The organism is Exiguobacterium sp. ERU653, assembly GCF_018617775.1.
Taxonomy (GTDB): Bacteria; Bacillota; Bacilli; order Exiguobacteriales; family Exiguobacteriaceae; genus Exiguobacterium; species Exiguobacterium marinum.
Genome location: NZ_JACSKV010000006.1, coordinates 1 through 53580, shown reverse-complemented (window position 1 = coordinate 53580; position 53580 = coordinate 1). Strand labels below are relative to the sequence as shown.

68 protein-coding genes, 1 rRNA gene and 2 other annotated features are annotated in these 53580 nt (G+C 47.2%); all 69 genes read right to left on the bottom strand.

The window, feature by feature from the left end; all coding sequences use genetic code 11:
* Window positions 1-389: 389 nt before the first annotated feature.
* Entirely contained in the window at window positions 390-1010 is a 621-nt protein-coding gene (locus KNO95_RS13935; protein WP_235181820.1) for a KinB-signaling pathway activation protein, read from the bottom strand.
* Between the two features lie 35 nt (window positions 1011-1045).
* Entirely contained in the window at window positions 1046-2077 is a 1032-nt protein-coding gene (locus KNO95_RS13930) for a P-loop NTPase (protein WP_026824853.1), read from the bottom strand.
* Window positions 2078-2211: 134 nt separating this feature from the next.
* A complete protein-coding gene (gene rpsI / locus KNO95_RS13925; protein ID WP_012727644.1) occupies window positions 2212-2604 on the bottom strand; it encodes a 30S ribosomal protein S9 in 393 nt (130 codons plus the stop codon).
* A gap of 25 nt (window positions 2605-2629) precedes the next feature.
* A complete protein-coding gene (gene rplM / locus KNO95_RS13920) occupies window positions 2630-3067 on the bottom strand; it encodes a 50S ribosomal protein L13 (RefSeq protein ID WP_026824852.1) in 438 nt (145 codons plus the stop codon).
* A 143-nt stretch (window positions 3068-3210) separates the two neighbouring features.
* The gene (gene truA, locus KNO95_RS13915; protein WP_214879404.1) at window positions 3211-3951 is read right to left on the bottom strand and encodes a tRNA pseudouridine(38-40) synthase TruA; all 741 of its coding nucleotides are present in this window, start codon (window positions 3949-3951) and stop codon (window positions 3211-3213) included.
* Window positions 3948-4739 carry an energy-coupling factor transporter transmembrane component T family protein gene (locus KNO95_RS13910; protein ID WP_026824850.1) on the bottom strand — a complete coding sequence of 264 codons (792 nt, stop codon included), beginning with the start codon at window positions 4737-4739 and terminating at the stop codon, window positions 3948-3950. Before KNO95_RS13910 ends, truA begins: the two co-directional genes overlap by 4 nt.
* Window positions 4736-5614 (bottom strand): energy-coupling factor transporter ATPase, encoded by an 879-nt coding sequence (locus KNO95_RS13905; protein WP_214879402.1) that lies wholly within the window; start codon window positions 5612-5614, stop codon window positions 4736-4738. Before KNO95_RS13905 ends, KNO95_RS13910 begins: the two co-directional genes overlap by 4 nt.
* A complete protein-coding gene (locus tag KNO95_RS13900; RefSeq protein WP_214704372.1) occupies window positions 5590-6426 on the bottom strand; it encodes an energy-coupling factor transporter ATPase in 837 nt (278 codons plus the stop codon). Before KNO95_RS13900 ends, KNO95_RS13905 begins: the two co-directional genes overlap by 25 nt.
* A 69-nt stretch (window positions 6427-6495) precedes the next feature.
* On the bottom strand, window positions 6496-6849 hold the full coding sequence (rplQ, locus tag KNO95_RS13895; RefSeq protein WP_012727650.1) for a 50S ribosomal protein L17: 354 nt from the start codon (window positions 6847-6849) through the stop codon (window positions 6496-6498).
* A 24-nt stretch (window positions 6850-6873) separates the two neighbouring features.
* Window positions 6874-7818, bottom strand: coding sequence for a DNA-directed RNA polymerase subunit alpha (locus KNO95_RS13890; RefSeq protein WP_026824847.1), 945 nt, complete (start codon window positions 7816-7818; stop codon window positions 6874-6876).
* Between the two features lie 92 nt (window positions 7819-7910).
* Window positions 7911-8306, bottom strand: coding sequence for a 30S ribosomal protein S11 (gene rpsK / locus KNO95_RS13885; RefSeq protein WP_021066624.1), 396 nt, complete (start codon window positions 8304-8306; stop codon window positions 7911-7913).
* Window positions 8307-8322: 16 nt separating this feature from the next.
* Complete coding sequence (gene rpsM / locus KNO95_RS13880) at window positions 8323-8688, bottom strand: 30S ribosomal protein S13 (RefSeq protein ID WP_012727653.1); 366 nt, start codon at window positions 8686-8688, stop codon at window positions 8323-8325.
* 19 nt (window positions 8689-8707) lie between these two features.
* Complete coding sequence (rpmJ, locus tag KNO95_RS13875; protein WP_003156543.1) at window positions 8708-8821, bottom strand: 50S ribosomal protein L36; 114 nt, start codon at window positions 8819-8821, stop codon at window positions 8708-8710.
* Between the two features lie 30 nt (window positions 8822-8851).
* Window positions 8852-9070, bottom strand: coding sequence for a translation initiation factor IF-1 (gene infA, locus KNO95_RS13870; RefSeq protein ID WP_021066622.1), 219 nt, complete (start codon window positions 9068-9070; stop codon window positions 8852-8854).
* Between the two features lie 105 nt (window positions 9071-9175).
* Window positions 9176-9934, bottom strand: coding sequence for a type I methionyl aminopeptidase (gene map, locus KNO95_RS13865; protein WP_214879400.1), 759 nt, complete (start codon window positions 9932-9934; stop codon window positions 9176-9178).
* Entirely contained in the window at window positions 9931-10581 is a 651-nt protein-coding gene (locus KNO95_RS13860; RefSeq protein WP_026824845.1) for an adenylate kinase, read from the bottom strand. The genes map and KNO95_RS13860 overlap by 4 nt, the downstream gene beginning before the upstream one ends.
* 79 nt (window positions 10582-10660) lie before the next feature.
* Window positions 10661-11950, bottom strand: a complete 1290-nt coding sequence (gene secY, locus KNO95_RS13855; protein ID WP_026824844.1) for a preprotein translocase subunit SecY — start codon at window positions 11948-11950, stop codon at window positions 10661-10663.
* Window positions 11950-12390: a 50S ribosomal protein L15 gene (rplO, locus tag KNO95_RS13850; RefSeq protein WP_012727658.1), complete on the bottom strand. Its 441-nt coding sequence runs from the start codon at window positions 12388-12390 to the stop codon at window positions 11950-11952. Before rplO ends, secY begins: the two co-directional genes overlap by 1 nt.
* A 31-nt stretch (window positions 12391-12421) precedes the next feature.
* A complete protein-coding gene (rpmD, locus tag KNO95_RS13845; RefSeq protein ID WP_012727659.1) occupies window positions 12422-12607 on the bottom strand; it encodes a 50S ribosomal protein L30 in 186 nt (61 codons plus the stop codon).
* A gap of 15 nt (window positions 12608-12622) precedes the next feature.
* Window positions 12623-13123: a 30S ribosomal protein S5 gene (gene rpsE, locus KNO95_RS13840; RefSeq protein WP_012727660.1), complete on the bottom strand. Its 501-nt coding sequence runs from the start codon at window positions 13121-13123 to the stop codon at window positions 12623-12625.
* Window positions 13124-13143: 20 nt separating this feature from the next.
* Window positions 13144-13506, bottom strand: coding sequence for a 50S ribosomal protein L18 (rplR, locus tag KNO95_RS13835; RefSeq protein ID WP_012727661.1), 363 nt, complete (start codon window positions 13504-13506; stop codon window positions 13144-13146).
* A 34-nt stretch (window positions 13507-13540) separates the two neighbouring features.
* A complete protein-coding gene (gene rplF, locus KNO95_RS13830) occupies window positions 13541-14080 on the bottom strand; it encodes a 50S ribosomal protein L6 (RefSeq protein ID WP_026824843.1) in 540 nt (179 codons plus the stop codon).
* Between the two features lie 33 nt (window positions 14081-14113).
* The gene (gene rpsH / locus KNO95_RS13825) at window positions 14114-14512 is read right to left on the bottom strand and encodes a 30S ribosomal protein S8 (protein ID WP_026824842.1); all 399 of its coding nucleotides are present in this window, start codon (window positions 14510-14512) and stop codon (window positions 14114-14116) included.
* Between the two features lie 31 nt (window positions 14513-14543).
* Window positions 14544-14813 carry a 30S ribosomal protein S14 gene (rpsN, locus tag KNO95_RS13820; protein WP_012727664.1) on the bottom strand — a complete coding sequence of 90 codons (270 nt, stop codon included), beginning with the start codon at window positions 14811-14813 and terminating at the stop codon, window positions 14544-14546.
* A gap of 20 nt (window positions 14814-14833) precedes the next feature.
* Window positions 14834-15373 (bottom strand): 50S ribosomal protein L5, encoded by a 540-nt coding sequence (rplE, locus tag KNO95_RS13815; protein WP_026824841.1) that lies wholly within the window; start codon window positions 15371-15373, stop codon window positions 14834-14836.
* Window positions 15374-15405: 32 nt separating this feature from the next.
* Complete coding sequence (gene rplX, locus KNO95_RS13810; RefSeq protein ID WP_026824840.1) at window positions 15406-15714, bottom strand: 50S ribosomal protein L24; 309 nt, start codon at window positions 15712-15714, stop codon at window positions 15406-15408.
* A 36-nt stretch (window positions 15715-15750) separates the two neighbouring features.
* Window positions 15751-16119 (bottom strand): 50S ribosomal protein L14, encoded by a 369-nt coding sequence (gene rplN / locus KNO95_RS13805; protein ID WP_026824839.1) that lies wholly within the window; start codon window positions 16117-16119, stop codon window positions 15751-15753.
* Window positions 16120-16163: 44 nt separating this feature from the next.
* Window positions 16164-16424 (bottom strand): 30S ribosomal protein S17, encoded by a 261-nt coding sequence (gene rpsQ, locus KNO95_RS13800; RefSeq protein ID WP_012727668.1) that lies wholly within the window; start codon window positions 16422-16424, stop codon window positions 16164-16166.
* Between the two features lie 32 nt (window positions 16425-16456).
* Window positions 16457-16660, bottom strand: coding sequence for a 50S ribosomal protein L29 (gene rpmC, locus KNO95_RS13795; protein ID WP_026824838.1), 204 nt, complete (start codon window positions 16658-16660; stop codon window positions 16457-16459).
* Window positions 16647-17084, bottom strand: coding sequence for a 50S ribosomal protein L16 (gene rplP / locus KNO95_RS13790; protein WP_012727670.1), 438 nt, complete (start codon window positions 17082-17084; stop codon window positions 16647-16649). The genes rpmC and rplP overlap by 14 nt, the downstream gene beginning before the upstream one ends.
* Window positions 17085-17116: 32 nt before the next feature.
* Complete coding sequence (gene rpsC, locus KNO95_RS13785) at window positions 17117-17776, bottom strand: 30S ribosomal protein S3 (RefSeq protein ID WP_026824837.1); 660 nt, start codon at window positions 17774-17776, stop codon at window positions 17117-17119.
* Window positions 17777-17789: 13 nt separating this feature from the next.
* The gene (rplV, locus tag KNO95_RS13780) at window positions 17790-18122 is read right to left on the bottom strand and encodes a 50S ribosomal protein L22 (RefSeq protein ID WP_024372186.1); all 333 of its coding nucleotides are present in this window, start codon (window positions 18120-18122) and stop codon (window positions 17790-17792) included.
* A 20-nt stretch (window positions 18123-18142) separates the two neighbouring features.
* Complete coding sequence (rpsS, locus tag KNO95_RS13775) at window positions 18143-18418, bottom strand: 30S ribosomal protein S19 (RefSeq protein ID WP_026824836.1); 276 nt, start codon at window positions 18416-18418, stop codon at window positions 18143-18145.
* 66 nt (window positions 18419-18484) lie between these two features.
* Window positions 18485-19315: a 50S ribosomal protein L2 gene (gene rplB / locus KNO95_RS13770; protein ID WP_214879398.1), complete on the bottom strand. Its 831-nt coding sequence runs from the start codon at window positions 19313-19315 to the stop codon at window positions 18485-18487.
* A gap of 34 nt (window positions 19316-19349) precedes the next feature.
* Window positions 19350-19631 carry a 50S ribosomal protein L23 gene (gene rplW, locus KNO95_RS13765; protein WP_026824834.1) on the bottom strand — a complete coding sequence of 94 codons (282 nt, stop codon included), beginning with the start codon at window positions 19629-19631 and terminating at the stop codon, window positions 19350-19352.
* A complete protein-coding gene (gene rplD, locus KNO95_RS13760) occupies window positions 19631-20254 on the bottom strand; it encodes a 50S ribosomal protein L4 (protein WP_214879396.1) in 624 nt (207 codons plus the stop codon). The genes rplW and rplD overlap by 1 nt, the downstream gene beginning before the upstream one ends.
* 28 nt (window positions 20255-20282) lie before the next feature.
* Complete coding sequence (rplC, locus tag KNO95_RS13755) at window positions 20283-20909, bottom strand: 50S ribosomal protein L3 (RefSeq protein ID WP_026824832.1); 627 nt, start codon at window positions 20907-20909, stop codon at window positions 20283-20285.
* A gap of 61 nt (window positions 20910-20970) precedes the next feature.
* Window positions 20971-21279, bottom strand: a complete 309-nt coding sequence (rpsJ, locus tag KNO95_RS13750) for a 30S ribosomal protein S10 (RefSeq protein WP_026824831.1) — start codon at window positions 21277-21279, stop codon at window positions 20971-20973.
* Between the two features lie 377 nt (window positions 21280-21656).
* The gene (locus tag KNO95_RS13745; protein ID WP_214704374.1) at window positions 21657-22166 is read right to left on the bottom strand and encodes a hypothetical protein; all 510 of its coding nucleotides are present in this window, start codon (window positions 22164-22166) and stop codon (window positions 21657-21659) included.
* A 108-nt stretch (window positions 22167-22274) separates the two neighbouring features.
* On the bottom strand, window positions 22275-23462 hold the full coding sequence (gene tuf, locus KNO95_RS13740; protein WP_026824829.1) for an elongation factor Tu: 1188 nt from the start codon (window positions 23460-23462) through the stop codon (window positions 22275-22277).
* A gap of 113 nt (window positions 23463-23575) precedes the next feature.
* Complete coding sequence (fusA, locus tag KNO95_RS13735) at window positions 23576-25654, bottom strand: elongation factor G (RefSeq protein WP_214879394.1); 2079 nt, start codon at window positions 25652-25654, stop codon at window positions 23576-23578.
* Between the two features lie 112 nt (window positions 25655-25766).
* On the bottom strand, window positions 25767-26234 hold the full coding sequence (gene rpsG / locus KNO95_RS13730) for a 30S ribosomal protein S7 (RefSeq protein WP_026824827.1): 468 nt from the start codon (window positions 26232-26234) through the stop codon (window positions 25767-25769).
* 49 nt (window positions 26235-26283) lie between these two features.
* Window positions 26284-26706 (bottom strand): 30S ribosomal protein S12, encoded by a 423-nt coding sequence (rpsL, locus tag KNO95_RS13725; RefSeq protein ID WP_012727683.1) that lies wholly within the window; start codon window positions 26704-26706, stop codon window positions 26284-26286.
* A gap of 290 nt (window positions 26707-26996) precedes the next feature.
* Window positions 26997-30596, bottom strand: a complete 3600-nt coding sequence (gene rpoC / locus KNO95_RS13720; protein ID WP_214704383.1) for a DNA-directed RNA polymerase subunit beta' — start codon at window positions 30594-30596, stop codon at window positions 26997-26999.
* A gap of 22 nt (window positions 30597-30618) precedes the next feature.
* Window positions 30619-34167: a DNA-directed RNA polymerase subunit beta gene (gene rpoB / locus KNO95_RS13715; protein WP_214879406.1), complete on the bottom strand. Its 3549-nt coding sequence runs from the start codon at window positions 34165-34167 to the stop codon at window positions 30619-30621.
* Window positions 34168-34360: 193 nt separating this feature from the next.
* Window positions 34361-34957: a class I SAM-dependent methyltransferase gene (locus tag KNO95_RS13710; RefSeq protein ID WP_026824824.1), complete on the bottom strand. Its 597-nt coding sequence runs from the start codon at window positions 34955-34957 to the stop codon at window positions 34361-34363.
* A 79-nt stretch (window positions 34958-35036) separates the two neighbouring features.
* Window positions 35037-35405: a 50S ribosomal protein L7/L12 gene (gene rplL / locus KNO95_RS13705; RefSeq protein ID WP_026824823.1), complete on the bottom strand. Its 369-nt coding sequence runs from the start codon at window positions 35403-35405 to the stop codon at window positions 35037-35039.
* 58 nt (window positions 35406-35463) lie between these two features.
* A complete protein-coding gene (gene rplJ, locus KNO95_RS13700; RefSeq protein WP_026824822.1) occupies window positions 35464-35970 on the bottom strand; it encodes a 50S ribosomal protein L10 in 507 nt (168 codons plus the stop codon).
* 44 nt (window positions 35971-36014) lie between these two features.
* Window positions 36015-36168, bottom strand: a sequence feature (ribosomal protein L10 leader region).
* 59 nt (window positions 36169-36227) lie between these two features.
* Entirely contained in the window at window positions 36228-36914 is a 687-nt protein-coding gene (gene rplA / locus KNO95_RS13695) for a 50S ribosomal protein L1 (protein ID WP_026824821.1), read from the bottom strand.
* Window positions 36915-37008: 94 nt separating this feature from the next.
* Window positions 37009-37434, bottom strand: coding sequence for a 50S ribosomal protein L11 (gene rplK, locus KNO95_RS13690; RefSeq protein ID WP_012727690.1), 426 nt, complete (start codon window positions 37432-37434; stop codon window positions 37009-37011).
* 147 nt (window positions 37435-37581) lie between these two features.
* Entirely contained in the window at window positions 37582-38133 is a 552-nt protein-coding gene (gene nusG / locus KNO95_RS13685) for a transcription termination/antitermination protein NusG (protein WP_026824820.1), read from the bottom strand.
* Window positions 38134-38149: 16 nt separating this feature from the next.
* Window positions 38150-38320, bottom strand: coding sequence for a preprotein translocase subunit SecE (gene secE / locus KNO95_RS13680; protein ID WP_012727692.1), 171 nt, complete (start codon window positions 38318-38320; stop codon window positions 38150-38152).
* Between the two features lie 34 nt (window positions 38321-38354).
* Entirely contained in the window at window positions 38355-38501 is a 147-nt protein-coding gene (gene rpmG, locus KNO95_RS13675) for a 50S ribosomal protein L33 (RefSeq protein ID WP_026824819.1), read from the bottom strand.
* Window positions 38502-38629: 128 nt separating this feature from the next.
* Window positions 38630-39271 carry an RNA polymerase sporulation sigma factor SigH gene (gene sigH / locus KNO95_RS13670; protein WP_026824818.1) on the bottom strand — a complete coding sequence of 214 codons (642 nt, stop codon included), beginning with the start codon at window positions 39269-39271 and terminating at the stop codon, window positions 38630-38632.
* Window positions 39272-39480: 209 nt separating this feature from the next.
* Window positions 39481-40020 carry an NYN domain-containing protein gene (locus tag KNO95_RS13665; RefSeq protein ID WP_026824817.1) on the bottom strand — a complete coding sequence of 180 codons (540 nt, stop codon included), beginning with the start codon at window positions 40018-40020 and terminating at the stop codon, window positions 39481-39483.
* Window positions 40017-40766, bottom strand: a complete 750-nt coding sequence (rlmB, locus tag KNO95_RS13660; protein WP_214704406.1) for a 23S rRNA (guanosine(2251)-2'-O)-methyltransferase RlmB — start codon at window positions 40764-40766, stop codon at window positions 40017-40019. Before rlmB ends, KNO95_RS13665 begins: the two co-directional genes overlap by 4 nt.
* A gap of 109 nt (window positions 40767-40875) precedes the next feature.
* Window positions 40876-41280, bottom strand: coding sequence for a Mini-ribonuclease 3 (locus tag KNO95_RS13655; protein WP_026824815.1), 405 nt, complete (start codon window positions 41278-41280; stop codon window positions 40876-40878).
* Window positions 41277-42674 (bottom strand): cysteine--tRNA ligase, encoded by a 1398-nt coding sequence (cysS, locus tag KNO95_RS13650; RefSeq protein WP_214701473.1) that lies wholly within the window; start codon window positions 42672-42674, stop codon window positions 41277-41279. The genes KNO95_RS13655 and cysS overlap by 4 nt, the downstream gene beginning before the upstream one ends.
* The gene (gene cysE / locus KNO95_RS13645; protein ID WP_026824813.1) at window positions 42643-43332 is read right to left on the bottom strand and encodes a serine O-acetyltransferase; all 690 of its coding nucleotides are present in this window, start codon (window positions 43330-43332) and stop codon (window positions 42643-42645) included. The genes cysS and cysE overlap by 32 nt, the downstream gene beginning before the upstream one ends.
* A gap of 51 nt (window positions 43333-43383) precedes the next feature.
* Window positions 43384-43590: a binding site (T-box leader), on the bottom strand.
* Window positions 43590-45047, bottom strand: a complete 1458-nt coding sequence (gene gltX / locus KNO95_RS13640) for a glutamate--tRNA ligase (protein ID WP_214704408.1) — start codon at window positions 45045-45047, stop codon at window positions 43590-43592. Its footprint overlaps the feature before it by 1 nt.
* A gap of 45 nt (window positions 45048-45092) precedes the next feature.
* Window positions 45093-45566 carry a 2-C-methyl-D-erythritol 2,4-cyclodiphosphate synthase gene (gene ispF / locus KNO95_RS13635; RefSeq protein ID WP_214704392.1) on the bottom strand — a complete coding sequence of 158 codons (474 nt, stop codon included), beginning with the start codon at window positions 45564-45566 and terminating at the stop codon, window positions 45093-45095.
* Entirely contained in the window at window positions 45563-46243 is a 681-nt protein-coding gene (gene ispD / locus KNO95_RS13630) for a 2-C-methyl-D-erythritol 4-phosphate cytidylyltransferase (protein ID WP_214704395.1), read from the bottom strand. The genes ispF and ispD overlap by 4 nt, the downstream gene beginning before the upstream one ends.
* 55 nt (window positions 46244-46298) lie before the next feature.
* Window positions 46299-47363 (bottom strand): PIN/TRAM domain-containing protein, encoded by a 1065-nt coding sequence (locus KNO95_RS13625; protein ID WP_012727703.1) that lies wholly within the window; start codon window positions 47361-47363, stop codon window positions 46299-46301.
* Window positions 47364-47476: 113 nt separating this feature from the next.
* Complete coding sequence (gene radA / locus KNO95_RS13620) at window positions 47477-48853, bottom strand: DNA repair protein RadA (protein WP_026824809.1); 1377 nt, start codon at window positions 48851-48853, stop codon at window positions 47477-47479.
* 57 nt (window positions 48854-48910) lie between these two features.
* Window positions 48911-51346: an ATP-dependent Clp protease ATP-binding subunit gene (locus KNO95_RS13615; RefSeq protein WP_214704397.1), complete on the bottom strand. Its 2436-nt coding sequence runs from the start codon at window positions 51344-51346 to the stop codon at window positions 48911-48913.
* Window positions 51347-51370: 24 nt separating this feature from the next.
* The gene (locus tag KNO95_RS13610; protein ID WP_214879392.1) at window positions 51371-52414 is read right to left on the bottom strand and encodes a protein arginine kinase; all 1044 of its coding nucleotides are present in this window, start codon (window positions 52412-52414) and stop codon (window positions 51371-51373) included.
* Window positions 52414-52848, bottom strand: coding sequence for a UvrB/UvrC motif-containing protein (locus KNO95_RS13605; protein ID WP_026824806.1), 435 nt, complete (start codon window positions 52846-52848; stop codon window positions 52414-52416). The genes KNO95_RS13610 and KNO95_RS13605 overlap by 1 nt, the downstream gene beginning before the upstream one ends.
* A gap of 5 nt (window positions 52849-52853) precedes the next feature.
* A complete protein-coding gene (locus KNO95_RS13600; protein ID WP_026824805.1) occupies window positions 52854-53330 on the bottom strand; it encodes a CtsR family transcriptional regulator in 477 nt (158 codons plus the stop codon).
* Between the two features lie 149 nt (window positions 53331-53479).
* A 5S ribosomal RNA gene (gene rrf, locus KNO95_RS13595) occupies window positions 53480-53580 on the bottom strand; the annotation flags it as partial.

Sequence of the window (53580 nt, the reverse complement as noted above, 5' to 3'; positions counted from 1 at the left end):
CGCCAGCGTTCGTCCTGAGCCAGGATCAAACTCTCCAAAGAATTTGATATAGCTCTTAAATTGACGAAGCTTGCGCTTCATTCAAAAATTGTAAAACTTTTTTTGCCTCATCGTTCAGTTTTCAAAGACCAAATTGTTGTCGTGTTAGCGACTTTTTAATAATAGCGATTTGACTTATGAAAGTCAACCACTTTTTATTTTTTTTTTACTCCCTGATGTTTTTCTGCGTGAACAACATCAGCGACGTTTATTAATATATCAGTATCCTAAAAAATCGTCAACAATTTTTCTAAAAAAACTTTATTTTTTTTGCATCCACTTAATCAAAACACAAAATCGGTCGCTGAATCGCTCCAAATGACAAAGAACGATCCACGACCGATTAAATTTTATGATGACTTAGACGGCATCTGTTTTTTCGTTTTTTTCTTCGCCACTTCAGACGAAGCCGGTTCAGTGACTTGCCCCGTCTGTTGAAAGCGATGAAGCATCAATACTTGATAGGCATTCGCGAACACTAATGTTGCAAGGGCCGGCCAGAGTAGTGGAATTTCATCCGTTGTTTGAAGGGCCGGAATCCATTCAATCAAAGTAATGACGGTCATTAAGAAAAGTGTCGGGATGAAAGCACTCATATTCGTTTGTTTCGCTTTACTCGCAGCAACTACCCAAGCGACAATTAATAACACAAGCATCTCGCCGATATAACGCCACATGTGATCATTTCCAAATGCGAGCATCCGTAAATAGACGGCATCAAAGATCGCAAAGGCGATTAACAACACCTGGACGCGATTCCATAGACGTGGCCCTCGGAATAAATCAAGACCGACCCGATGGATGATCAAATAGGCGAAGAAGCCCATCATACTGATCCCGGTCCATGTGCTCGAGTAACTAAGCGCAGTGACAATTGCCTCCCAAGACTGACTGACTAAATAACCCGGGTTCGCTAACAAGTTCATAAGGAACCCGAACAACGTCCCAAAAACGAGCGTTGTCCAAAACAAACGTAAAAATCCTTGTACTTTCATCTCTCACCGATTCACCCTTCTATTTGTTTAATGACTGCTTGCGCTAACTCGTCATACGTATGCTCAAATGGATGACCATCCCGATAGACAGAAGGTGCGAAGTCCTCTTCATTGTCATACGGTTGGCCAAGCGGAATTTGAGCAAGCAACTTACTCTTCAGTGCTTCTGATAGTTTTTCTCCACCACCATAACCGAATACGTATTCTTTTTCGCCTGTCAGTTTACTTTCGAAATAAGCCATGTTCTCAATGATACCTAGTAGTTTATGGTTCGTTTTAATCGCCATTGCCCCAGCACGAGCAGCAACGAAAGCAGCTGTCGCGTGAGGTGTCGTCACAATCAACTCCTGGCATGATGGGAGCATCGAATGGATATCAAGTGCGACATCCCCCGTTCCTGGCGGTAAGTCGAGCAATAGATAGTCTAGGTCGCCCCACTCGACGTCATTGAAGAAGTTATTTAACATTTTTCCGAGCATCGGTCCACGCCAGATAACGGGTGCATTGTCTTCAACGAAAAAGCCCATTGAAATGACCTTCACACCGAAACGCTCGACTGGAATGATCTTTTCGCCGCGAACAACTGGTCGTTCTTCGATGCCAAGCATATCCGGAACACTAAATCCGTAAATGTCCGCATCGATCAATCCAACCTTCTTGCCCGCTCGTGCAAGCGCGACCGCTAAGTTGACAGACACTGTAGATTTCCCTACCCCACCCTTACCTGAAGCGATGGCGATAAATGTTGTCCCTGAATTCTCACGAAGAATCGCCGGCTTTGTCGCTTCCTTCAAACTTTCGTCGTTCAATGCTTCAAAGCGAAGTCCAACCGTCTTAAAGCCTTTCCCCTTGAGCAATGTGACAATCTCTTGTTGTAATTGAAGCTGTTCCCCGCTCCCTGTTTGTCCGAGTGCCACTTTCACACTGACATAATCTTCTTTAATGCGGATGTCTTTTACCCCCGCTGTATCTCCAAGCGTTCGGTTGATCGTTGGATCAACGAGCCCCGCCAATTCCTCGCGTACTTGCTCTACTGTAAGCATATCGCTTCCCCCTTCTAACTGTTTCGATATCAGTATATCAAAAAAAGCGTTTTCTTGACGGCTTCGGAATCGACTATTTCAAACAAAAAACTCTCCACCCGAAAGGATGAAGAGTTCGAACCACACCGCGAAGATTAACGCTTCGAGAATTGTGGTGCGCGACGTGCTGCTTTAAGACCGTATTTTTTACGTTCTTTCATACGAGCGTCACGAGTTAAGAAGCCTTTTTCTTTGAGGCTTGGACGGAATTCTGGGTCCGCTTGAAGAAGCGCACGTGATACACCGTGGCGAATCGCTCCAGCTTGTCCAGTATATCCACCACCGTTAACGTTAACGATTACATCGTATTTTCCTTCTGTTTCAGTCAATACGAGTGGTGATTTAGCCATCATGATCAAAGTCTCATGACCGAAGTATTCTGAGATATCGCGGCCATTTACAACAACTTTACCGTCACCTGCAACGAGGTGAACGCGAGCCACCGAGTGTTTGCGGCGGCCTGTTCCGTAGTAACGTACATCTGCCATCGTTTAGTTCCTCCCTGTGTCTCGATTAACCGCGAAGTTCGTAAACTTCTGGTTTTTGTGCTTCATGCTTGTGTTCAGTTCCAGCGTAAACGTGGAGTTTGTTGAATTGTTGACGACCGAGTGATCCTTTTGGAAGCATCCCTTTGATCGCGAGTTCAAGCATACGCTCTGGACGTTTTGCGAGAAGCTCTTTTGCAGTTTGTGATTTCAAGCCGCCTGGATGACCTGAATGACGGTAGTAGATCTTGTCATTCAACTTGTTACCAGTCAATTTGATTTTCTCAGCGTTGATGATGATGACGTGGTCTCCGCAATCAACGTGTGGTGTGAAAGTCGGCTTGTGCTTACCGCGAAGAAGTGAAGCTACTTCACTAGTCAAACGACCAAGTGTTTTGCCTTCTGCGTCGATAAGGAGCCATTTGCGTTCTACTTCAGATGCTTTAGCCATGAATGTTGTGCGCATGTGGAATACCTCCTAGAAATGTCTGTTCACTTAATTTTTTGATGCTTTATCATAATCCTAGTTTACGGGGCTAAGATTGTGGTTCATCTCTAAATTTGAAAATGAAATGCCAATGAATATAATACGATTTTATAGAAGGAATGTCAATCTACTTTTTCATAATTCACATTCCACAAATATAAACCATGCGGGGGCGCGGTTATTCCCGCCATACGGCGGTCTCTCGCCTCCAACATTTGTGCGATGTCGGCAGGCTCATACTTGCCTCGCCCTATCTCGATGACTGTCCCTACCATAATTCGCACTTGATTGTACAAAAAGCCAGAACCCACGAAACGAAATATGATCTCATCATCTACTTCTAACACTTCCGTTTCATAGATAGTACGAACACGATCCTCGACCTCCGCCTTCGTCACTGAGAACGAAGTGAAGTCATGTGTTCCTACTAACAGCTTCATTGCTTGACGCATCGACTCTAGGTTTAGCGTGTAAGTAACAGTCGCAGCATAGTGTCGTCGAAACGGGTCCTCGGTCTTACGAATATAGTAGCGATATTCTTTTCGCTTGGCCCCGTAGCGAGCATGGAACAGAGCATCAGCCTCTTCAGCCTGTTTGACATGGATATCATCCGGCAACATCGCGTTTAGCGCTTTGACGAATCGTTCCGCAGGCATCTGTAGCGACGTATCAAAGTGAACCACTTGTCCTAAGGCATGGACGCCGGCGTCTGTACGACCTGAAGCGACGATTTTTACCGGTTGACGATGCATGCGTGCTAACACCGTCTCAATCTCAGCCTGAACCGTATTGCCGTTCGGTTGTACTTGATATCCCGCATAGTTGGTCCCGTCATAGGCAACTGTCAATTTAATTCGTCTCATCCAATCCCTCTCAATCCAAACAATATGAGTGTCAGTACGACAAAGATAAACAACACCATCGTGTCACGCGTATGCCACTCCATCTCGCGCAATCTCGTCCGTCCTTCACCCCCACGGTAGCCACGCGCTTCCATAGCTGTAGCGAGGTCCTCAGCACGCTTAAACGCTGAGATGAATAATGGAATTAGTAACGGAATAACTCCTTTCAATCGAGACTTCCATGGACCGCTCATCAAATCGACGCCCCGTGCTTGTTGCGCTTTCATAATGCGGTCCGTCTCGTCCGCAAGGGTCGGTAGGAAACGGAGCGAGATGGAGAGCATTAATGCAATCTCATGGGCAGGCACACGAATCCGTTCGAATGGCCGGAGACCTGCTTCAATCGAGTCGGTTAATTCCATCGGTGTCGTCGTCAATGTCACGAGCGTCGTCAACATGACGAGATAGAAGAATCGGAGCGAGACGATCAGGCCCATGCGAACCCCTTCCGAATAAATTGCAACTGGTCCGAATTCGAAGAGGAGGGTGCCGTCACGATTGAATAACAACTGCAAGACCAATGTGAAGACGATTAAAAATAAAATCATGCGTAGCCCGTTCCATAAGTAGCGCCACGATAACTGCGATAGTTTGACCACAAACAACGTGAAAGACAGCAGAAACAAGTTCGTCCATAAATTATCTGCTAAAAAGACGACCGGGATGAACCCTAAAATGAAGAGCGTCTTCGCACGTGCATCGAGTGAGTGGAGCCACGAATGTCCCGGTATATATTGACCGATAATCATGTCGCTCCCCCTTTCAACCGTTCCGCGACCCAATCCGCCAGTTCGCTCTCAGTGCGTACGAGTGGAATTACAGTTTCTCCAAAAGCCGGTGCCATATCGCGGGCGAATCGTAAAACGTGCGGGATGTCGAGCTGGAGACGTCGCACGAGCGTCTCGTCTTGGAACAGGTCAAACGGATCTCCGTCAAACGCCACCTCGCCGCGCTCCATCACCACGACGCGTTCCGCATAGGTGAGCACATCATCCATATCGTGCGAAACGAGAATAAGTGTCAGATTCAATTCTTCTCGTAACCGTTTGAATAAGGCAAGCATATCCCGTCTTCCAATCGGATCGAGACCTGCTGTCGGTTCATCGACGATAAGGACGTCAGGACGACTCGCCAAGACCCCTGCAATCGCAACACGGCGCATTTGTCCGCCCGAGAGATCAAATGGGGAACGTTCCCAAAGTGATTCATCCAAACCAACGAGTCGAAGGGCTTCATGGGCACGTTCTTTCGCTTCGGCATCTGTCGCGCCAAAATTGCGCGGACCGAACATGACGTCGCGTTCGACCGTCTCTTCAAACAATTGATGTTCGGGATATTGAAAGACGAGCCCAACGCGACGCCGAAGCGGCAAGAGATTCTGCTTTTTATCACGACGCGAACGAATCGGTGTGACGGTGATGTCATCGACTACCACACGCCCGTCTGTCGGTCGTAATAATCCGTTCATATGTTGAACAAGCGTCGATTTCCCTGAGCCTGTATGCCCAAGAAACGCAACAAGCGCTCCCGACGGAATGGTTACATTCACATCGCGCAGCGCGGTTCGTTCAAACGGAGTATTGATTTGATATTGATATGTTACTTCTTCAATGCGTATCGGCATAGATGGTTCACCAACTCCGAATGTTGTAGCATCAAACGATCGAGTGGAATGCCACGCTCCTTCAGTTCGAGTTGCATCCGAACGATAAACGGGACATCTAATTGGATGTCACGAAGCGCATCTGGATGTTGAAACACGTCTTCAGGTGTACCGGTCATCGCAATCTTACCTTTCGATAATGCAATGATACGGTCGGCAAACAACACTTCGTCGAGCTCGTGTGTAATAGCGACAACCGTCATCCCTTCCGAGACGAGCTGTCGTACCGTTTGTAATACCTCTTGTCGCCCGATTGGGTCGAGCATCGAGGTCGCTTCATCGAGCACGAGGACACGCGGGCGCATTGCGAGAGCCGCAGCTATCGCAACGCGCTGCTTTTGTCCACCGGATAACTGATGCGGTTCACGGTCCGCTAGTTCCGATAATCCAACGCGCGCTAGACTGTCATCAATTCGACGAACCATTTCTTGACGTGGAAGTCCCATGTTTTCGAGAGAAAATGCCACATCATCGCGCACGGTCGCCCCAACAAATTGATTGTCGGGATTTTGAAAGACGACCCCAATCCGCGTCCGAACGTCCCACACGTCTGCGGCGTTCGACGGATCGAGTGTCTCGACGTGGACTTCCCCCTGTTCAGGAATGAGAAGTCCGTTCCACAATTTCGTCAGTGTCGACTTGCCAGAACCATTATGGCCGACAATCGCAAGCCATTCCCCTTTGTACACATCGAGCGATAGGCCGTTAAGTGCCGGCTCAGATTGTCCAGGGTAATGAAATACGACATCCCGTACCATAATTTGTGCTTCCATAGGTCGACTCCTTTCTTATGTGGAAACAGGGCACTACGTCACCGCATGCCCTGTCGACTGCCTAATGAATTAGACGAGTTCGATGATTACAACTTCTGCACCATCACCGCGGCGTGGGCCGACTTTCATGATGCGCGTGTATCCACCTTGACGTTCAGCGTAGCGTGGTGCCACGTCTTCGAACAATTTTTGGATAGCGTCTTTTTCTCCAGCGTTCTCTTTACGAACGAATGAAGCTACTTGACGACGGGCATGAAGATCGCCACGTTTCCCAAGAGTGATCAATTTTTCAACGACTGGGCGAAGTTCTTTCGCTTTTTGTTCAGTTGTTTGAATGCGCTCGTTGATGATTAGGTCAGTTGCAAGATCACGCAAAAGCGCCTTGCGTTGCGAGCTTGTACGGCCAAGTTTCGAATAAGCCATTACATTTCCCTCCTTCGGTTGAACTTAGTCTTCTTTACGCAAGCCCAAACCGAGTTCGTCCAACTTGTGTTGAACTTCTTCGAGTGATTTACGTCCGAGGTTACGAACTTTCATCATCTCTTCCTCTGATTTGTTTGCGAGTTCTTGAACAGTGTTGATGCCAGCGCGCTTCAAGCAGTTGTACGAACGAACTGAGAGATCGAGTTCTTCAATCGTCATTTCGAGTACTTTTTCTTTTTGGTCTTCTTCTTTCTCGACCATAATTTCTGCATTGAGAGCTTCATCTGTCAAACCAACGAAGATGTTCAAGTGTTCCGTCAAAATTTTAGCCCCTAATGATACAGCTTCTTCCGGACGAATTGAACCATCTGTCCACACGTCTAATAAAAGCTTATCGAAGCTAGCGTCTTGACCGACACGTGTTTTGTCTACTTCGTAGTTCACGCGTTGAATCGGTGTATAGATCGAATCGATTGGAATGACACCAATCGGCATATCATCACGTTTGTTATCTTCTGCCTGGACGTAACCACGACCACGGCGAGCAGTCAAACGCATGCGAAGCGTCGCATTGTCAGCGAGAGTCGCGATGTAGAGCTCAGGATTCAAGATTTCAACGTCGCTATCATGGGTAATGTCTGCCGCAGTGACAGCACCGGCACTTGAAACGTTAATCTCAAGCGTTTTCTCTTCTTCCGAGTACACTTTTAGTGCTAACTTCTTGAGGTTTAGTACGATTTGAGTGACGTCTTCGACGACACCGTCAATCGTAGAGAACTCGTGAAGCACGCCATCGATTTGAACCGCTGTTACCGCTGCACCTGGGAGCGATGACAATAGAATTCGACGTAGTGAGTTACCGAGAGTAGTGCCATATCCACGTTCAAGCGGTTCTACTACGAATTTACCAAACGTAGCGTCCTCGCTGATTTCGACCGTTTCGATCTTTGGTTTTTCAATCTCGATCATCTGAACCCCTCCTTGAGTATATCCTGCCGTGCAGTTTGAACTGCTAAAGTATATGCTGTCGTGCTAGGTAAACCCTTCACACGTTCAAGCGATTATACGCGGCGACGTTTCGGAGGGCGGCAACCGTTGTGCGGAACTGGAGTTACGTCACGGATTGCAGTAACTTCAAGACCAGTAGCTTGGAGTGCACGGATAGCCGCTTCACGTCCAGCACCAGGACCTTTAACGTTAACTTCTACTGTACGCATACCGTTGTCCATTGCAACTTTCGCTGCAGTTTCAGCAGCCAATTGTGCTGCGAATGGAGTCGATTTACGTGATCCTTTAAATCCAAGGTTACCAGAAGTAGCCCATGAGATCGCGTTACCTTGCGTGTCAGTGATTGTGATGATTGTGTTGTTGAATGTAGAACGGATGTGTACCACACCGACTTCAACATGTTTTTTAACTTTACGTTTAGAACGTACGTTTTGCTTACGTTTCGCCATTGTTCAATTCCCTCCTTTACTTCTTCTTGTTCGCTACTGTACGGCGTGGGCCTTTACGAGTACGCGAGTTGTTCTTCGTGTTTTGACCGCGAACAGGGAGACTACGGCGATGACGGATACCGCGGTATGCGCCGATCTCGATCAAACGTTTGATGTTAAGTGAAACTTCACGACGAAGGTCACCTTCAACTTTGATTCCGTCAATTGCTTCACGGATACGGTTGAGTTCATCTTCAGTAAGGTCGCGTGTGCGTGTCTCTTCAGAAACGTTAGCTGCCTTCAAAATTTCTTGTGCTTTTGTTTTACCAATACCATAGATGTATGTGAGCGAAATAACGATACGTTTTTCGCGTGGAATATCTACACCAGCAATACGTGCCATGTGTGCACCTCCTCTGAAATTAACCTTGTTTTTGTTTGTGTTTCGGGTTTTCGCAAATTACCATTACTTTACCCTTACGACGAATGACTTTACATTTTTCGCAAATCGGTTTTACCGACGGTCTTACTTTCATGAGTATACCCTCCTCCTGGAAAAATCGGAGTTACTTATAACGGTACGTAATCCGCCCGCGAGTCAAGTCGTATGGAGACAACTCAACAGTTACGCGGTCACCTGGAAGGATCCGAATGTAGTGCATCCGAATTTTCCCTGAGACGTGCGCGAGCACCGTGTGGCCGTTTTCTAACTCCACTTTAAACATTGCGTTCGGAAGTGGTTCGACAACAGTGCCTTCCACTTCAATGACATCTTGTTTCGCCATCATTTATTCCCCTTTCTATATGAAAATCTTTAGGAGCACAGACGATCTATTGCCATCTACTGTGAGAGAAGGATCCTTGACGGATCAGTATGGAACAATAGAGCCTCATTCACCGGAATCGAGTTTCGTTAAAATCTCGTATCCATCGTCTGTGATGGCGATGGTGTGCTCAAAGTGGGCGCACATGCTACCGTCCACTGTGACAACTGTCCAGTTATCAGTCAGTGTTCGAACATAGCGTTGACCAGCGTTCACCATTGGTTCAATGGCTAACGTCATCCCAGTCTTCAGGCGCGGCCCTTTCCCCGGTGGACCATAGTGTGGAATTTGCGGCTCTTCATGCAAATCTTGTCCAACACCATGACCGACGTATTCGCGGACGACAGAGAAATCATTTGATTCAACATATGCTTGAATCGCATGCGAAATATCTGTCAATCGCCCTCCAGCCTTGGCGTGCTCCAATCCTTTATACAGACTTTCTTCGGTTACGTCAAGTAGCCGCTGTGTCTCTTCTGAGATTGTTCCCACTGGATAAGTCCAAGCGGAATCTCCATGATATCCATTGTAGTAGGCACCGATATCGATTGAGATGATATCTCCATCTTTCAATACCCGTTTTCCTGGAATGCCATGAACAAGCTCTTCGTTCACCGAAGCACAAACACTACCGGTAAAACCGTTGTAGCCTTTGAACGATGGTGTCGCACCTTGGCTGAGAATGTAATCTTCCGCAATCCGGTCGAGCTCAAGCGTCGTGATTCCTGGTTTAATGTGCTGTTTGAGCACCTGGTGCGTTCGAGCAACAATTTGCCCAGCCTCACGCATAATCGCAATTTCACGAGGCGTCTTCGTGATGATCATTCAGTATCACCAAGTAATGCTTTGACATCGGCATACACGACATCGATTGGACGATCTCCATCCAATGTACGAAGATACCCTTTTTCAGCGTAAAAGTCAATGAGTGGTTTCGATTGCTCGATGTTGACTTCAAGGCGACGGCGAACCGTTTCCTCTTTATCGTCTTCACGTTGCATAAGAGCCGACCCATCCACATCACAGATGCCTTCCACTTTTGGTGGGTTGAAGATCACATGATATGTCGCGCCACACGTTGGGCAGATCCAACGACCTGTCAAGCGTGGAACGAGAATTTCCGCATCCACATCGATGTTGACGACGTGGTCAATCTGTTTCCCCAAATCTTTAAGCAAACTTTCGAGTGCCTCTGCTTGAGCAACAGTACGCGGGAATCCATCGAGTAAGAAACCTTTTTCTGTGTCATCTTGACTAAGACGTTCCCGTACGATTCCGATTGTTACCTCATCCGGTACGAGTTCACCTTTATCCATGAATGACTTAGCTTCTTTACCGAGTGGCGTTCCGCCTTTGATTGCCGCACGAAACATGTCGCCTGTCGAAATGTGAGGGATTTGGTACTCTTCTACAATTTTAGCAGCTTGAGTCCCTTTCCCAGCACCCGGTAAGCCCATGAGTACTAGATTCATCTCGGTTAGCCTCCAGTTTTGATTTTCACGAAGATCTCGTAAACACGACAGGAAGGAAGGGTTGACCCTTCCTTCCGCTTTAACGGATAAAGCCTTTATAGTGTCGTTTTACAAGTTGACTCTCGATTTGTTTCATCGTTTCGAGGGCTACCCCGATGACGATCAATAAGCTCGTTCCTCCGATTTGAACGGAAGTTGGAAGACCGGCAAGCTTAATGAAGATTGTCGGCATGATCGCCACGAACGATAAGAAAATCGCTCCGAAGAAAGTCAATCGATACAGCAACTTCGTGATGTACTGTTCTGTTTGCGCCCCAGGACGAATCCCAGGAATATAACCACCTTGCTTCTGCAAGTTTTCTGCCATCTGCTCTGGATTCACCTGAACAAATGTATAGAAGTAAGAGAACGCAATGATTAACGCAACATAAATCGACATTCCGATTGGCGCCGTCGTGTCAAAGTACGTTTGTAATTTTTGCGTTGTCTCTGGAGAAGCAATGAAGCTTGCAACAGTTGGCGGTGTTACCATGAAGGAAATCGCGAAGATTACCGGGATAACACCTGCTGCGTTTAGCTTGATTGGCAAGTGCGTCGACTGTCCGCCCACTGGGGTACGGTTTGCCGTGCGTTTTGCATATTGGATTGGGATTTTGCGTGCCGCTTGTTGAACATAAATGATCCCAACCGTCACGGCCAAAATCACAAGGGCCAATACAACCAAGTAAACGATATTAATGAACAATGCATCTCCAGCGTTTTGGAGTTTTGTTTCATAAACCTGCGTAAAGATTCTTGGGAACCCGGCGACGATACCCGCGAAGATGATGATGGAAATACCATTCCCAACACCTTTCTCCGTTGTCATTTCACCAAGGAACATCAAGAACGCTGTACCCGCAGTGAGTACAATCGCGATCACAAAGTAAGTTGCCGTTCCCCACGTCTCATTGACGAGACCTGGGTACAGGCGGTTAAATCCAAACGACAATGATGTCGCTTGAACAAAGCCTAAGATGATCGTCCCATAGCGCGTGACCGTCGCTAACTTTTTACGGCCCGCCTCTCCTTGTTTGGCCCATTCGGCAAACTTTGGAACGACGTCCATTTGTAAAAGTTGCACAACGATCGATGCCGTGATGTACGGCATGATCCCCATTGCGAACAAGGAGAAGTTCTGTAAAGCATTTCCTCCAAACAAGTTCAAGAAGTCAAGAAGACCTCCTGAGTCAAAACGCAACACATCCGTATTCACCATCGGCACCGGGATATGAGCCCCGATGCGGAAAATGATGATGATTGCGAGTGTGAAGAGAATACGCTGTCGAATATCTTTCACGCGCCACATATTGGAGATCGTCTGAAACATCAGATCACCTCAACTGTACCGCCAGCTGCTTCGATCGCTTCTTTCGCTGCACCCGAGAACTTGTTGGCTTTTACAGTCAATTTAGTTTCAAGCTTGCCGTTGGCAAGAACTTTGATTCCGTCTTTAGCAGAGCTGACAACACCAGTCTCAATTAAGAGTTCTGGAGTAACTTCAGTACCTGCTTCGAAACGGTTAAGCGTGTCTAGGGAAACAACCGCATACTCTTTACGAGTTGGGTTGTTGAAACCGCGTTTTGGAAGACGACGGTAAAGTGGATTTTGTCCACCTTCAAATCCTGGACGAACGCCACCGCCCGAACGAGCTTTTTGACCTTTGTGTCCACGACCAGAAGTTTTACCGTTACCAGTCGCCATTCCGCGACCGACACGGTTACGTTCGTGACGTGAACCTGGAGTTGGCTTCAATTCATGGAGTTTCATAGTGGCACCTCCTTATTTATTAAAATCTTTATTATTCGTTGATTTCTTTTACAGTCACAAGGTGCGACACTTTGTTGATCATACCGCGCATCGCGACGTTGTCAGGGACAACGACCGTTTGATGCATTTTACGAAGACCGAGTGTACGTACAGTAACACGCTGACCTTCCGGACGACCAATAGTGCTGCGTGTGAGGGTGATTGCGAGTTTCGCCATGTCTAGTTCCCTCCCTTAGTTAAGAAGTTCTTCTACGCTTTTACCACGTAGTTTAGCAACTTCCTCTGCTTTTTTGAGCTCTGTCAAGCCTTGAACCGTCGCACGGACGATGTTGATCGGTGTGTTTGAACCTAACGATTTCGAAAGGATGTCACCTACACCTGCAAGTTCGAGCACCGCACGAACTGGACCACCAGCGATAACCCCAGTACCTTCAGAAGCTGGTTTCATGAATACACGACCTGCTCCGAATACTCCTGTGATTTCGTGTGGAATTGTTGTACCAACCATAGGTACTTGTACCATGTTTTTCTTAGCGGCTTCAATAGCCTTGCGAATCGCTTCTGGCACCTCTTGTGCCTTACCTGTACCGAAACCGACGTGACCATTTTTGTCACCTACGACTACGAGAGCAGCAAAACGGAAGCGGCGGCCACCTTTTACGACTTTCGCGACGCGGTTTACGGTAACAACGCGTTCTTCAAGTTGTTCCATGTTAACGTCTAACTGGCGCATCGAGTGTCCCCTCCTTTTTATTAGAATTTAAGACCTGCTTCACGAGCTGCTTCTGCAACAGCTTTGACGCGGCCATGATAGAGGTATCCACCACGGTCGAACACAACTGTGTCGATACCTTTCTCGAGTGCACGTTCTGCAGCAAGTTTACCAACAGCTTTCGCTGCTTCAACGTTACCGCCATTTGTAAGATCGAGAGCTTTATCTTTCGAAGATGCAGACACAAGCGTTGTTTGTGCCGCGTCATCGATAAGTTGAACGTAAATGTGTTTGCTCGAACGGAATACGTTCAAACGTGGACGAGCTGCCGTCCCCGTGATCGTACGACGTACGCGAGCATGACGCTTTTTACGAACTGCATTTTTATCTGCTTTTGTGATCATTTATGCCACTCCTTTCCGTTCATTTCGTGACGAATTACTTACCAGTCTTACCTTCTTTACGGCGAATACGTTCATCAGAGTAACGAACACCTTTACCTTTGTAAGGTTCTGGAGCACGGTACGAGCGGATTTGAGCAGCAACGTGACCGACGCGCTCTTTGTTAATCCCTTTTACGATGATTTGCGTGTTTGAAGGAACTTCGATTTCGATACCTTCCTCAGCAACGTACTCGATTGGGTGCGAGTAACCGAGGTTGAGGACGAGTTTGTTACCTTGCTTCGTAGCACGGTAACCAACCCCCGAGATCTCAAGTGTTTTTTGGAATCCGTTCGACACACCTTGTACCATGTTGGCAATAAGGGCACGTGTCGTACCGTGAATTGTACGGCTTTCTTTCGATTCGTCTGGACGAACAACCGTCAATTCGTTCTCTTCAATTTTGATTTCCAATGCCGGGTTAGCTGAAAGCGAAAGTTCACCTTTAGCACCTTTTACTGTGACCGTGTTGTCATTAGCAACTGTTACAGTAACGCCAGCAGGAATCGTAACTGGTTTTTTACCAATACGTGACATTGATTACACCTCCGTTCTTGTTAGAAAAGTGACTTACCAGATGTAGGCGAGCACTTCGCCGCCGACTTGTTGTTGGCGAGCTTCTTTATCAGTCATAAGACCTTTAGATGTCGAAAGAACTGCGATTCCGAGTCCTCCGAGTACTTTTGGTACTTCATCAGCTTTTGCGTATACACGAAGACCTGGTTTCGAAATACGTTTGAGACCAGTGATTACACGTTCGTTGCTTGCTCCATATTTAAGGAAAAGACGAAGTGTACCTTGTTTAGCGTCCTCGATATATTCAACATCGCGAATGAAACCTTCACGCTTAAGGATTTCAGCGATCTCACGTTTAATGTTCGAAGCTGGGAGCTCCATTTTTTCATGGCGAACCATGTTAGCGTTACGGATACGTGTAAGCATATCTGCAATAGGGTCTGTCATTACCATGCGATGTACCTCCTTTCACACTGTTAGTGGATTACCAGCTTGCTTTTTTAACACCAGGGATTTGACCTTTGTATGCAAGATCACGGAACTTGATACGGCTGATCCCGAATTTACCCATGTAACCATGCGGACGACCTGTGATGCTGCAACGGTTGTGCAAGCGTACAGGTGACGAGTTACGTGGCAATTTGCTGAGTCCGATATAATCGCCTTCAGCTTTCAACTTCGCACGCTTTTCAGCGTACTGGGCAACGAGTTTCTCGCGTTTAAGTTCGCGATTCACCATTGACTTTTTAGCCATGTTGTCGACCTCCCTTTAGATTATTTTTGGAATGGCATACCGAGAAGTGTGAGTAATTCACGTGCTTCTTCGTCTGTGTTTGCTGTTGTAACAACAACGATGTCCATACCGCGTACTTTAGATACTTTATCGTAATCGATCTCAGGGAAAATAAGTTGCTCTTTCACGCCAAGCGTGTAGTTACCGCGTCCGTCGAATGCTTTCTTCGATACACCGCGGAAGTCACGTACACGTGGAAGTGAAACAGTTACCAATTTGTCGAGGAAATCGTACATACGCTCGCCACGAAGTGTAACCTTCGCACCGATTGGCATACCTTCACGAAGCTTGAAACCAGCGATTGATTTCTTCGCTTTCGTTACGAGTGGTTTTTGACCAGAAAGAATTGATAATTCTTCCACTGCCATGTCAAGTGCTTTCGAGTTCGAAACAGCATCACCTACACCCATGTTGATGACGATCTTTTCGATTTTCGGTACTTGCATGACTGAGTCATAGTTGAATTTATCCATCATCGCTTTCACGATGTCGCTTTTATACTTCTCTTGCAAACGGTTCATAGTCGAATGGACCTCCTTTCGTCACGTTCTTCTTATTTATCGAGTACTTCGCCCGATTTCGCGACACGAACTTTTTTACCATCGACTACTTTGAAACCAACACGAGTTGGTTTGCCAGTTTTAGGGTCGAGTGGCATTACGTTCGAGACGTGAATTGGTGCTTCGATCTCAAGGATCCCGCCTTGTGGATTCGCTTGTGATGGTTTCGCGTGTTTTTTCATCACGTTTACACCTTCAACCAATACGCGGTTCTTGCTTGGCATAGCTTTGAGGATAACCCCTTGCTTGCCTTTATCTTTACCAGACATTACCTGGACTGTATCGCCTTTTTTAACATGCATCGTTTGCGCACCTCCTTATAGGATTGAAATTGGAAATTAAAGTACTTCCGGTGCCAACGAAACGATCTTCATGAATTCTTTTTCACGAAGTTCACGTGCAACTGGCCCGAAGATCCGTGTGCCGCGTGGGCTCTTGTCATCTTTGATAATGACTGCTGCGTTCTCATCGAAACGGATGTACGAACCATCTTTACGACGAGCGCCGCGTTTTGTACGAACGACAACTGCTCTGACAACGTCACCTTTTTTAACAACGCCACCTGGTGTTGCTTGTTTTACCGTTGCGACGATAACGTCACCGATGTTTGCAGTCTTACGACCAGAACCACCGAGAACCTTAATTGTCAACAGTTCACGCGCGCCAGAGTTGTCTGCTACTTTCAAGCGAGATTCTTGTTGAATCATGCGAGTGTACCTCCCTCCGGATGTTTAATAAATCCGAACTGTTATTAGATGATTACTGATTCTTCTACTACTGTTACAAGACGGAAACGTTTGTCTTTAGAAAGAGGACGTGTTTCCGCGATGCGAACGATATCGCCCACTTTAGCGACGTTGTTCTCATCGTGTGCTTTATATTTTTTCGTGTAGTTTACACGTTTGCCATAAAGTTTATGACGAACCTTTGTTTCTACTGCGACGACGATCGTTTTGTCCATTTTGTCAGACACGACGCGACCAGTGAACACTTTACGGTTGTTGCGTTCCATGAGTGTTACCTCCTCTCAAGAATCCGATGTAATTAGGCGTTGTTGATGCCGAGTTCGCGTTCACGAAGAATCGTTTTAGCACGCGCAATCGACTTGCGTACTTCACGGATACGAGCAGGATTCTCAAGCTGACCTGTAGCAAGTTGGAAGCGCAGGTTAAAGAGTTCTTCTTTCCACTCGCCCACTTTACCGTTGAGCTCTTCAGTTGTTGATTGACGGAGATCAGTTGCTTTCATTCGTATCACCACCATTTTCTTCACGTTTCACGAACTTACATTTCACTGGAAGTTTGTGCGATGCAAGACGAAGTGCCTCACGTGCCACTTCCTCAGATACACCTGCGATTTCGAACATTACTTTGCCAGGCTTAACTACAGCTACCCAGCCTTCTGGAGCACCTTTACCCGAACCCATTCGGACTTCGAGAGGCTTTTTAGTGTAAGGTTTGTGTGGGAAAATCTTGATCCACACTTTACCACCACGTTTCATATAACGTGTCATTGCAATACGTGCTGATTCGATTTGACGGTTTGTAATCCAGCTCGCTTCGAGAGCTTGGAGACCGAACTCACCGAAGTGTACAGTTGTGCCGCGTTTAGCGTTCCCGCGCATTTTACCACGGTGTACACGACGATATTTCACGCGTTTAGGTAACAACATAGTGTGTTGCCTCCTTCCTGAAAGAGTGTTTATTATTCAGCGTTTTTCGCTGTATTGTTTTTTGTTGGAAGAACTTCACCGTGGTATAACCAAACTTTTACGCCGATTTTACCGTAAGTTGTGTCAGCTTCAGCTGTTCCGTAGTCGATGTCGGCACGGAGTGTGTGAAGTGGAACTGTTCCTTCCGAGTATTTCTCTGAACGAGCGATATCAGCGCCACCAAGACGACCAGAAACTTCTGTTTTGATCCCTTTGATGCCTGTGCGCATCGAACGTTGAATTGATTGTTTCATTGCACGACGGAATGATACACGACCTTCCAATTGACGAGCAATGTTTTCTGCTACAAGCTTCGCTACAGCGTCAGCATTTTTCACTTCAACAACGTTGATGTGAACGCGTTTTCCGTCAGCGAGTTTTGTGATGTGTTTACGGAGTGATTCGATTTCAGAACCACCTTTACCGATTACCATACCTGGCTTCGCAGTGTGAAGCGAAATGTTCACGCGGTTTGCAGCGCGTTCGATTTCAACTTTAGAAACACTAGCATCCTTCATTTTGTTTTCGATGTATTCACGAATAACGAAGTCTTCATGAAGGAGATCAGCGTAGTCTTTCTCAGCGTACCAACGCGAATCCCAGTCTTTGATAACACCAACGCGAAGACCGTGCGGATTTACCTTTTGACCCACTACATATCCCTCCTTATTTCTCAGTTACCACGATGTGGATGTGGCTTGTGCGTTTGTTAATGCGGCTTGCGCGACCCATCGCACGTGGGCGGAAGCGTTTGAGTGTTGGACCTTCGTTGACAAAAGCTTCTGTTACAACAAGGTTCTCAATGTTCATATCGTAGTTGTGCTCTGCGTTAGCAATCGCTGATTTTAATACTTTCTCAACGACTGGCGATGCTGCCTTGTTTGTGTGAGCAAGGACAGAGAGCGCTTCGCCGACTTGTTTCCCGCGAATTAAGTCTACAACGAGACGTGCTTTGCGAGGAGCAAGACGGACCATATTAGCTGATGCTTTAGCTTGCATGGATTTGACCTCCCCTCAAATTACCGTTTCGTTTTCTTGTCTGATCCGTGACCTTTGTACGTGCGTGTTGGAGCGAATTCACCAAGTTTGTGACCAACCATGTCTTCTGTCACGAATACTGGTACGTGTTTACGACCATCGTGTACACCGAACGTGTGACCCATGAATTCTGGGAAGATCGTCGAGCGACGTGACCAAGTTTTGATGACTTGCTTCTCACCAGATTCGTTGATTTTATCAACTTTAGCGAGCAAGTGGTGATCTGCGAATGGACCTTTTTTCAAGCTGCGACCCATGTTAGAACCTCCCTTTGGAATGATTCGGGAACGGCCCTTTCGAACCGCCCGAGAATCATGTAGTAATTATTTCTTACGGCGACGAAGGATGTACATGTCGCTCGATTTGTTTTTCTTACGAGTCTTAAGACCAAGAGCTGGTTTACCCCAAGGAGTAAGTGGGCCCGAACGACCGATTGGCGCACGACCTTCACCACCACCGTGTGGGTGATCAACCGGGTTCATTACAGAACCACGTACTGTTGGGCGTTTGCCTAACCAACGTGAACGTCCTGCTTTACCGATGTTTACGAGTTCGTGTTCTTCGTTACCAACTGAACCGATTGTCGCGCGGCAAGTGCCGAGGAACAAGCGTGATTCACCAGATTGAAGACGAACGATGACGTACTTGCCGTCACGTCCTTGGATTTGTGCCGATGCACCAGCCGCACGAACTAGCTGACCGCCTTTGCCAGGCTTAAGCTCGATGTTGTGGATTGTTGTACCGACAGGGATGTTTACAAGTGGAAGAGCGTTCCCCACTTTGATATCCGCCTCAGGACCAGACATGATTTCCATGCCCACTTTGATGCCCTTAGGAGCGAGGATGTAACGTTTCTCACCATCTACATAGTTGATGAGTGCGATGTTAGCTGAACGGTTTGGATCGTATTCGATCGTTGACACACGTCCTGCAACGCCATCTTTGTTACGTTTGAAATCGATGATACGGTATTTACGCTTGTGACCGCCACCTTGGTGACGAACAGTCAAGCGACCTTGGTTGTTACGTCCGCCTTTTTTCGAAAGCTTTTCAGTTAACGATTTTTCAGGGCGATTCGTTGTAATCTCTGCAAAATCAAGAGATGTCATGTTACGACGACCGTTAGTGGTCGGCTTAAACTTTTTGATTGCCATCGAGGATTCCCTCCTTTTCTTCTAAGGTAGTTAATTAACCGAGGAAGTCGATTGTGTTGCCTTCAGCAAGAGTTACGATCGCTTTTTTACGGCGAGCTGTGTAACCAGCGTGACGACCGACACGTTTCGCTTTCGGTTTGTAGTTCATTGTGTTTACCGAAGCAACTTTCACGTTGAAGATTGTTTCGATAGCGTGTTTTACTTGCGATTTAGTCGCTTTTACGTCGATTTCGAAAACGTATTTGTTAGCTTCCATGAGGCTAACTGAACGTTCAGTAATGATCGGACGTTTGATGATATCGTATGCTTGTGCCATTATGCAAGCACCTCCTCTACCTTCGCAACCGCATCTTTAGTGAAGATGACTTTGTCGTTAGCAACGAGGTCAAGAACGTTTACGCCTGCTGCGTCGATCACAGTCACTCCTGGGATGTTACGAGCTGCGAGAGCGATAGTCTCATTGTAGTCCGCTGTGACTACAAGAGCCTTACGTTCTACTGATAGGCCGTTGAGTACAGCAGCCATATCTTTTGTTTTTGGTGCATCGAAAGCAAGGCCTTCGAGGACGATGAATTCGTTGTTTTGTACTTTCGACGAAAGTGCCGAGAGAAGTGCTAAACGACGAACTTTCTTAGGAAGTTTGTAAGAGTATGAACGTGGTGTTGGACCGAAGACTGTACCACCACCAACCCATTGTGGTGAGCGGATAGAACCTTGGCGCGCACGACCAGTTCCCTTTTGTTTCCATGGTTTACGGCCGCCACCGCGTACTTCCGAGCGACCTTTCGTATCGTGAGTACCTTGACGGCGTGATGCTTGTTGCATGACGATTGCGTCGTAAAGTACTGATTCGTTTGGCTCGATTCCGAAGATGGCTTCTGCCAATTCGATTTCGCCAACTTGTGAACCTGTTTGGTTAAGCAAAGCTACTTTAGGCATTCGTAATTCCTCCTTTCCGTGCAGTTAATTAGTTACCTTTGACCGCTGTTTTGATGATGACGTTCGATTTGCGAGCGCCTGGAATAGCACCTTTCACGAGGAGAAGGCCGCGTTCCACATCAACTTTAACGATTTCAAGGTTTTGAATTGTTTTACGCTCTCCACCCATTTGACCAGGAAGAAGTTTCCCTTTGAATACGCGGTTAGGAGCGACAGGACCCATCGAACCAGGACGACGGTGGTAGCGCGAACCGTGAGCCATTGGTCCACGTGATTGTCCGTGACGCTTGATCGCACCTTGGAATCCTTTACCTTTCGATGTACCTGTAACGTCTACTAATTCACCTGCAGCGAAAATGTCTGCCTTAATCTCTTGACCGATTTCGTATCCTTCTACTGAAGTACGAACTTCTTTGATGAAGCGCTTAGGTGTCGCGTTTGCTTTCGCAGCGTGACCTTTTGATGGTTTGTTTTGACGTGATTCTTTGATGTCTCCGAAACCAAGTTGAACTGCTTCGTAACCGTCTGTATCAACTGTTTTAAGTTGAAGAACGACGTTACCTTCGACAGCAACTACTGTTACCGGTACAACTTCGCCTGCTTCGTTGAAGATTTGAGTCATACCAAGTTTTGTTCCTAAGATTCCTTTAGCCATGAGATACACCTCCTGTTAATAATTAATTGTCTCTTCTGGCTAGTATCTACTATATGAAGAATTAAAGTTTGATTTCGATGTCTACACCTGATGGTAACTCGAGACGCATAAGCGAATCGACTGTTTTCGGTGTTGGGTTTACGATGTCGATCAAGCGTTTGTGTGTACGCATTTCGAACTGCTCACGAGCATCTTTGTACTTGTGGACCGCACGAAGGATCGTGTAAATCGATTTTTCAGTTGGGAGCGGGATTGGACCCGATACCTTTGCACCTGAACGCTTCGCAGTTTCAACGATTTTCTCAGCTGATTGATCGAGAACGCGATGGTCATATGCTTTTAAACGAATACGAATTTTTTCATTTGCCATGTTTATTTCCCTCCTTTGTCGCCTACTTTAAAAATAGACAATTCTCCGCGGAAATTTCCACACCGGCCATGGCAATGCTGCCTGGCGTGTCATAACCTCCCGCTTCAACGCAGCGTGCTTGTGTCAGCAGAGGCATCCGATCATTGCAAATCAACGATTGGACCCATGTTCTGCTGTAAAGTCTCTCACCACTCGCACAAACACTTAATCATTATATCTAATCTGGTCATGGAATGCAAGATTAGATTTTTGAAGTCGCCGGTTGTCTGATGAGTTGCTCAACGTTCCCTAATGTAACAAGATTCGCGAGCTTTTGCAAGTAAAAATTCATTCTTTTATTGAACTATTTTTCAAACGAACTCCCATGTCAACTCTACCTAGCGTTTCATTAACCCGCCAAACCGCTCTGTCACCTCTTCTATGACCGATTGCGGGGCTCGTTTCAAACAGTCTTTGACAATTCCTTCATTAATAGAGTTTGTCTTGAAATAGCTGACCAATGACGCTAGTTTATCCTCACGCCCAATGACCGTGTAAAGGACGACCCACTCCTCTAAGTGCATCCATTGCCCATCTGGTTCAATGAAAGGATGTGTATAGATTCCGTCTGTGCACTTCATCCGGAAACTAGACATGACGTCCACATCCGTTCTCTCGAATACGTACTCTCCAAAGTAGGTGGTTACGTATGCCTCGTGCGGGTCAGAGGTTTTCTTCTCCCCGGCGCGACTTAGTATGCAATCGATCTTTTCAAACTGATCCGGTTCAACAAAGACATCGATGTCATTCGTTACCTCGACGATGCCATGGTGCTTTAACAGTTGTGAGCCACCGATGCGATACTCAATCCCATTCAAGCGACAAATTGTCTCCAATTGCTTCAGCATGACGTCACTCCTTTCTCGTATGCCTCATCTTACCATGTCATCATGAAAACACAAAAAAGCAGCCCGCATATTGCGGACTGCTTGAAGTTGTTCAGATGAGTCAATCGATTACTCGATGATTTCTGTTACTGAACCAGCACCTACAGTACGGCCACCCTCACGGATAGAGAAACGTGTACCGTCTTCGATCGCGATTGTAGAAATCAATTCGACCGTCAACTCGATGTTGTCTCCTGGCATTACCATTTCAGTACCTTCTGGAAGGTGAACGATACCTGTTACGTCAGTTGTACGGAAGTAGAACTGCGGGCGGTAGTTCGCGAAGAATGGCGTGTGACGGCCACCCTCTTCTTTAGAAAGAACATAGATTGATGCTTTGAATTTAGAGTGTGGTGTGATTGAACCTGGCTTAGCAAGTACTTGTCCACGCTCGATGTCCTCACGTGATACACCACGGAGAAGTGCACCGATGTTGTCGCCAGCTTCAGCGTAGTCGAGAAGCTTACGGAACATCTCTACACCAGTACATACAGTTTTCTTAGTTTCTTCTGTAAGACCAACGATTTCAACTTCGTCGTTGACGCGAAGAACACCACGCTCAACACGACCAGTCGCTACAGTACCACGACCAGTGATTGAGAATACGTCCTCAACAGGCATCATGAAGTCTTTATCAGTGTCACGAACTGGTTCTGGAATGTACTCATCAACAGCGTTCATGAGTTCCATAACTTTTTCTTCCCACTGAGCTTCACCGTTAAGTGCGCCAAGTGCAGAACCTTTGATTACAGGGAGGTCGTCGCCTGGGAAGTCATATTCAGAAAGAAGTTCACGGATTTCCATTTCAACGAGTTCGAGGAGCTCTTCATCGTCTACCATGTCAACTTTGTTCATGAAGACTACGATGTAAGGAACACCTACTTGACGTGAAAGAAGGATGTGCTCACGTGTTTGTGGCATTGGGCCATCTGTTGCAGATACAACGAGGATTGCTCCGTCCATTTGAGCAGCACCAGTGATCATGTTTTTAACATAGTCAGCGTGTCCTGGGCAGTCAACGTGTGCGTAGTGACGCTTTTCAGTTTCGTACTCGATGTGAGCTGTTGCGATTGTGATACCGCGTTCGCGCTCTTCTGGAGCACCATCGATTTGGTCAAACTTAGTAGCTGTTTTACCTTGTGCACGTGAAAGTACAGCAGAGATTGCTGCAGTCAAAGTTGTTTTACCGTGGTCAACGTGGCCAATTGTACCAATGTTAACGTGCGGCTTAGAACGGTCGAATTTTTCTTTACCCATTCTAGATTCCTCCTCTATTAAACGATTAGTTTTATTTAACTAGGAAGACGTAGGTTACTTTTAACATACGTCCTCCTTAGCTTACAACAATCAATCTAGCGATACAACCGTTATTAGCCGTTCGCTTTTTTGACGATTTCTTCAGCAATTGATTTCGGTACTTCTTCGTAATGATCGAAGTGCATCGAGTACGTTCCACGTCCTTGCGTACGTGAACGAAGTGATGTTGCGTAACCGAACATTTCAGAAAGTGGAATCATCGCTTTAACGACTTGAGCGTTACCGCGAGCTTCCATACCTTCTACGCGTCCACGGCGTGACGTAACGTCACCCATGATGTCACCCATGTATTCTTCTGGGATAACAACTTCAACACGCATCATTGGCTCAAGGATAACAGCTTTCGCTTGGTCCTTAAGTTGTTTAACCGCCATCGAAGCAGCAACTTTAAACGCCATCTCGTTCGAGTCGACATCGTGGTACGATCCGAATACGAGACGAGCTTTAACGTCTACTACTGGGTACCCAGCGAGGATACCGTTTTCGAGAGCTTCTTCAATCCCGTTTTGAACAGCTGGGACGTATTCACGTGGTACAACACCACCGACGATCTTGTTCACGAACTCGAATCCAGCGCCTTCTTCGTTCGGCTCGAATTCTACGACAACGTGACCGTACTGACCGCGTCCACCAGACTGACGAACGAATTTCGAATCGATCTTCGCAGCGCCACGGATTGTTTCACGGTAAGCAACTTGTGGTGCACCAACGTTAGCTTCTACTTTGAATTCGCGACGCATACGGTCAACGAGGATGTCAAGGTGAAGCTCACCCATACCAGAGATGATCGTTTGACCAGTCTCAGGGTTTGTTTCAGTGCGGAATGTTGGATCTTCTTCTGCGAGTTTCGCAAGAGCTTGACCCATTTTATCTTGGTCTGCTTTCGATTTAGGCTCGATTGCAACCGAGATAACTGGTTCTGGGAACGTCATTGATTCGAGAACGATGTTGTCTTTCTCAGTACAAAGCGTGTCACCAGTAGTCGTGTCTTTGAAACCAACAGCAGCGGCGATATCACCAGCATATACCATTGGGATCTCTTCACGGCTGTTTGCGTGCATTTGAAGGATACGACCGAGACGCTCGCGCTTCCCTTTAGTCGAGTTCTTCACGTATGATCCTGCTTCAGCTGTACCAGAGTACACGCGGAAGAACGTCAATTTACCGACGTAAGGGTCAGTCATAACTTTGAACGCAAGTGCTGAGAATGGAGCTTCGTCAGAAGGCTCACGTGTGATTTCTTCTTCTGTATCGAGGTTGACCCCTTTGATTGACTCGACATCAACTGGTGATGGGAGGTAATCAACAACGGCGTTAAGCATAAGCTGAACACCTTTGTTCTTGAAGGCAGAACCAACGAGTACAGGGTAGAATTCAACGCTAAGTGTCGCTTGACGGATTGCAATTTTCAATTCTTCAATTGAAATTTCTTCACCTTCAAGGTACTTCATCATCAACTCTTCGTTGAAGTCAGCAACACCTTCGATCAATTGACCGCGAAGTTCTTCAGCTTGGTCAGCCATGTCAGCTGGGAAGCCATCAATCACTTCGATGTCAGTACCGAGGTCGTTGTTGTACATGTAAGTCTTCATTTCAACGAGATCGATGATCCCTTTGAAGTTGTCCTCTGCTCCGATTGGGAGTTGAATCGCGTAAGCGTTCGCTTGAAGGCGCTCATGAAGCGTCTTCACAGAGTACAAGAAGTCTGCGCCGATTTTATCCATCTTGTTGACGAATACGACACGTGGTACACCATATGTCGTCGCTTGACGCCATACAGTTTCTGTTTGTGGTTCTACACCTGACTGAGCGTCAAGTACAGCAACAGCACCATCAAGTACGCGAAGTGAACGTTCAACTTCTACTGTGAAGTCTACGTGTCCAGGTGTATCGATGATGTTTACACGGTGACCATTCCACTGTGCAGTTGTCGCAGCCGAAGTGATCGTGATACCACGCTCTTGCTCCTGCTCCATCCAGTCCATTTGTGAAGCACCTTCGTGCGTTTCACCAATTTTATGGATACGACCTGTGTAATAAAGAATACGTTCAGTTGTTGTCGTTTTACCGGCATCGATGTGAGCCATGATCCCGATGTTACGAGTATTCTTTAGGGAGAATTCTCTTGCCATACTGGGTATTCTCCTTCCGCATATTTGATTTTCGTGTGTTGGCACACGATATGATTATACCCGAAAGCCACTCCGTTAAGCCACGCTTGGCGGAGTGGACTTTACGATTAAATTACCAACGATAGTGAGCAAACGCTTTGTTTGCCTCTGCCATCTTATGCATGTCTTCGCGTCTCTTAACAGATGCACCAGTGTTGTTGGCTGCATCCATGATTTCGTTCGCGATACGTTGCTCCATCGTCTTTTCGTTGCGGAGACGAGCGTAGTTCACGAGGTAACGAAGACCAAGTGTTGTACGGCGCTCTGGACGAACTTCAACAGGAACCTGGTAGTTAGCTCCACCTACGCGGCGTGCCTTAACTTCAAGTACAGGCATGATGTTGTTCATTGCTTCTTCGAACACTTCCATAGGCTCTTTGCCTGAGCGTTCAGCGATGAGGCCAAATGCGTTGTAAATGATAGTTTGAGCTGTACCTTTTTTACCGTCTAACATGACACGGTTAATGAGGCGAGTTACCAATTTCGAGTTGTAGATCGGATCTGCGATAACGTCACGACGTTCTGCACGGTTTTTACGCATCCGAGTACCCTCCTTTCAAGATTTCAATTGTATTTTTAGTTGGCGAGAATTACTTCTTCGCAGCTTTCGGACGTTTCGTACCGTATTTAGAACGGCCTTGCATACGTCCGTCCACACCTGCAGTGTCAAGCGCACCACGAACGATGTGGTAACGTACCCCTGGTAAGTCTTTTACACGTCCTCCACGGATAAGAACAACGCTGTGCTCTTGAAGGTTGTGGCCAATACCTGGGATGTACGCAGTCACTTCGATTTGGTTAGTCAAACGAACACGAGCATACTTACGAAGCGCCGAGTTCGGTTTCTTCGGAGTCATTGTACCAACACGTGTACAAACACCACGCTTTTGTGGTGAGCTCACGTTTGTTTGTGACTTGATGAAACTGTTGTAACCTTTGTTAAGTGCTGGAGAGTCAGATTTAACGACTTTCGATTTACGTCCTTTACGGACTAACTGGTTAATAGTAGGCATCTTTGAAGATCCTCCCTTCCTGAATGTTGCTATTTTCTAGTCCCACCGACCCGGGTGGTTCATTTAAGGTCATAACGAAACGTTTTTACGAGGCGTAGGCATTCCATGACCTCGCAAAAACGTGAGTTATACCTTGAAAGTGGCAATTGTAGCAGCCAAACCTTCCCGTAGAAAGTTCGGATGGACGTCCAAGTAGCTTGCCGACTGCTGGACACCGTTGTCATCGACAACAACCGATTGGCGGCACTAAATCATAGTAGCACCGCCAACCTGCGCTGTCAAGACGTATTTTATTCGACCGTTGTATCTTCGAGAGCAACTGGTGCCTCATCTTCTTCAAGTTTCACATCACGGTAGACAGCCATTCCAGTACCAGCCGGAACGAGTTTACCGATAATGACGTTCTCTTTGAGTCCAAGGAGGTAGTCGCGCTTCCCTTTGATTGCCGCATCAGTCAAGACACGAGTCGTTTCTTGGAACGAAGCTGCTGAGAGGAACGAATCTGTCTCAAGCGAGGCTTTCGTGATTCCAAGTAGGACCGGTTTTGCAGTCGCCGGGTGTTTCCCGTCACGAATCGCACCTTTACACGCTTCTTTGAAGACGCTGATGTCGACAAGTGATCCAGGAAGAAGTGGCGTGTCACCAGACTCGATAACTTTAACACGACGAAGCATTTGGCGAACCATAACCTCAACGTGCTTATCACCAATTTCTACCCCTTGCATCCGATAAACTTTTTGAACTTCTTGGAGAAGATAGTTTTGAACACCAGATACACCACGGACGTTCAGCAATTCTTTCGGATCGATCGAACCTTCCGTGAAGACTTCACCGGCTTCAACTGTATCACCAATTTGGACGCGGAGACGAGCTCCGAATGGAATCGTGTATGAACGTGTCTCACTGAATCCTTCGACCGTGAGCTCACGCTTGTCACGTGATTCAGTGAAGTCGATGACCGTACCAGAGATTTCCGAGATGACCGCTTGACCTTTCGGGTTACGGGCTTCGAATACCTCTTGGATACGTGGAAGACCTTGTGTGATATCGTCTCCGGCAACCCCACCAGTGTGGAAGGTACGCATTGTAAGCTGCGTTCCTGGCTCACCGATCGATTGCGCGGCGATGATACCGACGGCTTCTCCGACTTCAACGTTTGATCCAGTCGCCAAGTTGCGTCCGTAACATTTCTTACATACGCCGTGTGACGTGTTACATGTGAAGGCTGTACGAATTTCAACTTGTTCAACACCCGCATCAACGATGATGCGTGCGATATCTTCTGTAATCAATTCGTTCTTATCGATCAACACTTCGCCCGTTTCAGGGTGTGTGACCGTTTCGAACGATGTACGTCCGACGAGTCGGTCGTACAAGCTTTCGATTTCTTCCGTACCCTCGCGGAGTGCAGACACACGGATTCCGCGGTCTGTTCCACAGTCTTCTTCACGGATGATGACATCTTGCGCCACGTCAACAAGACGGCGCGTCAAGTAACCTGAATCGGCTGTCTTCAAGGCTGTATCGGCAAGACCTTTACGAGCCCCGTGAGTCGAGATGAAGTACTCTTGAACCGTCAGACCTTCACGGAACGACGATTTGATTGGAAGTTCGATGATGCGACCAGATGGAGCGGCCATCAAACCACGCATACCCGCAAGCTGCGTAAAGTTAGATGCGTTACCACGGGCACCAGAGTCAGACATCATGAAGATCGGGTTCAAGCGGTTGAGGGATTTCATCAATCGAGATTGAATTTCATCCTTCGCTTCGTTCCAAGCACGTACTACGCGCTCGTAACGCTCATCTTCTGTGATGAGACCGCGACGGAACGACTTCATGATTTGGTCGACTTGAGTTTGTGCCTCATCCAAGATTTCCTGTTTGTCAGGAAGTACGATGATATCAGCAATCCCAACCGTTACACCCGCTTTTGTCGAGTGCTTAAAGCCAAGATCTTTCATCCGGTCAAGCATGCGGCTTGTTTCAGTCGTTTCAAACTTCTGGAACACTTCCGCGATGACTTTCCCGAGGAATCCTTTTTTGAACGGATCGATGATTGGACGTGATGCGATTTCTTCCGCAACGTTCGTCCCTTTGTCGATGAAGTACTTGTCAGGCGTTGCTTCCTGCAAGTTTTCCATCGTTGGCTCGTTCAAGTAAGGGAACGTATTTGGCAAGATTTCGTTAAAGATCATCTTCCCAACTGTCGTAATGAGCAATTTCTCGTTCTGTTCGTCTGTGAACGTCGGATTGTTGAGCGTACGTGCCGGAAGAGCCACACGCGAGTGCAAGTGGACATATCCGTTTTGGTAAGCAATCAACGCTTCGTTGACGTTCGAGAACACTTTTCCTTCACCGACGGCATCTTCACGTTCAAGTGAGATGTAGTAGTTACCGAGGACCATATCCTGCGATGGTGTAACAACCGGTTTACCGTCTTTCGGGTTCAAAATGTTCTGTGCAGCGAGCATGAGAAGGCGTGCTTCCGCTTGTGCTTCTGCAGAAAGTGGAACGTGGACAGCCATTTGGTCACCATCGAAGTCGGCGTTATAAGCCGTACATACGAGTGGGTGAAGGCGAATCGCACGACCTTCAACAAGAATCGGTTCGAATGCTTGAATACCAAGGCGGTGAAGTGTCGGGGCACGGTTCAAGAGAACCGGATGCTCACGGATGACTTCTTCAAGGACGCCCCAGATTTCAGGTTGCATCTTCTCGATTTTACGTTTTGCGTTCTTAATGTTTGAAGCGATGCCGCGACCGACAAGTTCTTTCATTACGAACGGTTTGAAGAGCTCAAGTGCCATCTCTTTTGGAAGACCACACTGATACATCTTCAAGTTTGGTCCTACGACGATAACCGAACGTCCTGAGTAGTCGACCCGTTTACCGAGAAGGTTTTGACGGAAACGACCTTGTTTCCCTTTCAACATATGTGAAAGCGATTTGAGCGGACGGTTACCAGGACCTGTTACCGGACGACCACGACGACCGTTGTCGATGAGAGCGTCAACCGCTTCTTGAAGCATACGCTTCTCGTTTTGCACGATGATATTCGGCGCGCCGAGGTCGAGCAAACGTTTGAGACGGTTGTTCCGGTTGATGACTCGACGATACAAATCGTTCAAGTCAGATGTCGCAAAGCGTCCTCCGTCGAGCTGTACCATTGGGCGAAGCTCTGGCGGGATGACAGGAAGTACTTCAAGGATCATCCAGTCTGGATTGTTTCCTGAAGTGAAGAACGCGTCAAGAACTTCCAAGCGCTTGATCGCACGAGTACGACGCTGACCTTGGACAGTTTTCAACTCTTCACGAAGCTCACCCACTTCTTTTTCAAGATTGACGTCTTGAAGAAGTGTACGGATTGCTTCAGCACCCATGTCTGCTTTGAAGTCGCTACCGTATTTTTCACGATAGAGACGGAATTCTTTTTCCGAGAGAAGTTGTTTCTTCTCAAGCGGTGTGTCACCTGGTTCTGTTACCACGTAAGATGCGAAGTAAATGACTTCTTCAAGTGCACGTGGTGACATATCGAGAACAAGCCCCATGCGGCTTGGAATCCCTTTAAAGTACCAGATGTGCGAAACTGGTGCCGCGAGCTCGATATGGCCCATTCGCTCGCGACGCACTTTCGCTTTCGTCACTTCAACGCCACAGCGGTCACAAATGACTCCTTTATAACGGATTCGTTTGTATTTCCCGCAGTAACATTCCCAGTCTTTCGTAGGACCGAAGATTCGTTCACAGAACAATCCGTCCTTCTCTGGTTTAAGTGTACGATAGTTGATCGTTTCCGGCTTTTTGACTTCACCGTAAGACCACGAACGGATCTTCTCTGATGAAGCCAAGCCGATTTTCATATATTCAAATCGATTAACATCTACCAAGGGGCCGACCTCCCTTTTCGCCTTATTCCTCTTCCGTAACAGTCGGTTGAACGACTTGTTCTAACGCCGATGTTGCGTTCGGGATGTTGTCGTCATCTTCATCTTTCATTTCGACTTCTTCATCATCCGCTGACATCATCTTGACTTCCATACCGAGAGCTTGAAGCTCTTTGATCAAGACGCGGAATGATTCAGGAACGCCCGCTTTTGGAACGCTCTCGCCTTTCACGATGGCCTCATATGCTTTCACACGACCGACCGTGTCATCCGACTTGATTGTCAAGATTTCTTGGAGCGTGTAGGCTGCACCGTACGCTTCAAGAGCCCAAACTTCCATCTCTCCGAAGCGCTGACCACCGAACTGTGCTTTACCACCGAGCGGTTGTTGCGTAACGAGTGAGTATGGTCCTGTCGAACGAGCGTGAAGTTTATCATCAACCATGTGCGCGAGTTTGATCATGTACATGACACCGACAGAGACGCGGTTATCGAACGGTTCACCCGTACGACCATCATAGAGACGCGTTTTCGCATCTTTATCCATACCAGCCTCTTCAATCGTTGCCCATACGTCTTCCTCACGCGCTCCATCGAATACAGGTGTTGCCACTTTGATGCCGAGCTTCTTCGCTGCCATTCCAAGGTGGAGTTCAAGTACCTGACCGATGTTCATACGCGATGGTACCCCAAGCGGGTTGAGCATGATGTCAACCGGTGTACCGTCTGGCATGTATGGCATATCTTCTTCAGGGAGGATCCGCGAGATAACACCTTTGTTACCGTGACGTCCCGCCATCTTATCCCCTTCGTGAATCTTACGTTTTTGGACGATATAGACACGTACCATTTGGTTGACGCCTGGAGACAACTCGTCGCCGTTTTCACGGTCGAACACTTTGACATCCAAGATGATTCCATCTCCACCGTTTGGTACACGAAGTGACGTATCACGTACTTCACGTGCCTTCTCACCGAAGATTGCGTGCAAGAGACGTTCTTCCGCCGTCAATTCCGTTACGCCCTTAGGTGTTACTTTACCGACGAGGATATCGCCATCCTTAACTTCAGCTCCGATACGGATAATTCCGCGATCGTCCAAGTTACGAAGTGCGTCATCTCCGACGTTTGGAATATCACGTGTGATTTCCTCTGGTCCAAGTTTCGTGTCGCGTGACTCTGACTCGTACTCTTCGATATGAATCGACGTGTACACGTCATCTTTCACGAGACGCTCACTCATGATGATCGCATCCTCATAGTTGTAACCATCCCATGTCATGAAGGCAACGACAACGTTACGGCCAAGCGCGAGCTCACCCATATCCATCGACGGACCGTCCGCAAGGATTTCTCCTTTTTCGACACGATCGCCAGCTGCGATGATTGGTTTTTGGTTATAGCATGTTCCTTGGTTAGAACGGACATATTTTTGAAGTTTGTAACGATCCAAATCACCTGAAACCTCAGAACCGTTTACGTCAGACATACGACGGATCAAGACCTCACGCGCTGTGACGCGTTCAACGACACCTGGGTATTTCGCAACAATTGCTGCACCAGAGTCTTTCGCAGACACATACTCCATTCCAGTACCGACAATCGGCGAATCTGGTTGAAGAAGTGGTACTGCTTGACGTTGCATGTTCGCTCCCATGAGGGCACGGTTTGAGTCATCGTTCTCAAGGAACGGGATACATGCTGTCGCAGCAGAAACAACCTGTTTCGGCGATACGTCCATGTAGTCCACTCGGCTTGGCTCGACTGACAAGTTTTGTCCGCGGAAACGGCAAAGAACTTGTTCGTCTGCAAAGTGACCATCCTCTGTGAGCGGCATGTTTGCCTGTGCGACGACGTAGAGATCTTCCTCATCGGCCGTCATATATTGAATTTCACTTGTGACAAGACCTGTTTCCGGGTCGACACGGCGATATGGTGCTTCGATGAAACCGTACTCGTTCACTTTCGCATAAGACGAAAGTGAGTTGATGAGTCCGATGTTCGGGCCCTCTGGCGTTTCGATTGGACACATCCGACCGTAGTGGGAATAGTGAACGTCTCGAACTTCGAAACCAGCACGCTCACGTGTCAAACCACCCGGTCCAAGTGCAGAGAGACGACGTTTGTGCGTAAGCTCTGCGAGCGGGTTCGTTTGGTCCATGAACTGTGACAATTGCGAGCTACCGAAGAACTCTTTAAGCGATGCGATAACCGGGCGGATGTTAATGAGCGCCTGAGGTGTAATCGCATTTTGATCTTGAATCGACATACGTTCTTTTACAACACGTTCCATACGAGAAAGCCCGATCCGGAATTGATTTTGGAGAAGTTCTCCGACTGAACGAAGACGACGGTTTCCTAAATGGTCGATGTCATCTGTTGTTCCGACTTCATGAAGTAAGTTAAAGAAGTAGTTGATTGAAGCGATAATATCAGCCGGCGTAACATGTTTGATACTGCGGTCGATATTGCCATTTCCGATGATGTTCAAGATACGCTCTCCATCTGGGTCATCTGGTGAGATGACTTTGATTGATTGAAGACCGAACGGTTCGCCTTCAGCGACGCCGCCAGTCGGTTCCGCATCGACATAACCGAGGCCGCTCTCCAAATGTGGGAGGATACGATCTAAGTTGCGACGGTCGAGGACTGTTCCAGCTTCAGCGAGTACTTCGCCTGTTTCCGGGTCCACGAGCGTTTCCGCTAATTTTTGACCGAACAAACGGTTCTTAAGATGAAGTTTCTTGTTCATCTTATAGCGACCAACGTTCGCTAAGTCATAACGTTTCGGGTCGAAGAAACGTGATACGAGAAGTGATTTCGCGTTTTCTACAGTTGGTGGTTCACCAGGGCGTAGACGCTCGTAAATCTCGATCAACGCTTTCTCTGTAGACTCTGTATTATCTTTTTCAAGGGTGTTACGAAGATATTCGTCATCACCGAGAAGGTCGATAATTTCTTGGTCCGTACCGAATCCGAGGGCACGCAACAACACCGTTACCGGAATTTTGCGGGTACGGTCGATACGAACATAAACAATATCTTTGGCATCTGTTTCAAGTTCGAGCCAAGCACCACGGTTCGGGATGACGGTTGCGCCAAATCCACGTTTACCATTTTTATCGAGTTTAGCGTTGTAATACACGCTCGGTGAACGGACAAGCTGGGAAACGATGACGCGTTCTGCACCATTAATAATAAATGTTCCCGATTCTGTCATGAGCGGGAAATCTCCCATGAACACTTCTTGTTCTTTGAGCTCACCTGTCTCTTTGTTTTGGAGACGTACTTTTACGCGAAGTGGCGCAGAATAAGTAACGTCGCGCTCCTTCGATTCATCGATCGAATACTTCGGCTCGCTGAGCGAGTAATCGATGAACTCCAACACGAGGTTTCCTGTGAAGTCGGAAATCGGTGAAATGTCTGTGAACATTTCCTTCAATCCTTCACGCAAGAACCACTCGTAAGAAGCAGTTTGAATTTCAATCAAATTCGGAAGCTCTAAAACCTCACTGATACGGGCAAAGCTTCTTCTCTGACGGTGACGACCGTACTGAACAAGTTGACCAGTCAACTGATTCACCTCTCAGACCCCCAATTCTTTAGCGAATTTTTCGGGCGTAATAATCGAACATTGTCATTGAATGTCGCTCGTTTTCCGTCTCTAAAAAGCAGCAGACACGGCAGTTTCAAGCGAATTCCATTCCAATGGCATTTTATAATGTTAGCATATACGTTATAGCGAGTCAACAAGACTTCACCGTTTGTCAAGACCGAATTGCTCGGAAAATAAAGTAACCCTTCTCTTTCGCGACCGTTTCGACTTGACTAAACACCTCTTCTAATAACTTTTTAGCAGAAGGCGCTCCTTGTTTCTTTTGAATGACGACATAAATTGCTCCTCCATCGACCAAATGCGCATGTGCTTCACGCAAGATCGTATGGACGACTTGTTTTCCCGCACGAATCGGCGGATTGGTGACAATGGCGGCAAACCGTTCTCCCCCCACCGCGTCATACGCGTGAGAAAGCCGTGTTTCGACCGTCACTCCATTACGGGCGGCGTTTTGCTCAGAGAGCGCCAGCGCACGCTCATTTACATCAATGAGCAATGCTTCACGCCCAGAGGCATCGGCAAGCGAGATCCCCATCGGACCATAGCCGCAGCCTACGTCTAAAATGCGTCCTGACACCTCAGGTACTTCAAACGATTCAATTAAAAGACGTGACCCAAAATCGACCGATCCTTTCGAGAACACACCGCGGTCCGAAGTGAAATGATACTGTTTCCCTCGTAACTCATACGTCCATGTCTCCGGGGCACTTTCCGAACGTGGATCGTTCGTATAGTAATGATCTCCCATGCGTCGAACCTCCTAACCCATTCTTCAAGGAAATAAAAGAAGCTCGCCATGGCGAGCTTCTATAGGTTGTGAAGTTGAATTACTTAACTTCAACAGATGCGCCAGCTTCTTCAAGCTTAGCTTTGATTGAATCAGCGTCTTCTTTAGAAACGCCTTCTTTGACTGGAGCCGGAGTTCCGTCAACGAGTCCTTTTGCTTCTTTAAGACCGAGGCCTGTGATTTCACGAACAGCTTTGATGACGTTGATTTTACCAGCGCCAGCGTTTGTGAGGATTACGTCGAATTCAGTTTGCTCTTCAGCTGCTGCGCCTGCGCCAGCACCTGCAACTGCTACTGGAGCTGCTGCTGATACGCCGAATTCTTCTTCGATTGTTTTTACGAGTTCGTTAAGTTCGAGAACCGTCATTGATTTGAGGTCTTCGATGAATTGCTCTTTGTTGAAAGCCATTATGGTTTTCCTCCTTTGATGTTGTAAAAAGTTTTTAAGTTACGCTACGCGACAAAAATTAAGCTGATTGCTCTTCTTTTTGTTCTGCGATTGCATTTGTTGCGACTGCGAGCCCACGGATTGGAGCTTGAAGTACGCTGAGAAGCATCGAGAGAAGACCATCGCGTGATGGAAGTTCTGCAAGGGCTTTGATTTCTTCGAGTGAAGTCACTTTGCCTTCGATGATTCCGCCTTTAAGTTCGAGCGCTTTGTGATCTTTCGAGAAGTCATTCAAGATCTTCGCTGGAGCAATAACGTCTTCGTTTGAGAAGGCGATTGCTGTAGGACCAGTGAAGACTTCGTCAAGACCTTCGAAGTTCGACTGAATAGCTGCGCGGCGAAGAAGACCGTTCTTGTAAACTTTGAACTCAATTCCAGCGTCACGGAGTGATTTACGGAGTGTAGTCACTTCTTCAACTGTAAGTCCGCGGTAGTCAACAACAACTGTTCCCACGCTCGCTTGCATTTTTTCAGCGATTTCATCGACGAGTGCCGATTTCTGAGCTACGATTTTTTCGTTTGCCATGTGTTTGCACCTCCTAGTCAATTCTTATACCGGACGAGAGGCTGCTCTCCAAAAGAAATCCCTCGTATGAAGACATACGAGGGCGTAATTGTTTGAAAGTAAACCTGTGACAACAGGCTCAAGTTCGAGCAAAGACACCTCGGAAGGGTTTACGGACCGATGTCCACCTTCTGTCTACGGTAATCCAACATATTCGGTTGAACGTGTATTACTTTATCAGCGGTGTCACACGTTGTCAACAATTTATTTCAACAAAATTACTTAAGGAAATCCGCAGTCGCTACACGGATCCCAGGACCCATTGTAGATGAAAGCGCGATGTTTTTAAGGTAAGTTCCTTTTGCAGTAGCAGGCTTCACTTTCATGAGTGTTTCGAGAATTGTCTCGATGTTCTCAGAGAGTTTAGATGCTTCAAATGATTTCTTACCAACTGGAACGTGGATGTTACCAGCTTTATCAACACGGTATTCAACTTTACCAGCTTTGATGTCCGCGATTGCTTTTTCTACATCAAAAGTAACTGTTCCTGTTTTCGGGTTAGGCATGAGGCCTTTAGGTCCGAGAACACGACCGAGTTTACCAACTTCACCCATCATGTCAGGTGTCGCAACGATGACATCGAAGTCGAACCATCCTTGTTGGATTTTGTTGATGTACTCAGCGTCACCAACGTAGTCTGCTCCAGCAGCTTCCGCTTCTTTCACTTTCTCACCTTTAGCGAAGACGAGAACTTTTTGTGTTTTACCAGTACCGTGTGGAAGTACAACGGCACCACGGATTTGTTGGTCTGCTTTCTTCGGATCTACGCCGAGACGGACAGCAACTTCGATTGTTTCATCGAATTTAGCAGTAGCTGTTTTTTGAACGAGCTCGACAGCTTCGGCGAGGTCGTATGACTTCGTGCGGTCAACAAGCTTAGCTACTTCTTGGTGTTTTTTACCCATGATCTTTTCCTCCTTGTGGTTAGCGGAATTTCCTCCCACATAATGAAGGGATTGAAGGTGAGCAGTATTCACCGACAACCCCAGAGACTATCAATTAGTCTTCGATTACAATACCCATACTACGTGCAGTACCTTCAACCATAAGCATCGCTGTTTCTACAGATGATGCGTTAAGGTCAGGCATTTTAAGTTCAGCGATTTCGCGAACTTTGTCACGCTTAACCGTTGCTACTTTCTTACGGTTTGGTTCACCAGAACCACTCTCGATACCAGCAGCTTTCTTCAAGAGAACTGCAGCTGGTGGAGTTTTCGTAATGAATGTAAACGAACGATCTTCGTATACCGTGATGACTACAGGAATAATCAATCCGGCTTGGTCTTGTGTACGAGCGTTGAACTCTTTACAGAATCCCATGATGTTAACACCTGCTTGTCCAAGTGCTGGACCTACCGGTGGAGCTGGGTTAGCTTTACCAGCTGGGATTTGAAGTTTAACGAGTTTAGAAACTTTTTTCGCCACGAGACACACCTCCTTAAGTCTAAAATGTGGTTTCTTGGACGTTGTGCGCCCTCCCACTCAATCTATTAGGTCGAGTTTGTACCGAAATAAAGCACAACATCAAACATTTCCGATTGTACCATCCGTTTTACGGATTAGCAAGTGGGTTTAGTTAATTTTCTGAACTTGTTCGAAATCAAGCTCAATTTTTGTTTCGCGACCGAACATATCGACCACGACTTTGAGCTTCTCTTTGTCAGCTTCGATTTCGTCAATCGTACCTTCAAAGTTCTCGAACGCGCCTTCTTTCACACGGACAAGGTCACCGAGTTCGTAATTGTAACGATCTTTCTTCTCGATGAGTCCCATTTGCGACAAGACATTTGTCACTTCATCCGGTTGAAGCGGGATCGGCTTGGCCCCACCGCCGGTTGAACCGAGGAAGCCGGTGACGTTAGGCGTGTTGCGGACAACATACCATGAATCGTCAGTCATGACCATCTCTACGAACACATAGCCCGGGAAGTTTTTGACTTCACGCTCTTTGATTTTCTTCTCGCCACTCTTTAATGTGACTTCTTCTTGTGTCGTTTCAGTCGGGACGAGGACGCGGAAAATTTTATCTTCCATGTTCATCGAACCGATTCGACGTTCTAGGTTTTCTTTGACGTTATTCTCAAAACCTGAGTACGTCTGGACAACAAACCATTGTTTCTCCACGGCTTTCACCTCTTCCTTAGTTAATCAATAAATTGACGAGATAGCTGACTCCAGTATCTACGCCGAACACGAACAGGCCAATCACGACAACAGTCGCGATGACGGTAATGGTATATTTCGTGAGTTCTTTACGAGTAGGCCAACTCGTTTTCTTCAACTCTTTCCATACGTCGCGCAAAAAGTTCATGGTAGCTTCCTCCTACATTGAATGCCAATCTACGTTACTTTGATTCCCGATGCATCGTATGCGCATTACAGCGGCGACAAAACTTTTTCATTTCAAGTCGTGTCGACACACCATCTTTCTTTGTCGTCGAATACTCTCGAGACCCGCATTCTGAACAAGCGAGACTTACTTTCTTTGCCATTCATAAGCGCCCCTTTCGACTACTCTCTCTTAAAAAAGAGCGAAAAAAAAACGCCTCCTGTAAATGGCGTCTACGGACAAGGCGCTACTTTTAAAGTATCACATAGGAGGCACGCGGTCAATAATCGGTTAGCTTGTAAGCGTCCGAACATCGACATGGCGTTCAAATTTCTTCTTCACACGCTGTAACGCATTATCAATTGATTTGACATGACGATCCAAGTCGTCTGAAATCTCTTGATAAGAACGTCCGTCTAAATAAAGACGCAATACTTTCCGCTCCAAGTCACTTAAAATTTCTTCCATCTTCTCTTCCATGAACGTTTGCTCTTCCTGTGTCACAATCAATTCCTGAGGGTCGGTAGGATGTGGAGGCAAGATAACATCAAGCAATGTTCGATCGGATTCTTCATCAAAAATCGGTTTATCGAGCGAAACGTATGAATTGAGCGGAATGTGCTTTTGACGTGTCGCCGTCTTGATTGCAGTAATCATCTGACGTGTGATGCACATTTCAGCAAAGCTTTTGAATGACGCGAGCCGTTCGTCTTTGTAGTCACGCACCCCTTTGTAAAGACCGATCATGCCTTCTTGGACGATGTCCTCATGATCTGCCCCAATCAAAAAGTATGAGCGCGCCTTCGCCCGCACAAAATACCGGTATCGTTCAATCAAAAACTCAAGCGCATCGCTATCCCCTTCGTTTCGCGCCAATAAGACCAACTCTTCGTCTGACATTTTTTCAAACTGTTCGTACGGCCATCCGTTCATGCTCGTTCCCCCCCGGCGATTGATCCTGAACTATGTAAGGTTTTGTCCCATTATAGGACTCCCTACTCCTATGCGTCAAACAAATTTCTAAAAATTCCGTCAATTGAATAATGTGTAACTCATATATGTAATAGTATACAACATTCCTTTGCAAAAAAATGTCAAAATCGAAACAAAGACGAGTCCATTCCATGAACTCGCCCGTGATTTCAGTCACCTTTTGATTTACGTCGTCGCATTTCTTCAAAGCGCGCTTGAATGTGCGGAGGAATATCGATTGTCTTTCGATTGGATTGTTCCTTTTCTAACGACATCCGTTGTTGCTCAATCAGTGTTTTCGCATGCTTCCAATCTTTTAACAGCTCGGTCGCAGGAACGCGTAATGCACCTTGACCAAAAATAACCCATTGCTCGGTGAAATCGTTTGTCGCAACGAATAATGTCACGAGTCGGTCATCGACCAATTCATGCGCTCGTCGCTCAATCCATTCGTCAGCTGTCTCATTTTCTTTCGTATAAATGACATCGACACGACTGCGCTTCTCTTTTGCTTCACGACCATACCGCATATGAGCATCAAACACGATTGTGACCTCTTTGCCGGATACAGCTTGATATTCTGCCATCGCTTCAATCAAGAGGTTGCGCGCCTGATCAAAATCTACATCGCGCAAACTTCTTAAATGTGGCCACGCTCCGATAATGTTATATCCATCTACAAGAAGGAGCTCGCGTTTTAGAATACTCATGCTAACGGGTGGCGTGAGCGATGCACTTCGTACAGAAGGAGCGCTGCTGCAACAGATGCGTTGAGTGACGTGACATGACCGACCATCGGTAAATGGACGAGGAAGTCACACGATTCACGCACGAGTCGGCTCATCCCCTTGCCTTCACTTCCGATGACCACGACAAGCGGCATATTTCCATCTAATCGACGATAGTCCTGACTCTCTTTCGCATCGGTCCCGACGACCCATAGTCCTTTTTCCTTCAATTCTTCAAGCGTTCGCGTCAAATTCGTCACGCGCGCAACTGGAATATACTCAATCGCCCCAGTCGACGCTTTGGCGACCGTTTGGGTCAAACCAACCGAACGGCGTTTTGGAATAATGATTCCGTGTGCCCCGATTGCATCTGCCGTCCGTAAAATCGAACCTAGATTATGCGGGTCCTCTAGCTCATCCAACAGGATGATGAGCGGTGTTTCCTCTTTTGAAGCAGCAAGTGCAAACATATCCTCAATCGTTTTGTATTCATAAGCCGCTATGGCTGCAACGACACCTTGGTGATGCTCACTGCCTGCCATCTTCTCGAGTTTCGTTTTGGGTACGAAAGAAACTTGAACTGATGCTTCATTCGCCATCGCAATGATTTGGGCGAGCGGGCCTTTTTGTTGCCCTTCCATAATAAACACTTTGTTCATGTCACGGCCGCTTCGAAGTGCTTCGAGTACGGGATTTCGGCCATAAAGGAAGTCAATCCCTTCCTCCATCACGTCCACTTCTTTATAATCCGGACGCTCGGCTTTCTGGCGACGTGCACGTTCTGGTCGTTCACCACGAGGGCGGTCAAATGTTCGTTTCTCCGCTCCCCGCTTTCCGTCATGTCGATTCGAACGATTCGGCTTCGAGTCGTTCGAACGCTTGTTTGATGAGTTCTTCAAGACGATCCCTTCTTTCTGTCAAATAGATATATCCAATCAACGCCTCGAACGCTGTGGAGTAACGATAAGTGTGAACATCAACCCGCTTCGGGATTGATCCTGATTTCGCATTCTTACCACGTCTGACGATGGCTTGCTCTTCTTCCGTCAATAAGTCCATTTCTAGCCAATGGGTCACGACGCTCGCCTGTGCCCGTGCATTGACGTAGCGGACCGCGCCCCGGTGTAAATCGTTCGGACGCGTCAATCCTTTCTCGAGCAACCGTTTCCGTACGGCCAATTCATATACCACGTCCCCCATGTAGGCTAGGGCGAGGGCATTCATTTGTTTCGGTTGCATCATAACCGCTTCCACCGAACCCCTTGGGCCGTGTCTTCGAGTTGGATGTTTTGTTCTTTTAGTAAATCACGAATCTCGTCGGCTCGGGCAAAATTACGTGCCGCCCGTGCATCATTTCGTTCTTGAATCAATCGGTCAATCTCGGCATCCAGTAGTTCTTTTTCTTCTGCCAACGTCAAACCGAGCACACCCGTCAATTCATCGAATAGTGAAAGAACCTGCTCGAGTGTCGCTTTTGCCACATGGTCCGCTTTCGCATAAATGTTTGCTTCTCGTGCTAAGTCAAATAAGACCGTCACAGCGTTTGCTGTATTGATGTCATCATCCATCGACTCAATGAAAGCCGTCTTGATCGATTCAAGTTTCCGTTCCATCGACTCGCTCGGTTCCCCGAGTCCGGCTGTTACCGATAAGCGGTATTCAATATTTTGATACGCTTCTTTAATTCGGTCCCACCCGTTCGCCGCTTGTTCGATCAATTCACGGCTATAGTTGATGGGATGACGGTAATGAACAGACAACATGAAGAAACGTAGTACCATCGGATCGACTTCCTTCAGTGCTTCATGGACGAGGAGGAAGTTTCCGAGTGACTTAGACATCTTCTCGTTTTCAATATTGATGAAACCGTTATGCAACCAATAGTTGGCGAACTTCGCATGGTTGCACGCTTCCGATTGGGCAATCTCGTTCTCGTGGTGTGGGAATTTTAAATCATGCCCACCCGCATGGATGTCGATCGTTGCCCCGAGATGTTTTTTCGCCATCGCCGAGCATTCGATATGCCAGCCCGGACGACCTTTGCCCCATGGACTATTCCATGATGGTTCATCCGGCTTAGCCGCTTTCCACAAGACAAAGTCGAGCGGGTCTTCTTTCTTTTCCCCGACATCGACGCGTGAGCCTGCCCGCAAATCTTCAATCGATTGCTGACTTAGTTTCCCGTATGTTTCAAACTTCTTCGTCCGGAAATAGACATCGCCTTCGGATTCATAAGCGAACCCTTCCGTCTCTAACTGACGAATGAACTCGATAATCTCTTCCATTGTATCGGTAACACGTGGATGCACGTCCGCAGGTTGCACGTTAAGGGCTCCTGTATCCGCTAAATATGCGTCAATGTAACGATTCGTCAACGTTTCGGTGTCTTCACCTAATTCGTTGGCGGTACGAATGATTTTGTCGTCCACGTCCGTGAAGTTCAAGACGTATTTCACCTCATACCCACGATACGTCAAATAGCGACGAACTGTATCGAAGGCAATCGCCGGACGGGCATTGCCGACATGGATATAGTTATAGACGGTTGGTCCACAAACATACATCGATACTTTCCCCGGAACAATCGGGACAAACGGTTCTTTTTTATTCGTGAGACTGTTGTACAGCTGAATCATGTGTCTTCTCCTCCATTCGCTTTTCAAGCGTCTCTAATTTATGTTGAAGTTCTGCCACAGCATTTTCAAGACGTTCTTGGCATTCGCGGTCCGGATCAGGCAGGCGGTGATCTAAGTCGTGTTGTTTCACACGTTTGCCGTTTCGAATAACGACCCGACCCGGAATCCCGACCACAGTCGAATCAGACGGTACATCATTCAAGACGACGGAACTTGCCCCGATTTTGACGCAATCGCCAATCGTGATGTTTCCAAGCACTTTTGCCCCGGCTGAAATGAGGACGTCACTTCCAATCGTCGGGTGTCGCTTCCCTTTTTCTTTCCCGGTTCCACCGAGTGTGACGCCTTGATAAATCGTCACATCATTTCCGATAATGGCTGTCTCTCCGATGACGACGCCGAAACCGTGATCGATAAATACCCGGTTACCGACAACTGCGCCAGGATGAATTTCAATCCCGGTCACCCAGCGACTGAACTGGGCTAATAACTTAGCCACTAGCTTCACGTTTCGTTTCCATAATCCGTGTGCGATGCGATGTGCCCAAATAGCGTGCAATCCTGGATACGTCATTGCGACCTCCACTTTTGATCGAGCGGCAGGGTCTAGTTCCAGGACAGTCCGCAAGTCTTCGCGTACACTGCTCCAAAATCCCATAATCGATATCTCCTTTTCTTATACAAAAACAAAGACGCCTCTGTGCCAAGGCACAGAGACGCCGTAAGCGCGGTTCCACTCTGTTTGGGAAAAGTGTTCCCCTCTCAAATCCCGTTAACGCCGAGTCACGGCCTCGACTACATATCGCCGAGACGGCTCCGAGGTGCACTTCTTCGGGGGACACATCTAGAACTCCCAGCCTAGGTCCTAGTCTCTGCAACGTGTCGTACCGCTTACTTTCCTCATCGATGCCTTTATTACGCTAATAAAGTTGTCAGACGCTTCAATACACGCTCTTTTCCAATTAATGAAATGGCGTTCGGGAGTTCTGGCCCATGTGTTTGTCCTGTCGTGGCGACACGGATCGGCATGAACAAGTTCTTTCCTTTTTGACCGGTAGCTTTTTGAGTCGCTTTCGTCGCCGCTTTAATCGCTTCCGGTGTGAAGTCTTCGATTCCTTCGAGTTGCTGTTTGAACTCTGCAAGTACAGCAGGTACCGTTTCACCTGAAAGGACAACATTCGCTTCCTCGTCATACTCGATTTCATCTTTGAAGAACAAGTCTGTCAACACGACAATCTCTGCCCCGTGCGTCATTTGTTCTTTATACAATGCGATCAAGTTTGTCGCCCAATCCGCTTCTTCGACAGATACCGCCTCGGGTAATCGTCCTGCTTCTTGTAAGAATGGTAAACTGAGTGCCACCACTTCGTCAAGCGTGGCCTTCTTCATGTATACACTGTTGATCCAAGAAAGTTTTTGTTGGTCAAACACAGCCGGACTCTTCGACAATCGGTTCGCATCAAACATTTGAATGAACTCTTCTTTTGAGAAGATTTCTTCTTCCCCGACTGGTGACCAGCCAAGAAGAGAAATGAAGTTGAAGAGCGCCTCAGGCAAGTAACCGAGATCGGCATACTGTTCGATGAACTGGATAATCGATTCGTCACGTTTTGACAACTTCTTGTGTTGGTCGTTATAGATGAGGGTCATGTGACCAAACTCCGGGTACTCCCAACCGAGCGCATCATATACCATCATCTGTTTTGGTGTGTTTGCGATGTGGTCATCCCCACGCAATACGTGACTGATGTTCATCAAATGATCATCTACGACAACAGCGAAGTTGTATGTTGGAATCCCATCTTGTTTCACGATGACCCAATCTCCAAAGTCTTTCGATTCAAAGGAGACGTCTCCTTTAACGACATCCGTCCACTTATACGTCACGCCTTCTGGCACCCGAATTCGAATCGATGGCTTGCGGCCTTCCGCTTCAAATGCTTCACGTTCTTCGACAGTGAGGTTACGGTGCGCACCCGAGTAACGCGGTGCCTCTCCACGAGCGATTTGAGCTTCACGCTCCGCTTCGAGCTCTTCAGATGTCATGTAACATTTATAAGCAAGACCTTTGCTCATCAACTCATTGACATATTTCTCATAAATCGCAAGACGCTCCATTTGGTAATATGGACCGTAGTCGCCGTCACGGCCTGGACCTTCATCCCAGTCGATGCCAAGCCATTCTAAGTACTTCATTTGACTTTCGACACCGTTCAACACGTTCCGTTTTTGGTCAGTATCTTCAATTCGAAGAATCAATTTCCCGCCTGCATGGCGAGCAAATAAGTAGTTAAACAACGCAGTCCGCGCATTTCCGATATGGAGATGCCCCGTCGGACTAGGCGCATAGCGTACACGCACTTCACTCATAATAGTTCCACCTTTCTTCTCTTCTGCCCAAATAGTATACCATTTCTGTCAAGCCCGGTTGAGTAAGATGACCGCCTGTGCTGCGATTCCTTCTTCTCGTCCAGTGAAGCCGAGCTTCTCCGTCGTCGTCGCTTTCACGTTTACCTGTTCAATATCCGCTTCAAGAAGATCTGCGATGACCGCGCGCATCTCATCAATATAAGAACGCAGCTTCGGACGTTGTGCCATGACCGTCGCATCCACATTTCCGAGGACATATCCTTGGTCTTTCACAAGTTGCCATACGTGGCGAAGTAACACTTTCGAATCCGCATCTTTGAATTCAGGATCTGTATCAGGAAAATGCTTCCCGATATCGCCTGCCGCAATCGCTCCGAGCGCCGCATCGGCAATCGTATGGAGCAACACATCCGCATCAGAATGACCGAGAAGTCCACGCTCGTGTGGGATTTCGATTCCACCTAATATTAACGGACGTCCTTCCGCAAATGCATGTACATCAAATCCTTGACCAATTCTCATTGTAAATCCCCCTTCGCTAAAATCGCATCGCCAAACAGTAAATCCTCTGGTGTCGTCATCTTAATATTATGGTAATCTCCAGGGACCACTTGTACCGTTTCACCGAGCCATTCGAATAAACTGGCATCATCCGTTCCTAGCACCTGTCGTTCTACTGCTTTTTCATGCGCTGATAAAATCGCCTTGGCCTGAAAAGCTTGCGGTGTTTGTGCCAACCACAAGTTTTCACGGGGCACGGTTTGTTCGATTTGGTGACGCTCCACTTGTTTGACCGTATCCTTGACCGGTACCGCTAAAATAGCTCCACCTTGTAACGCAGCTTCTGCCACTTGATGCAGCTGTTCGCGTTTCACAAACGGACGAGCGCCATCATGAATCATCACAATCGTATCCGTTTCAACAACAAGCAGTCCTGCGTAGACACTCTGTTGTCGTTCTTCTCCGCCAATTACATATGTAATCGGCGTATCGATATGTGCCATCATCGCTTCAAACCAGTCACGTTCCTCTGGACGAATCGCTAAAACGATATGTTCACACCATGGATCGGTATCAAACGCTTGTAACGTCCATGCGATAATCGGCTTGCCTCGTAACGACAACATGAGTTTGTTCGCATCTGCTCCCATCCGCTTCCCTCTTCCCGCAGCCGGGATGACGACTGTATAAGCTACCATGTAAACACCTCTCTTCGTGAAAAAAGAGAGCGCTCCCGCGTCTCTTTTTTGTTCATTATTCCGGACGTGCAAAAATCATTCGACCTGCAGACGTCTGTAAGACACTCGTCACGACGACAGGAAGCGTCTTCGAAATCAACTTCCGTCCACCTTCCACGACAACCATCGTCCCATCTTCAAGATAGGCGACGCCTTGATTTTGCTCTTTTCCTTCTTTAATGACTGTCACGACCATCTCTTCGCCAGGAATGACGATTTGTTTGACGGCATTCGCTAAGTCATTGATATTCAATACCGGGACATTCCGTACTTCACACACTTTGTTTAAGTTATAGTCATTCGTGACAACAATACCATTTTTAAGTTCAGCCAATTTGATTAATTTGATATCGACTTCCGGTACATCTTCAAAGTCGCCATCATAAATTTCAACTTGGATGCGCTTGTTCTCCTGCAGTTCTTTTAAAATGTCGAGACCCCGACGACCACGATTTCGTTTTAATGTATCCGAAGAGTCGGCGATGTATTGGAGCTCTCCGATCACAAATTGCGGAACAATCAATGTCCCTTCCACGAATCCAGTCGTCGCAATATCCGCGATCCGACCGTCGATGATGACGCTCGTATCCAAGATTTTATCGTTAGAACGTTGAACCGGTTCAGCCGCCGGCTTCTCCCGTTCGCTCTTCACAAATAGTTTAATCCATTCGTTACGCTTCCGATAGCCGACCGCGAAACCAAAGTAACCAAACAGTGCCGTGACAAAAATCGGGACGATTTTACTCAGTAAGAAAATATTCGTGACTTCAAGCGATACACTGATCAAAAAGGCGATCAAGAGCCCGATGATAAGACCGATCGAACCGAATAAGATATCTCCCACCGGTAAACGGACGAGCCGTTCTTCGACAAAACGAATAAATGCAACAACACCATCTGTTAAGAATAAACTAAGAATGAAGAAGATAAGTCCACCAATCAAACTTGCTACGTATGGAATCGTTAACCACTCCGGCACATTCATGCCAAGGTCTGCTAATAAAAGCGTCGCTTCGATGATTCCGAACCAACCCACGACGAGTCCAATCAAAATAAATCCGATTCGTACAGCAATCTTCACTCATTCCACCTCCTTTTATATGAAATAAAATTTCAAAAAATAACACTTTCATTGTAACACGATTTTTTAATCACGTTCGTTACAAAGCGTTACAAACTGCCAGTGGCGACCCATCAAAATGGGATCGCCAACTGGAGTGCTTCATCCACTGTTCCGACACCGACCACCTCAATCCCTGCCGGAGCGGTCCATCCACCCATATTATTTTTCGGGATGATGGCCCTTGTAAACCCTAACTTTGCCGCCTCGGCAACACGTTGTTCGATTCGTGATACGCGCCGCACTTCTCCCGTCAATCCGACTTCTCCGATGCAGACATCCGTCGGCCGAGTCGGGCGATCGCGAAAACTAGAGGCGATTGAAATACAAATCGCAAGGTCAATCGCCGGTTCATCCAATTTGACACCACCGGCCGCTTTCAAATAAGCATCCTGTGTTTGAAGCAGAAGACCGGATCGTTTCTCGAGCACGGCCATGAGAAGCGCGACCCGATTTTGATCGATTCCCGTCGCCATTCGTCTCGGGTTCCCGAATGAGGTAGGGGAGATAAGTGCCTGCAGTTCGACGAGCACCGTCCGTGTCCCTTCCATCGAAGCAACGACCGTAGAGCCTGATACCCCTGCGGTTCGCTCTTCTAAAAAGATTTCGGACGGGTTGAGGACTTCTTCTAACCCACTCTCTTTCATCTCGAAAATCCCAATTTCATTCGTTGAACCAAACCGATTTTTCACCGCCCGCAAAATACGGAATGTATGATGACGTTCGCCTTCAAAGTAAAGCACCGCATCTACCATGTGTTCGAGTAAGCGCGGTCCTGCAATCGACCCTTGTTTCGTCACATGTCCGACAATGAAGACAGCAATCCCTCGCGTCTTCGCAATCTTCATGAGCGCCGCCGTACATTCTCGTACTTGTGACACACTGCCCGGAGCAGATTGAATCTCATCCATATACACCGTCTGAATCGAGTCGATGATGACAAACCCCGGCTGTTCTTCATCGATGACCCGTTCAATCATCAGCATGTCTGTCTCCGCGAGCACGAACAAGTCTTCGGTCGGTAAGCCGAGTCGTTCCGCGCGCAGTTTCGTCTGTTTGAGCGACTCCTCACCCGAAATATATAACACTTTTTTGCCGCTATGGGCTAAATGGGCACTGACTTGTAGCAAAATCGTCGACTTTCCGATTCCTGGGTCACCCCCGACTAAGACAAGGGAACCCGGGACGATTCCTCCACCGAGCACACGGTCAAATTCACGACTATTCGTGTGCACACGCGTCTCTTCTTGTGAGACGACGTTTGATAGACGTTCCGGTTTCAATTGTCGAGACGAACTATGGACAAATGCTGCACCGCGTTTGGCTTTCTTTTCTTCCACAAATTCTTCCACAAGCGTATTCCATTCATTACAACCTGGACAGCGCCCCATCCACTTCGCTGATTCATATCCACACGATTGGCAGACGTATTTCGTTTTAATTTTGGCCATAAGCTTCCTTCCTGTCTAAAAAAAGCTCCCTCATGAACAGTGAGGGAGCTGAATGATTTACTGAACGACACCTTCGTTACGAACGACAAACTCTCCATCTTGTACGTCGAGCGCAACTTTACTACCTTTGGTAATCGTACCGCCGAGCATTGCTTCTGAGAGACGGTCTTCCACTTCTCGCTGAAGAGCACGACGGAGGGGACGGGCCCCGTATTCCGGATCGTAGCCGACATCGGCAATCTTCTCGAGCGCCGCATCTGTCATGCTGAAATCAACACCCTGTTCGGCGAGACGTTTCTTAAGTGTCTCAGCCATAAGTTTGATGATTTCTTGGATGTGCTCTTTTTGAAGTGAATGGAAGACTGTGATTTCGTCAATTCGGTTCAAGAACTCAGGTCGGAACGCTTTTTTCAATTCCTCGAGCACTTTGTCTTTCATTTCCGTATACTCACGTTTCACATCATCTTCGACTGTGAATCCAACATATTTATTTCGTTGAAGCGCTGCTGCCCCGACGTTTGACGTCATGATGATGACGGTATTTCGGAAGTCGACCGTGCGACCTTTTGAGTCCGTCAAGCGACCGTCGTCTAGCACTTGAAGTAAGATGTTAAATACTTCAGGGTGTGCTTTCTCAATTTCGTCAAGAAGAATGACCGAATATGGTTTCCGGCGTACTTTCTCGGTTAATTGACCACCTTCTTCGTAACCAACATAGCCCGGAGGCGAACCGACGAGACGACTTGTCGCATGTTTCTCCATGTACTCTGACATGTCGATTCGAATAATCGCATCTTCATCGCCAAACATCGCTTCGGCAACTGCGCGGGCGAGCTCGGTTTTCCCGACTCCGGTCGGTCCGAGGAAGATGAACGAACCGATTGGACGTTTCGGATCTTTCAATCCGGCACGGGCACGACGGATAGCACGAGAAATCGATTTCACTGCATCGTCTTGACCGATGACACGATTGTGAAGAATCGATTCGAGTTTGAGGAGACGGTCCGTCTCTTCTTCGGCAATCTTTGTGACCGGTACTCCTGTCCAGTTTGCGACAACTTGAGCGATATCTTCTTTCGTCACTTCAAGTTTTTCGTTCCCTTGCTTATTCTGCCACTCTGCTTTCAATTCTTCTAATTCATCACGTAATTTTTGCTCCGTATCGCGAAGGGACGCTGCTTTTTCAAACTCTTGGCTTTGAACAGCAGAGTCTTTTTCTTTACGAATCGACTCGAGGCGCGATTCCAACTCTTTCAAGTTCGGCGGCGCTGTGAAAGAACGAAGTCGTACTTTTGATGCGGCTTCATCGACGAGGTCAATCGCCTTGTCCGGTAAGAAGCGATCCGAAATATAACGGTCAGAAAGGACGACCGCCTCATGAATGGCTGTGTCTGTAATCGTTACACGGTGGTGTGCCTCATAGCGGTCGCGTAAACCGAGAAGGATTTGCTCAGCCTCTTCTGCCGTCGGCTCGTTCACTTGAATTGGTTGGAAGCGTCGTTCAAGTGCTGCATCTTTCTCAATATACTTCCGGTACTCGTCGAGTGTTGTCGCCCCGATACATTGAAGTTCACCACGGGCCAATGACGGTTTGAGGATGTTCGACGCATCAATCGCGCCTTCAGCGCCTCCTGCACCAATCAATGTATGCAATTCATCGATGAAGAGAATGACGTTTCCAGCCTGGCGAATCTCATCCATGACCTTTTTCAAACGATCTTCGAACTCACCACGATATTTTGTACCGGCCACGAGCGTACCCATGTCGAGTACCATGACTCGTTTGTTACGAAGTGTCTCAGGGACTTCGTTGTTGATGATTTGTTGAGCAAGGCCTTCGACTACCGCGGTCTTCCCGACACCCGGCTCACCAATAAGAACCGGGTTGTTCTTTGTCCGACGAGACAAGACTTCGATAACACGTTGAATCTCACCTGCGCGTCCAATCACCGGATCTAAACGTGATTCTCTGGCTTGTTGCGTCAAGTCGCGTGCCAACCCATCAAGCGTTGGTGTTGCAGCGCTTGCGCCTGGTTGCGAAGCATTTGAAGAAGACTCGGTATTCCCGAGGAGCTGCAGTACTTGTTGACGTGCTTTCGTCAAACTGATTCCTAGGTTATTGAGGACGCGCGCTGCGACACCTTCCCCCTCACGAATCAATCCGAGAAGGATGTGTTCCGTTCCGACGTATGAATGTCCTAATTTTCTTGCTTCATCCATCGAGAGTTCAATGACTTTTTTCGCACGTGGTGTGTAGTGAATCGTCGATCCGTTCTCAGAACCACGTCCAATCAATGACTCGACTTCTTGTTGAATCTTTTCAGATGTCAGTCCTAGTGCGAAGAGTGCTTTCGCCGCAATCCCTTCTCCTTCCCGAACCAATCCTAATAAAATATGTTCTGTACCAATATTATGATGGCCAAGACGTACGGCTTCCTCTTGTGCTAAAGCTAATACGCGCTGTGCTCGCTCTGTAAATCGTCCAAACATCATTGACAAAACCTCCTTATAGTTGGATCAAACTAAGCCTTGATCTAACGTTCGACGAACGAGTGTCGCTCGTTCTCGATCCCGCTCTTGTGTAGATAATGTTTTCCCGAAATGTTTTTGTAGAAAACCTGATTGTAACCGAACAATCAACTCGTGAAACTTCGGCGGGCTCCAATCAGACAAAATTCCAAGGTCACTTGCTAAATGTAAATCAGATAATCGTTCAACTGCTTCGGTGGAAGAGAGTAATTTAGCATATCGTAATATACCATATGACCGATAAAATCGATCTTCTAACTCTTCCTGTCGATTCGCAATGAGTTCTTCACGCGCATGCCGTTCTGCCTGAATCACTTGTTCTGTCACTTCCATAAAATCAGCCAACAGTTGTGATTCATGACTACCTAGTGTCCGTTGATTCGACAGCTGGAACAAGCGTCCGGCTGCATCGCTTCCTTCACCATACCGACCGCGAATCGTATAACCGAGTTTTCGAAGTTCCCGTAAAATCGGACCAATCCGACCCGTTAGCGTGAGTCCCGGTAAGTGTAACATGACCGAAGCTCGGAGTCCTGTTCCGATATTGCTTGGACATGTCGTCAAATAGCCTAACTGTTCATCAAAAGCATAAGAAAGTGACTCCGCGCATAATGCGTCTGCTTGTTTCGCTAATTCGAACGCCGCTTTCACTTGATAGCCGGGAAGCAACGTTTGAATTCGCAGATGGTCTTCCTCGTTGATTAGTACACTGATGGTTTCATCTTCACTTAAGAAGACCGCACTTTCTTCATTAGTAGCAACAGCCGGGCTAATCAAATGTTTCTCCATTAATGCTTGTCGTGTCACTTCATCATAATCACGCATATGAAGATATTCAAATCCCTTCAACCCGCGTAGACGTCCCTCTAAACGATCGCAAAGTTGACGTTCTCCTTCTTTAGAAAGGGCCGGTGAAAACACGGTGTCTTTGATGTTACGTGCCAGTCGGATTCTTGTGGAGACGACCAAATCATCAAGTTTGGCACGTTCTTTCATTTTTGGACCGAGTGGATGTGTTAGGAAAGGTTCCATTAGCCATCTCCCTGCCCTTCTAATTGCTTCATTTCTTTTTGAATACGTGCTGCCCGTTCATAATCTTCTTGTTCGACAGCACGGGTCAACTCCCCTGCTAACTTTTCAAGCCGCTCCTCAATCCGTTCATACGGTGTTCGTAGATGGTCAGGAATCGAACCGATATGACGATCGTGTCCTTGTTGATATTGACGGGTGATTTTTATCAGTTCATCCCGGAATACGGTATAACACGTAGCGCACCCTGCTTTTCTTACACGCAACAAGTCTTGGCGGGTCATCTGACAAGTCGGACAACGCTTCACGACCGGGACATAACCCGTCATGAGTTCTACCGTACATTGTCGACATAAGTGTCTTTTCACAGGTACATCTTGTTCCATGACAACGACTTCATTGACAGCCGGTCGCTGTTTACAACGTTCGCATAACATACGACTTATCCTCCATTACGGTAACGAAGTACTTTCATTAGTGCCAGTAACTGTTGACGTCGGATAAAGAAGCGATCGTCAACCTGTAAGTTTAACGCTTCATCTGATAAGAGATGATAAATCAACTGAGCTTCTTGCTCGTGCAACATTTGTTCTTCCACTAATCGAACAAGAACATTTTCGACGAGCTGTTCATTCAGACGTGGATGCTCAAGAATGACATCCATCAAACTAGAAAGGAGATCTTGCTTTTCATGCAAAGTGACGCGACGAATGCGAATATATCCGCCACCGCCACGTTTACTTTCTACTAAATATCCTTTTTCGACGGTAAAACGTGTGTTGATGACATAATTGATTTGGGATGGGACACATTCGAATCGTTGCGCGATATCTTGACGTTTAATTTCAATCGCATTCGCCTGACTTTCTTTCAACACTTGCTTCAAATACTGTTCAATGACATCCGAAATATTTCTCATCTCCACCACCCTCTGACCATCTTTGACTTTTGACTATATTTTATCATTGATTTAAAAAAAGGCAAATGAAAAGCGATGTTCTCCATGGAGAACATCGCTAATATACAAAAAGACGACCGAGCGTATGCTCGGTCGTCCTCTGCGTTGTTGCCTGGCAACGTCCTATCCTCACAGGGGGAGATCCCCCAACTACTTTCGGCGCTGAGACGCTTAACTTCCGTGTTCGGCATGGGAACGGGTGTGGCCGTCT

Excerpts from the sequence above, each read along its gene's own strand:
- rplA (WP_026824821.1), bottom strand. The coding sequence starts at position 36,914 with ATGGGTAAAAAACACCAAGAAGTAGCTAAGCTTGTTGACCGCACGAAG.
- rplD (WP_214879396.1), bottom strand. The coding sequence starts at position 20,254 with ATGCCTAAAGTAGCTTTGCTTAACCAAACAGGTTCACAAGTTGGCGAA.
- rpsE (WP_012727660.1), bottom strand. The coding sequence starts at position 13,123 with ATGCGCCAGTTAGACGTTAACATGGAACAACTTGAAGAACGCGTTGTT.
- secY (WP_026824844.1), bottom strand. The coding sequence starts at position 11,950 with ATGTTTCAGACGATCTCCAATATGTGGCGCGTGAAAGATATTCGACAG.
- rpsJ (WP_026824831.1), bottom strand. The coding sequence starts at position 21,279 with ATGGCAAATGAAAAAATTCGTATTCGTTTAAAAGCATATGACCATCGC.
- rpmG (WP_026824819.1), bottom strand. The coding sequence starts at position 38,501 with ATGGCAAAGAAAGTAAGTCTCGCTTGTTCAGAATGCGGGTCTCGAGAG.
- KNO95_RS13610 (WP_214879392.1), bottom strand. The coding sequence starts at position 52,414 with ATGGAACCTTTCCTAACACATCCACTCGGTCCAAAAATGAAAGAACGT.
- cysS (WP_214701473.1), bottom strand. The coding sequence starts at position 42,674 with ATGATTCAGCTGTACAACAGTCTCACGAATAAAAAAGAACCGTTTGTC.
- secE (WP_012727692.1), bottom strand. The coding sequence starts at position 38,320 with ATGAACTTTTTGCGCGACGTATGGAAAGAGTTGAAGAAAACGAGTTGG.
- rplW (WP_026824834.1), bottom strand. The coding sequence starts at position 19,631 with ATGGCACAAGCATACGATATCATCAAACGTCCGATCATTACTGAACGT.
- KNO95_RS13745 (WP_214704374.1), bottom strand. The coding sequence starts at position 22,166 with ATGCTGAAGCAATTGGAGACAATTTGTCGCTTGAATGGGATTGAGTAT.
- rplV (WP_024372186.1), bottom strand. The coding sequence starts at position 18,122 with ATGCAAGCTAAAGCATCAGCTAATATGGTCCGTCTTGCTCCTCGCAAA.
- radA (WP_026824809.1), bottom strand. The coding sequence starts at position 48,853 with ATGGCCAAAATTAAAACGAAATACGTCTGCCAATCGTGTGGATATGAA.
- rplQ (WP_012727650.1), bottom strand. The coding sequence starts at position 6,849 with ATGGCTTATTCGAAACTTGGCCGTACAAGCTCGCAACGCAAGGCGCTT.
- rplR (WP_012727661.1), bottom strand. The coding sequence starts at position 13,506 with ATGATCACAAAAGCAGATAAAAATGCAGTTCGTAAAAAGCGTCATGCT.
- rpsL (WP_012727683.1), bottom strand. The coding sequence starts at position 26,706 with ATGCCTACTATTAACCAGTTAGTCCGTAAAGGACGTAAATCGAAAGTC.
- infA (WP_021066622.1), bottom strand. The coding sequence starts at position 9,070 with ATGGCGAAACAAGATGTCATTGAAGTGGAAGGCACTGTTGTCGAACCA.
- KNO95_RS13860 (WP_026824845.1), bottom strand. The coding sequence starts at position 10,581 with ATGAATCTAGTACTCATGGGCTTACCGGGTGCTGGGAAAGGGACTCAA.
- KNO95_RS13930 (WP_026824853.1), bottom strand. The coding sequence starts at position 2,077 with ATGCTTACAGTAGAGCAAGTACGCGAGGAATTGGCGGGGCTCGTTGAT.
- KNO95_RS13615 (WP_214704397.1), bottom strand. The coding sequence starts at position 51,346 with ATGATGTTTGGACGATTTACAGAGCGAGCACAGCGCGTATTAGCTTTA.
- rplO (WP_012727658.1), bottom strand. The coding sequence starts at position 12,390 with ATGAAACTCCATGAATTGAAGCCAACTCCAGGTTCACGTCACGAACGT.
- KNO95_RS13905 (WP_214879402.1), bottom strand. The coding sequence starts at position 5,614 with ATGCCGATACGCATTGAAGAAGTAACATATCAATATCAAATCAATACT.
- rpsH (WP_026824842.1), bottom strand. The coding sequence starts at position 14,512 with ATGGTAATGACAGACCCTATTGCAGATATGCTTACACGTATCCGTAAC.
- rpsN (WP_012727664.1), bottom strand. The coding sequence starts at position 14,813 with ATGGCTAAAAAGTCAATGGTGAATCGCGAACTTAAACGCGAGAAACTC.
- truA (WP_214879404.1), bottom strand. The coding sequence starts at position 3,951 with ATGAGACGAATTAAATTGACAGTTGCCTATGACGGGACCAACTATGCG.
- KNO95_RS13900 (WP_214704372.1), bottom strand. The coding sequence starts at position 6,426 with ATGGAAGCACAAATTATGGTACGGGATGTCGTATTTCATTACCCTGGA.
- tuf (WP_026824829.1), bottom strand. The coding sequence starts at position 23,462 with ATGGGTAAAGAAAAATTCGACCGTTCTAAGCCGCACGTTAACATTGGT.
- KNO95_RS13665 (WP_026824817.1), bottom strand. The coding sequence starts at position 40,020 with ATGAGTATTCTAAAACGCGAGCTCCTTCTTGTAGATGGATATAACATT.
- rplN (WP_026824839.1), bottom strand. The coding sequence starts at position 16,119 with ATGATTCAACAAGAATCTCGCTTGAAAGTAGCAGACAACTCTGGCGCG.
- rpmC (WP_026824838.1), bottom strand. The coding sequence starts at position 16,660 with ATGAAAGCAACTGATCTCCGTCAATCAACAACTGAAGAGCTCAACGGT.
- cysE (WP_026824813.1), bottom strand. The coding sequence starts at position 43,332 with ATGGGATTTTGGAGCAGTGTACGCGAAGACTTGCGGACTGTCCTGGAA.
- KNO95_RS13710 (WP_026824824.1), bottom strand. The coding sequence starts at position 34,957 with ATGGGAGATCATTACTATACGAACGATCCACGTTCGGAAAGTGCCCCG.
- rpmJ (WP_003156543.1), bottom strand. The coding sequence starts at position 8,821 with ATGAAAGTAAGACCGTCGGTAAAACCGATTTGCGAAAAATGTAAAGTC.
- map (WP_214879400.1), bottom strand. The coding sequence starts at position 9,934 with ATGATCATCACGAAGACGCCTCGTGAAATTGCGATTATGCGTGAGGCT.
- rplX (WP_026824840.1), bottom strand. The coding sequence starts at position 15,714 with ATGCATGTTAAAAAAGGCGATACAGTCCAGGTAATGTCTGGTAAAGAT.
- KNO95_RS13605 (WP_026824806.1), bottom strand. The coding sequence starts at position 52,848 with ATGTTATGCGAACGTTGTAAACAGCGACCGGCTGTCAATGAAGTCGTT.
- fusA (WP_214879394.1), bottom strand. The coding sequence starts at position 25,654 with ATGGCAAGAGAATTCTCCCTAAAGAATACTCGTAACATCGGGATCATG.
- rplP (WP_012727670.1), bottom strand. The coding sequence starts at position 17,084 with ATGTTGTTACCTAAACGCGTGAAATATCGTCGTGTACACCGTGGTAAA.
- rpsM (WP_012727653.1), bottom strand. The coding sequence starts at position 8,688 with ATGGCACGTATTGCTGGTGTAGATATTCCACGCGAAAAACGTATCGTT.
- rpsQ (WP_012727668.1), bottom strand. The coding sequence starts at position 16,424 with ATGGAACGCAACAACCGTAAAGTGTTCACTGGTCGCGTCGTGTCTGAC.
- sigH (WP_026824818.1), bottom strand. The coding sequence starts at position 39,271 with ATGAACGGATGGCCGTACGAACAGTTTGAAAAAATGTCAGACGAAGAG.
- rplB (WP_214879398.1), bottom strand. The coding sequence starts at position 19,315 with ATGGCAATCAAAAAGTTTAAGCCGACCACTAACGGTCGTCGTAACATG.
- rplL (WP_026824823.1), bottom strand. The coding sequence starts at position 35,405 with ATGGCTTTCAACAAAGAGCAATTCATCGAAGACCTCAAATCAATGACG.
- rpsK (WP_021066624.1), bottom strand. The coding sequence starts at position 8,306 with ATGGCGAAACGTAAGCAAAACGTACGTTCTAAACGTAAAGTTAAAAAA.
- KNO95_RS13910 (WP_026824850.1), bottom strand. The coding sequence starts at position 4,739 with ATGATTATCGGTCAATATATACCGGGACATTCGTGGCTCCACTCACTC.
- rplE (WP_026824841.1), bottom strand. The coding sequence starts at position 15,373 with ATGAACCGTTTGCAAGAGAAGTATAAAAGCGACATCGTGAAAGCGATG.
- KNO95_RS13890 (WP_026824847.1), bottom strand. The coding sequence starts at position 7,818 with ATGATCGAGATTGAAAAACCAAAGATCGAAACGGTCGAAATCAGCGAG.
- rpsI (WP_012727644.1), bottom strand. The coding sequence starts at position 2,604 with ATGGCAGATGTACGTTACTACGGAACAGGCCGCCGCAAACACTCGGTG.
- rpmD (WP_012727659.1), bottom strand. The coding sequence starts at position 12,607 with ATGGCGAAACTCGCAATCACCCTCACACGCAGCACTATTGGTCGTCCG.
- KNO95_RS13600 (WP_026824805.1), bottom strand. The coding sequence starts at position 53,330 with ATGAGAAATATTTCGGATGTCATTGAACAGTATTTGAAGCAAGTGTTG.
- ispF (WP_214704392.1), bottom strand. The coding sequence starts at position 45,566 with ATGAGAATTGGTCAAGGATTTGATGTACATGCATTTGCGGAAGGACGT.
- ispD (WP_214704395.1), bottom strand. The coding sequence starts at position 46,243 with ATGGTAGCTTATACAGTCGTCATCCCGGCTGCGGGAAGAGGGAAGCGG.
- rplC (WP_026824832.1), bottom strand. The coding sequence starts at position 20,909 with ATGGCTAAAGGAATCTTAGGAACAAAACTTGGTATGACTCAAATCTTC.
- rplM (WP_026824852.1), bottom strand. The coding sequence starts at position 3,067 with ATGCGCACAACATTCATGGCTAAAGCATCTGAAGTAGAACGCAAATGG.
- rplF (WP_026824843.1), bottom strand. The coding sequence starts at position 14,080 with ATGTCACGTATTGGTAAAAAACCAGTTACGATTCCTGCTGGCGTTACT.
- KNO95_RS13655 (WP_026824815.1), bottom strand. The coding sequence starts at position 41,280 with ATGATGCAACCGAAACAAATGAATGCCCTCGCCCTAGCCTACATGGGG.
- rlmB (WP_214704406.1), bottom strand. The coding sequence starts at position 40,766 with ATGGAGGAAGGGATTGACTTCCTTTATGGCCGAAATCCCGTACTCGAA.
- rpsG (WP_026824827.1), bottom strand. The coding sequence starts at position 26,234 with ATGCGTAAAAACCGTGCAGAACGTCGTGACGTTATCGCAGATCCGATC.
- rplJ (WP_026824822.1), bottom strand. The coding sequence starts at position 35,970 with ATGGCAAACGAAAAAATCGTAGCTCAGAAATCGGCACTCGTCGATGAA.
- rpsS (WP_026824836.1), bottom strand. The coding sequence starts at position 18,418 with ATGGGTCGCAGCTTGAAAAAAGGTCCATTCGCAGATCACCACTTGCTC.